Raw genomic sequence first — 56,083 nt, 5'->3', positions numbered from 1 at the left:
ACCGCGAGCGCCGCGCCGGCGAGCAGCGAGGTGCCGTTGGGCAGGGCCACCGTCAGGTCGCCGGTCTGCAGCGCGGGTGCGGTACCGTCGCGCTCGAGCGACTGGCTGCGCGCCGCATGTGCGCGCATCGCATCGTCGAAGCTGGTGAGGCGGTCGGTGGTTGCGCGCCAGACGGCCACGCGGTCGTAGTTGTCGACGAACCAGCTGAGCGAATCCTGCACCTTGCCGAAGGCCGACGAGATCTGCATCAGCTGGCCGAGCTGGATGGCGCCGCTGAAGAAGCGCGGCGCGGCCACCAGGAACGGGAAGATCACGGCCGCCTGCCCGAAGAACGAGGTGAAGGTGATCAGGTTCTTCTGCTGCTTGATCAGCACCAGGTAGTTGCGCAGCACGCTGCCAAAGCGCAGGTCGAGCTGGCCGTGCTCGACCTTCTCGCCCTTGTCCAGCGCAATGGCCTCGCTGTATTCGCGCACCCGCACCAGGTGGTGCCGGAAGTCGGCCTCGAAGCGCTGCTGCCGGAAGTTGGTGCCGATCAGCGGGCGGCCGATGAAGTGCGTGATGGCCGTGCCCACCACGCAATAGGCCACCGCCAGCCAGACCATCGCCCCCGCGATCTGGTAGCTGCTGCCGCCCATCGAGAACGCGAAGCTGCCCGACAGCCCCCAGAGAATGCCCACGAAGCTCACCAGCGTGACCACGGCGTTCAGGAGGCCCATCGACAGCGTCATCGTGTAGTCGGTGAACATCTGCATGTCCTCCTGGATCCGCTGGTCGGGGTTGTCGGGCGCCTGGCCTTCCTTGTTCGCGTAGCGCGCAAGCTCGAGGTGATAGAAGGTGCGGTCGGCCATCCAGCGCGACAGGTAGTCGCGCGTCATCCAGGTGCGCCAGCGCAGCTGCAGCAGCTGCGTCACATAGAACTTGAGCACCTGCACCGCGATGTTGAAGAAGGCGATCCAGCCGAAGACGCCCACCTCGCGCCAGAAGACCGCCGAGTCCTTGTTCTGCAGCCCGTCGTAGAAGCGCCCGTACCACTGGTTGCCCAGCACCGCCACGTACACGTAGAACAGGTTCAGCGCGACGATGCCCAGCAGCATCGCGCGGGCGCGCCATTTTTCCTCGGAACGGAAGTAGGGCGCCGCAAGCGTGAAGACGCGCTTCACTACCTGGGCGAACGTGGCGGCGCGCGCCGTGACGGATAAAGACATGCAGGTTTCCTCGCTGGGCGCGGGTGCGCCGGACTTCGTGAAGAAACGATGGTAGTCAAATGTTCCTTAAGCGGGACTGAACCGGCCCGGCGCCCCGCAAAGTGCTCAGTGCAGCATGACCCGCGCCGCTGCTTCCAGGAAGTGCTTGAGCGGCGGCGTCTCGCGTCCCTGCACCTTCGCTTCCTCGTCCCACAGCCGCAGCCGCACCGCATCGCCGGCCCAGCGCTGCTCGGCGAAGCGCTGCGCCGCGGCCTCGTCCATCACGCCTCCCTGCAGCGCGAGACTGCGCACCGAATCCGCCGAGAGCCGCGAGAAGTAGCCGGGCCGTGTCGCGCAAAGGTAGCGCTTGGCGTCCACGTGCAGCCGGATCGGCTCGCGCACCTCGGCGCCGAAGACGCCGCGCAGGAGCGGCATGGCGATGTACTGGTGGCGGTCGTCGATGCCCAGCTCGGTGGGCGAGCGCGGCAGCGTCTGGTGCTCGGCGATCAGCAGGTGGCCGAGATCGTGCAGCAGCGAGGCCGTGACCAGTGCATCGCCCGCGCCGGCCTGCTCTGCCAGCCATGCGCACTGCAGCGCATGCTCGAGCTGCGACACCGGCTCGCCCGCATACGCAACCCCGCCGCGCTCGGCGAACAGGCGGGCGATTTTGGCGAGGTCGAGTGTCATGGACCCGGCAGCTTCGCGCACCGCAATGACACCCGCATGACGAATCCCATGAGGCGCCATGCAGCCGCGCGGCACGGTCGGCGCGGCGTCCGACTTGACTTGCCAGGCCGCGGGCATAGCATCCGCCGCATGAGAAGCACAGTCCTTGTTCTTCTGCTCTGCATCGGCCTGGTGGCGGCCGGCTGCAACGACAAGCCCAAGCCTGGCGTGCCGGTGCCGAAGGCTTCGGCCGATGTCGTGATGCCGGTCCCGTTCGCGGGCTGATTCGCCCCTCTCGGGCGCGCGGGCGGCCATGCGCCGCCGGGCATTGCGCGCGCTTGCCTTCGCATGTCCGCGCCCGGCGGTATCCTCGGCGCGGAGCAAAAAACAATGAAGACATTCGAGACAAGCGCCCACGAGGCGGATTCGCGCTACGCCATGCTGCGGCTCGGCCTCACGCTGCTGGTCATGACGGTCGGCAGCAGTGGCATGTACGTGGTCTCGGTGATGCTGCCGGCCGTGCAGGCCGAGTTCGGCATCGCGCGCGCCGATGCCTCGCTGCCCTACACGCTGCTGATGCTCGGCTTCGGCGTGGGCGGCGTGCTGATGGGGCGGCTGGCCGATCGCTTCGGCGTGATGTGGCCCCTGCTGATCGGCGCGCTGAGCCTCGGCGTGGGTTATGTCGCGTGCGGCATGGCCGATGGCATCGTGTCTTTCACCCTCGCGCAGGCGGTGCTGGTCGGCCTGCTCGGCAGCGCCGCGGCCTTTGCGCCGCTGGTGGCGGACACCTCGCTCTGGTTCGTCAAGCGGCGCGGCATCGCGGTGGCGGTGTGCGCGAGCGGCAACTACGTGGCAGGCGCCATCGGGCCGCCGATTGCGGAGCACTTCATCGAGACGGTGGGCTGGCGCCAGACCTACATCGGCATGGGCCTCTTTTGCGGCCTGGCAATGGCGGCGCTCGCGCTCTTCTTTCGCGCGCGGCCGCCGGCAGTGGCCGCGGCGCCGGCCAGCCATGCGGGCCATGCCGGGCGGCGGCGCGACATGACGCGGCCCTTCGGCTTCAGCATGGGCACCGCACAGGGCCTGCTGTGCGTGGCGGGCGTGGCCTGCTGCGTGGCCATGGCGATGCCGCAGGTGCACATCGTGGCCTACTGCGGCGACCTCGGCTACGGCCCGGCGCAGGGCGCGCAGATGCTGTCGCTGATGCTGGGCTTCGGCGTGGTGAGCCGGCTGGTGTCGGGCGCGATCTGCGACCGCATCGGCGGGCTGCGCACGCTGCTGCTCGGCGGCGCGCTGCAGGGCGTGGCGCTGCTGCTGTTCCTGCCGTTCGACGGGCTGGTGTCGCTCTATGTGATCTCGGCGCTGTTCGGGCTGTTCCAGGGCGGCATCGTGCCGTCCTACGCGATCATCGTGCGCGAGCATTTCCCGCCCGAGGAAGCCGGCGCGCGCGTGGGCACGGTGCTGATGTTCACGCTGTTCGGCATGGCGTTGGGCGGCTGGATGTCGGGCAAGGTGTTCGACCTGACCGGCAGCTACCACGCGGCGTTCCTCAACGGCATCGGCTGGAACCTGCTGAACGTCAGCATCGCGGCGATGCTGCTGTTCAGGGTCCGGCATCTGCGGCTTCGCACCGCCGCGGCGTAGCTCTCTCGCGCCGTCAGAGATCGGCCAGGCCCATTGCCGGATCGCTCACCGAATGCCGGCCGGTCTCGACGCGGCCGGCAAAGCGCCGCACGAAGCTGGTGTCGGCATCGCATCGCACGGCAAAGTCGTACCACGCGCCGCTCGCTGCCAGGTCCCAGTGCAGCTCGGCCTTGGCGCCGCCTTCCACCGTCGCGGTCCACGGACCGTCGTTGCGGTAGGCCTTGGCACGCACGGTGAACTTGCAGGCGCTCTTGCCGTCGTTGCGCATCTCCAGGTACACGTTGCCGTTGGCGATGTCGTAGCACACGCGCACTTCGGGCACGGCCGCATCGCCGGCGCGAAGCGCGTTCAGGTCGCCCTTGAAGTGGCGGTGAAAGCCGTTGGGCCCGAGCACCCACAGGTCGTAGAAGCCGCTGTCGTCGCGCATCGCGTTCCACGTGTCGTCGAGCGTCTTGCCGGGCTCGACCATGTAGCGGCGCGGCAGGCGGTCGAGGTTGAGCTTGTCGTAGACGTGGAACACGGCGCTGGCGGTGCCGGTGTTCGCGAACAGCAGCTGGATCTTTCCGCCGATGGCATCGGCACGGGCGCTCGTGTGCAGCTCGTAGGGCAGCGCGCGCGAGGGCCGCGTGCCGGTGGCCTGGCGCGGCAGCAGCGGGTCGAGCGGCAGTGCCACTTGCGCCAGGGCCTGCTGGTCGGCACGCAGCTTGTCGGCGTCCGCTTTGGTCGTGCGCCCCGCCAGCGCGGGCAGCGCTTCCGTGTTGGGCGTGGCGAAGTTGAAGGCACTCGTGAGGTCGCCGCACACCGCGCGGCGGAAATCGCTGATGTTGGTTTCCTTCACGCCAAAGCGCGTCTCGATGAAGCGCAGCACCGAGGTGTGGTCGAAGGCCTGCGAGTTGACCCAGCCGCCGCGGCTCCAGGGCGACACCACATACATCGGCACGCGCACGCCGGGGCCGTAGACGCGGCCGTCGGGCGGCGGCTGGTCGGTGGTGCCGGGCGGATTCGGATGGTTGAAGTATTCGGGCGCGAGCGCTTGCACTGGCAGCGTGGTCTTGCCTGCGGGCGTGCCGCCGGCGTCGATCGAAGGCGCGGCCGGCGAAGGAACGTGGTCGAAGTAGCCGTCGTTCTCGTCGAAGTTGATGAACAGCACGGTCTTGCTCCACACCTCGGGCACGGCAGTGAGCGCATCGAGCGTTTCCTGGATGTACCAGGCGCCCTGCACCGGGCTCGACGGGCCGGGGTGCTCCGAATAGGTCGCGGGCGCGACGATCCACGACACCTGGGGCAGCTTGCCGTTCCTGATGTCCTGGCGGAACTGCTCGAGAAAGCCGCCGTCGGGCATGGTGTTGGCAATGCCCTTGTAGAGCGGATTGCCGGCGTCGTCGCTGGCCGGGTCGTAGGCGGGCGAGGCCACGTCGTTGCTCACGGGCTTGCCCGAGGCCTCGTTGGCGAGCCGGTACTGCTTGAAGCCGGCCAGCGAGTTGTCGCCGAAATTCTCGGGCATGTTCTGGTAGACGATCCAGCTGACCTTGGCTTCCTGCAGCCGCTCGGGGTAGGTCTTCCAGCTGTAGCCGTTGGCCGAGCTGTCGATCGAATCCCACTCGTTGTTGACCGTGGCCACGTTCGCGCCGGTGGGGCCGTTGGTGCCGGTCCAGAGGAACATGCGGTTCGAATTGGTGCCGGTGTGCATGCTGCAGTGGTAGGCATCGCAGAGCGTGAAGGCGTTGGCCAGCGCGAACTGGAAGGGCAGTTCCGCCTCTTCGAGATAGCCCATCGACTGCGTGAAAGGCGCCGTCTTCGTTTTCTTGTAGCGCACCCATTCGTACATGCGCCCGCCCGCCCACGCAGCCTGGCCGTCGCTCCAGCTGTGCGGCGTGCCGGCCACGCGCTGCGCGTTGCCCTTGGAGCCGTCCAGGTGGTAGGGCAGCACTTCCTTGCCGGTGTCGTCGAGCTGCTGCCAGACGCTGCGGCCCTGCGGCAGCGGAATGGTGAAGCGGTCGCCGAAGCCGCGCACGCCCATGAGCGTGCCGAAGTAGTGGTCGAACGAGCGGTTCTCCTGCATCAGGATGACGATGTGCTCCACGTCCTTGATGGTGCCGGTCTTGTTGTTGGCGGGAATGGCGAGCGCGCGGCGGATGCTCGGCGGAAAGGCCGAGAGCGCGAGCGCGGCGGCGCCGGTGGTGGCGGTGGCTGTGAGGAAGCTGCGGCGTGAGGTCATGGTGTCGTTCGGATGTGGGAGGGTGTTCAGGGCGCGCAGCGCATCTCGGGCTTTGTCCCGGTGTCGGGCGGCGGTGTGGTGGGCGTGGTCGGTGCCGGCGTGCCCACGCCAGGCAGGCCGCCGAAGAAGCCGCCACCGCCGTTGCTGCCGCCGCCGCAGGCGGAAAGGACGCAGGCCAGGAGCAGCGCGGGAACGAGCCGCGCAGGCAGGGATGAAAGTCGCATGGGTGGATTCCTTGGGAGTCGTCGTTGCGTGGGCGCCCGGAAGAGCGCTGAAGAAAGGCCGCGCGGGCTCGAAGGCGCAACGCCGAAAAGGCATCGCGAAGCACCGCGCAGAGGCAGGCCGCAAGACTAGGGAGATCGCGTTACATCGCCATGAACGGGCGATGACAAGGCTGCGGCGCAGGGCGCGCCGCGCAAGCGCTCAGCGCTCGTTGCTGATGCCGCTGGAGACGTGGCCCGCGGGCACGTGGCGCGCCGCGGCATCGACGTGGCCGGTCTGGTCGTCGAAGAAAAAGTCGGGTTCGAACTCGCGCAGGAATTCGCCCTTGGGCAGGCCGCCGAGGAACATCGCCTCGTCGACGCGGATGTTCCACTTCATGAGCGTGCGGATCGCGCGCTCGTGCGCCGGGGCGCTGCGCGCGGTGACCAGCGCGGTGCGGATGCGCATCTGCGCGTTGCCCGCCATCTGCAGGCGATGCAGCGCCGTCAGCAGCGGCTTGAAGGGGCCTTCGGGCAGCGGCAGGTCGGCCTTGCTGAGTTCGTGCGCCTGGAAGGCATCGAGCCCCTCGGCCTGGAACACGCGCTCGGCCTCGTCGCTGAAGAGCACCGCATCGCCGTCGAAGGCAATGCGCACTTCGTTCGGCCAGGCATCGCTGGCCTTCACCGATTCGACCAGCACCCGCGCGGCCGGAAAGCCCGCGCCCAGCGCTTCGCGCACGTCCTGCGCGTTGACCGACAGGAACAGGTGCGCGCGCAGCGGCCGCAGGTAGCCGAAGGGCGGACGCCCCTGCGTGAACACGCCGCGCTGCAGCTTGATGTCGGCCGCCGCGCTCGAGCGGAAGATGCGCATGCCCGAGACCGGATCGTTGCGCGAAAGAATGACCACCTCGACGCGCTGCACGCCGTCGTCGTTGAAGCGCAGCAGCTTGCGGATCAGCGAGTACGCGATGCCCGGCGCGGCCGGCACGTCGATGCGGTCGAGCTGCAGCTTCATGTAGCCCTCGTTGTCGCCGGCCTCGAAGATCCTGTTTTCTTCTTCGAGGTTGAACAGCGCGCGCGACGAGATCGCGACCACGAGCTTGTCTTCGAGCGTGACGGGCATGGCGTGCAGTGCTTCCTGGCGGACTTACTTGACGAACTGGTTGAGCTGGATGATAGGCAGCATCACGGCCAGCACAATGAGCATCACCACGCCGCCCATGGCCACGATCAGCAGCGGCTCCAGGATGGTGGCCAAGTGCATGGCGCGGCGCTGCACTTCGGCGCCCAGCTGGTTGGCGGCGCGCTGCAGCATCAGGGGCAGCGTGCCGGTCTGCTCGCCCAGCCGCGCGAACATCGAGACCAGCCCGGGAAAGCGTTTTTTCTGCGCCAGCGCCGAGGCCAGCGGCGCGCCTTCGCGCACCAGCACCAGCGCGTCGAGCGCGTCCGCGCGCATGGCGCGGTTGCCCAGCGTTTCGGAGGCCGCCTGCAGCGCGCGCAGGATCGGCACGCCGGCAGTGGCCAGCATGGCCAGCGTGCTGGCAAAGCGCGCCGCGTTGTAGCCGCGCGCAAGCTTGCCCACGAGCGGCAGCCGCAGCCAGGCGGCGTCGAATTTCAGGCGCAAGGCTTCCTGCGCCAGCGCCAATCGCGCGGCGATGGCGGCCAGCACCACGCCGCCCAGCATCCACCAGCCGTAGTTGCGCACCGCCGCGCTCAGCGACAGCATGACGGTGGTGAGGAAGGGCAGCGAGCGCTTGGTGCCCGCGAACACCTGCGCCACCTGCGGCACTACGTAGCTCACGAGGAAGATCACGATCACGATCGCCACCAGCGTGACGATGGCCGGATAGAGCGCCGCGCCGATGAGCTTCTGCTGCAGCGCCTGCCGCTCCTCGAGGTCGTCGGCGAGCCGGTCGAGCACGAGGCCGAGGTTGCCGCTTTGCTCGCCCGCGCCGATCACGGCGGTGTAGATGGGCGAGAACTCGCGCGGATGGGCCGCGAGCGCACGCGCGAAGAGCGAGCCCGCGTTGACCTCGGCGCGCAGCGAAGCGACCAGGTTGCGCTGCGGCTCGGTCTCGGCTTCGTCGGTGAGCGCCGTCAGCGCGCGTTCGAGCGGCAGGCCCGAAGAGACCAGGCCCGCGAGCTGCCGCGTCCAGACCGAAAGGCCGGTGGAGCTGAAGACCCGGGCGCCGCCGCCCAGCCAGCGGCGCAGGCCGCCATTGCCGGTGCCGTTGGCATGGCTGCTGCCCACCGGCGTGACCGACAGCGGAATGAGCGCCTGCGCGCGCAGCAGGCTGCGGGCACTGCGCGCGGTGTCGGCCTCGAGCACGCCTTCGCGCGACTGGCCGCTGGCATCGATGGCTTCGAAGGAATAGGCGGGCATGGTGGTGCCGGGCGGATCAGTCGCGCGTGACGCGCAGCAGCTCGGCGCGCGAGGTGATGCCGGCCTGCACCAGCCGTTCGCCGTCTTCGCGCATCAGGCGCAGGCCGCCGCGCGCGCCGGCCTGGAGCAGTTCGCTCTCGGCCGCCTTGCTGTGGATCAGGCCCTGCACGGTCTCGTCGGCCACCAGCAGCTCGAAGATGCCGGTGCGCCCCTGGTAGCCGGTCTGCCCGCATGCTTCGCAGCCGGCGCCGCCGCAGGCCGTGCAGACCTTGCGCACCAGGCGCTGCGCGAGCACGCCCAGCAGCGACGAGCTCAGCAGGAACGGCTCCACGCCCATGTCGGTCAGCCGCGTGACGGCGCTGACCGAGTCGTTGGTGTGCAGCGTGGCAAGCACCAGGTGGCCGGTGAGCGAGGCCTGGATGGCGATCTGCGCGGTCTCGAAGTCGCGGATCTCGCCGATCATGATCACGTCCGGATCCTGCCGCAGGATCGCGCGCAGCGCCTTCGCGAAGGTGAGCTCGATCTTCGCGTTGATCTGCGTCTGGCCCACGCCCGGCAGTTCGTATTCGATCGGGTCTTCCACCGTCATGATGTTGCTGCGGCTCGCATCCAGCCGGGCCAGCGCGGCGTACAGCGTGGTGGTCTTGCCCGAGCCCGTGGGCCCGGTCACCAGGATGATGCCGTGCGGCTGCGCAATGAGCTTCTCGAAGCGCGCGAGCGTGTCGCCCTGCATGCCGACCGATTCGAGCGTGAGCTTCGATTCGCTCTTGTCCAGGAGGCGCAGCACCGCGCGTTCGCCATGCGCGCTCGGCAGCGTGGAGACGCGCACATCGACTGCGCGCGTGCCGATGCGAAGGCTGATGCGCCCGTCCTGCGGCAGCCGCTTCTCGGAGATGTCGAGGTCGGCCATGATCTTCAGGCGCGAGATCAGCGCGGCGTGCAGCGCGCGGTTGGGCTGCACCACCTCGCGCAGCGTGCCGTCGATGCGAAAGCGCACGGACGAAGTGCGCTCGTAGGGCTCGATGTGGATGTCGCTCGCGCCGTCGCGCGCGGCCTGCGTGAGCAGCGCGTTGAGCATGCGGATGATGGGCGCGTCGCCGGCGCTTTCCAGCAGGTCCTCGACCGCCGGCAGCTCCTGCATCATGCGCGAGAGGTCGGCGTCGCTCTGCACCTCGCTCACCACCGCGGCGGCGCTCGATTCGCCCTGCGCATAGGCCGCGCTGATGCGCTGCGCGAGCGGGCCGTCGGCCAGCACCTCGAAGGCCTGCACGCCGTACTTGCGCGTGACTTCGCCGACCGCGCTGCGCGAGGGATGGCTCGACATCCACAGCGTGTGGCTGCCGTCGTCGGCTTCTTCGAGCAGCAGCTGCTGGCTGCGTGCGAACGCGTAGGGCAGGGGGTGGCGCATGGGCTTCAGGGCAGTTCGCGCGAGCTGGTGGGGTCGGCCGTGGGCGGCAGCGCGCCGCGCAGCGGGCTCGGGCGCAGGGTGCGGGTGTCGGCGGCTGGGCGCGGCGGCGGGATCAGCTGCGTGCCCTGGATGCGGTCGCTGCCGTTGCTGCTGGTGTCGCGGGCACCCGAGCGCGGCAGCGGGGCTTCCGGCAGCACGGGGGCGGCATCCACGCCGCGCAGCATGATGTTGTCGGTGTTCGGCTGGGTCCGCTGCTGCATGCCGCGGATCTCGTCGTAGCGGTCGTAGGCAAAGGCTTCGGTCGAGGCGCCGTCGCGCATGACCGCGGGGCGCAGGAACATCATCAGGTTGCTCTTGTTGCGCGTGCGGATCTCGTTCTTGAACAGGTTGCCGAGCACCGGGATGTCGCCCGCCACCGGCACCTTCTCGATCGTGTTGCCGTAGTCGTCCGACAGCAGCCCGCCGAGCATGACCAGGCCGCCGTCTTCCACCAGCACGCTCGATTCGATCGAACGCTTGTTGGTGGTCGGGCCGTTGGGGTTGTTGATGGTGTTGCCGTCGACGGTCGAGGTCTCCTGGAAGATGGTCATCTTCACGGTGCCGTTCTCGTTGATGGTCGGGCGCACGCGCAGCGTGAGGCCCACGTCCTTGCGCTCCACCGTGGTGAACGGGTTGATGCCCACCGAGCCCGAGGTGCTGGCGTACTGGCCCGTGACGAAGGGCACGTTCTGGCCGATCACGATCTTGGCCTCCTCGTTGTCCAGCGTCAGCAGGTTGGGCGTGGAGAGCACGTTGGCGTCGCCGTCGCTGTTGAAGAAGTTCGCAATGGCGCCCAGGATGTACTGGCCGCCGATCTTGCCGGCAATGCCGAGGTTCAGCCCCGACGACGGCCGCACGTTGGCCACGTCGCGCGTGGCCAGCGCCTGCGTCAGCGCCAGGATGTTGGCGCTGGCCAGGCTCGAATTGGTGCCGATGACCGCGTTGTTGCCCAGCGCGCTCTGCCACTGCACGCCGAAGTTGGCGGCCTTCTTGGCGCTGACCTCGACGATCAGCGCCTCGATCATGACCTGCGCGCGCCGGCCGTCGAGCTTGTCGATCACGGCGCGCATCTGGCGGTACTGCGGCTCGGGCGCCGTGATGATCAGCGAGTTGGTCGACGGGTCGGCCTGGATCTGCCCGCCGGTCGAGGGCTGGTTGGCATTGTTGAGCGGCGCGTTGGCGGCCGCCGAGCCGCCGCCTTGCCCGCTGAGGCTGGTCTGCTGCATGGCCTGCGGAATGTTGGCTTGCGGCTGCGACTGGCCACCACCGCCCGCGGCGCCTGGCGAGCCCGGCGTGCCGGGCAGCTGGTTGGCCGCCATGGCGGCGCGCAGCGTGGCCGCCAGCCGCACCGCATCGGCGTTCTTCAGGTAGACCACGTAGATGTTGCCGGCCGCGCCGTTGCTGCTCTCGGCGGGCGCGCGGTCGAGCTTCTGGACCAGCGTGCGCACCAGCGCCGCGCGCGCCGGGTTGGCCGCGCGCAGGATCAGCGCATTGCTGCGCGGGTCGGCCAGCAAGGTGGTGCGGAACGACGCATCGGCCACACCCGGCGCGGCGGCGCCAGGCGTGGCGCCCGAGCCGCTGCCGTCGACCAGCCGGGTGATCAGCGGCAGCATGTCGGTGGCGATCGAATGCTTGAGCGGGATCACCTCGATGTCGGACGCATTGGGCACGTCGAGCGCCGCGATGATGCGCGCCAGCCGGCGCATGTTGTCCGCGTAGTCGGTGATCACGAGCGAGTTGTTGCCCGGGTTCACGTTGATGGTGTTGTTGGGCGGAATGAGCGGGCGCAGCACCGGCAGCAGGCTGTTCGGCGACTCGTAGTTGAGCCTGAAGATCTGCGTGACGATCTGGTTGCCGGCCACCGAGCCGGCGCTGGGCGTGGCGGTGTTGACGGTCTGGGTCTGGAGCTTGGCGTCGGCCTCGGGCACCACCTTGTAGAGCCCTTCGGCCTCCACCACCGCAAAGCCCTGCAGGCGCAGCGCGGAAGCGAACTGGTTGAACGCCGCGGCCGGCGCGATGGCGCGGTCGGTGACGAGGTTCATCGTGCCCTTGACGCGCGGGTCGACCACCACGTCGCGGCCGGTGACCACCGCCATGGTGCGGGCCACGGCCTCGATGTCGGCGTTGGCGAAGTTGAGCGTGATGGGCTCGCCCCGACGCGGCGCATCGCCGGACTGTGCGAACACGGGCGCGGACTGCAGCAAGGTGGCGGCAACCAGCACCTGCGCTGCGAGTGCAACGGCGGCGAGGCGGCTGCCGGGCGAAGTCAGTGGCTTCATCATGATCAACCCAGGGTGATGATCGAACGCGCGTTGTCGCGCCGCCCGATGATGTTCAACAAATTGGAAAGCGCGTCTTCGCGGCCGGCCGCGGCACTGGCTTCGCCATTGAAGCGAAAGGCGGTGCCGTTCCAGCTGCCGCTGCCGTTCAGCTGCAGGCTGCCTTCGCGCGTGCTCAGCAGCAGGCTCGGGCGGCTGCCGCCTTCGAGCGTGAGGCGGTAGCTGCCCATCGGCTTGAGCGTCGAGAGGCTGGACGACACGTCGGTGGCGTCGAGCGTGGCCTGGCCCGCGATGCGCAGCACGGGGCCGTCCCACTGCATCGAGAGGCCCCGGGTGGAGAGGTCGAGCGTGCCCTCGAGCCTGAGCGTGTTCCAGGGCGCGCCCAGACCGGTCAGCAAAGTGGCGGGCCAGCGCGAACTGCCGTCGCCCCACTGCAGCTGCATGCCGTCCGTGCGCGGGCTGGCCTTGAGCTGGAGCGGCCGCGCCGCGCAGCAGGGCAGGTCGAGCACGGCGAACATGCCGCTCCAGGCCGGGCGCATGCGCCAGTTGAGCGCGCCGGGCAGCGACACCGCCTCGGCGCCGCCGGCGCCGCTGGCAAGCACCACGGCCGCGGTGCCGTTCCAGACCGTGCCGCGCGGGTTGACGAGCAGCAGCCGGCCCTGGCTCCAGTTCGAGAGCGCCGTGGCCAGCCAGCGCGCGGGCGCGAACAGCACCAGCGCCAGCAGCGCCCCCAGCACGATGCCGAGCAGGGCCCAGCGCCAGCCGCGGCGCGGCGCGGATTCGGCAAGGGAGGAGCGCGTCACCATGCGGCCAGGCTCAACGGGCTGCGGGCAGCGCCATCACGAGCGTGCCCTCCCAGCGCACCTTCGCGGGCTGCGGGTCCTTGCTGCCGGCGGCCGGCGGCGCGGCGGCCGCACGGGTCAGGTGGGCCTCGCGCGGCACCGCGTGGGCATTGCCGCGCGCCTGCGCCAGCCACTGGGCCACGGCGTCGGCCGGCGTGGCGCGCATGGTGATGGTGGCGGCGCCATCGCCGCTGGCCGTCATGAGCTGGGCATTGGTGCCCAGGCTCTCGCGCACCGAGGTTTCGAGGGCGCGCAGCGCATCGTCGCGGTTCAGCCGGGGCTGCGCCTGCAGCGCCTTGGCGCGGTTCTGCAGGAGGGCCATCTGCTGCAGCTGCGCATCGAGCTGCGCATGGTCGGCCGGCGCCGCGGCCAGCGTGCGCAGCGCGGGTGCGAGCGCAACCCACCAAAGCAGCGCGAGCACCACGAGCGCGGCCGCGATGGCGACCATGCGCCGCTCGCGCAGTTCGAGCGCGGCCCAGCGGGCCCGGAGCTGTTCGCCGAGGTTCATCGCGCAGCCTCGGCCTGCACCAGCAGCAGGTCGCCTTCGGCGCGCACGCTGTAGCCGCGCGGGCCCATCGCGCCCGAGAGCCGCGTGAGCTCCGAAGGCTGCAGGCCCAGGCCGCGCAGGCGCAGCTGGCCGGCGCTGTAGTCGATGGCGCTGGGCGTCCTGCCCGGCGGAAGATGGGGAGCGAGCGCGCCGATCATCGGTTCGAGGTCGCTGCCCGCGACATCGCCCACGGCCTGCTGCAGCGCCGCGACCTCGCGCGCCATCTGCAGCGGCGCGTCGACCACGAGTTTCACGGAGGGGAAGGTCTGGGTCAGCATGGTCTTCACGGCCTGGCGCTTGGCCTCGAGTGCATTGCGCTCCTTCCAAGCCCAGGCATTGAGGCCGATCAGTTGGGTCAGCAGCAGGGCGACGATGCCCCAGCGCGCGGCGCGCCACTCGGGCGCATAGCGCAGCGTCTGCACCACCGACGCAAATTTCTTGCCGGCGCGGGCACGGCCCGTCACGGCGAGGTCGAACTGCGCGAGCTCCCAGGGCGAGCGCGCCGCCTGCAGCCAGCGCTGCGGCGCCTGCACGATGGGCACGCGGCGCTCGAGCAGGTGCTCGGCGGCTTGCGCGACGGCGGGCTCGGCGCTGATCACGGCGGTGTCCAGCGGCAGGCCGGCGGCCAGCGCCAGCCCGGCACCCGCGAGCGGCAGCGAGACCACGCCGTCGGCATCGCACACCGTGAGCTGCGGCGCCTCGGCTTCGCCGGTGACCTGCAGCAGCGGCGGGCCGTCCGCGGGCTGCGGCGCGAATTCGGGAACGATGCGCACCACGCGCCGCCCGGCCGACTCCAGCCCCTGCACCAGCGTGCGCAGCCAGATGCGGTTGCAGGCCGCCACCCAGACCGGCGCGCCGGCCTTGGCCGCGGGTTCGAGTGCGAAGTGCAGGGCCTCGGGATCGTCGAGCAGATGCTCTTCGAGCAGGCCGTCGAGCACGGCGCGCAGCTTCGACGCGCTGCTCGTGCTGCCCTTGGGCAGCGTGACGCGGTGCCAGGACAGCGCCGCGGCCGGAATGCCGAGCGTGACTTCCGCGCTGGCCGGCAGCAGCGCGAGCAGCGCGCGGCCATGGTTGCGCAGGGCGATGCCGTCGTCGCCAGCCTGGGCCCAGTCGTACTCGCCCGCGGCGTCGGCCGGGGGGAGGGGAGCGATGAGCAGCAGCGGGGTCATTTCGTTTTCAGGAGGGCGGGTGATTGTAGGGGTGCACCGATGGTGCCATTGCTACTCTATTTGTAGCGTTTGACGTAGATGCGACGGGCTCTGGACGATGTATTGATGCAACAGAAATGAAGAAAATCAGCCGCACTCAGGGTTTAGCCGGAGTGGCCGTGGCAAGGCCGGCGCCGCGGTTGCGCCAGATCGTCTTCACCGTGACGCCGTCGCGCTGCAGCAGCGAGCGTTCCTCGACCCAGGTACGGTCGAGCCGCAGCCGGCCGTAGACCTCGAAGAACTGGGTGCCCACGCTGTGCTGCCCGGCGTTGAACTGCGTGCCGCCGTTCGGCAGCGCGGCGTTGGCGTCGGCAATCTGCTTGAAGTACGAGCGCGTGCGCTTTTCCACCAACTGGCGCGCGTCGCTGATGCTCAGCGACGGCAGGCTGGCGCTGATGGCTTCGGCGCTCGCGGTATTGATGTTGAGCGGCGTGCGTATCGGGAGGACCGTCACGTAGGGCTCGAGCGCGGCCGCGGTCGAAGGCGAAAGGCCGAGCCACACCAGCTGCGAAACCTCCTGCGGCATCAGCGGCGCCGCGCCGGCATCGCCGCCGCCGGCGGCATCGGTGCCGGTGGCCAGCGCGCGCGCGAGCGAGGACGTCATCGCGCTGAGCTCCGAGGCCGGCAGGCCCAGGATGTTGAACAGCTTGGTGAAGGTGGCGATGCTGGCGGGCACCGGCTTGTTGCCGTCGACCAGCGACAGCACGTTGAGCTTGGATTGCGCATCGACGATGCGGCCCGACAGGAAGGCATCGGGCAGTCCTTCGAGGTTGTCGCTGGCCACGTTCCTCTCGGCCGACAGAAAGCTCGTGAGCCGGGCCTCCGCGAGAGGCACGGCCCAGGGCTCGGCCAGGTGGTCGGGCCCGCCGGTGAGGGCGTCCTCGCGCAGGATCAGGCGCGACCAGTCGAGCGCGCCGATCAGCACCCACGCCGCCTGCACGCGTCCGCGCTCGGCCGCCTCGACCTCGGACGCGCGCCATTGCTGCCACAGCGCCGCGGCGGAGAAGGTGGCGACCAGCATCACGGTCAGCATGGCCGCGAGCAGCGCGGCGCCGCGCTGGCGTTGCCCGGTTGTTCTGCAAACCGTGGATGCGGTCATGAGCGCGGCGCCCCCACCGTGGGCTTGACCCAGTCGCGCGTGAGCATGCCCGCGAGCCCCTCGCCCGGGGACAGGGTCAGCACCAGCCGAACGCCGTCCGGCATGTTCACGAGGGCGCCGATGGGATTGGCCGGGTTCGCCGGATTGGGCGCGCTGGCCGGCAGCTCGCCCGCGGGCGTCCAGGCGTTCTCGCGGAAGTAGTAGAGCTGCCAGCTCGTGGCCGGCATCAGCGCGACGTCGCCGCCGCCGCCTTCCTGCGCCCACGAGGAGGCCAGGTTCCACGCCTGCTGCCATTCGCCGCGCGTGGTGAAGGGCGGCGACTGCCAGCGCCGCCAGCGGGTGCCGTCGGCACCGGTGCGCAGCGTCCACGCCACCACCAGCATGGCGGGGGCGCCCGCATCGCTGCCGCGGCGCGTGAGCCGCAGCACGCGGCCGTCCCAGTCGATCGGGCGGGTCTGCGCGATCGGGGTCACGGCGTCGAGGTCGGCGCCCCATTGCGAGAGCGTGGTCTGCAGCGCCAGCACCGCGTCGGCGCGCTGCTGGTTCAGCGTGGTGGCGCGCGACATGCTGTCCAGCCCGCGCCAGCTCACGAGCGCGAGCAGCGCCATCACCGAAATGGCCACCAGCAGCTCGATCAGCGTGAAGCCGCCGCGGGCTCCCTGGCTTGCGAAGCGGCGCATCAGAAGCGGCCCACCACGGTCGAGATCCGCAGCACCGGCGCGTTGGCCTCGTCGCGCACCTGCACGTCGACGCGCCGGAAATTGGGGTTGAGCGTGGCGATGATGGAGGTGGTCACGTTGAACGAGACGCCGGCCTGCACGCAGATCGAGCCCGAATCGCCCACCGCGGGCATCTGCCTGGCGAGCCGCGCCTTGGCAAGCTCGTTTTCCGCGCACAGGTCGGCCAGCAGCAGGTCGGACTGGCGCTGCGCATTGCGCGTGAGCGACATCGTGGCCTGCGAGCCCGCCGCGAGCGCCAGCGCGACGATGCCGAGCGCAATCAGCACCTCGATCAGCGTGAATCCGCCGCATGCCGAATTGCGCCTGGATGTCACGGCGTGCTCACGGTGAAGGGCCTGAGGCCGTCGGTGGCAATGCGCAGCGAGCGCGCGGGCGGGCCTTCGGAATACAGCACGATCTGCTGCGCGGCAATGATCGGGTCGGGGCCCAGTTGCACCGCCGCCACCGGCGCGCCGCCGGCCAGCGAAGCCGTGGCGCTGATGCCGCTCGCGGCCCAGCCGCTGGGCAAGGCATCGGGCGGCAGGCCGTCGAACACGAAGCTGCCGCCCTCCACGAGGCGCCACCGCACCGCAACGCCGCTCGCGCGCGATTGGGCACGGGCCGATTCGAGCAGCGCGGCCAGCCGGTCGGCCTCGCGGTCGAGCCGGGCCGCGTTGGTGTCGCGCAGCGCGAAGCTCACGCCGGCCGTTGCGATCGCGATGATCGCGATCACCACGATCAGCTCGAGCAGCGTGAAGCCGCCCGTGCGCCTACTGCCAGCTGCCGATGTCGGCATTCTTGCCCTCGCCGCCGGCCTGGCCATCGGCGCCGAGCGAGAGCACGTCGATTTCGCCCTTGATACCCGGATTCATGTATTGGTACGGATGGCCCCACGGATCGTTCGGCAGCTTCTCGACGTAGGGCTTCCAGTTGGGCGCGGCCGGCCCGGCGGTCGGTCGCACCAGCAGCGACTGCAGGCCCTGCTCGGCCGTTGGGTAGCGCTGGTTGTCCAGGCGGTAGAGCTTGAGCGCCTGCATCAGGTTGTTGATGTCGGTCCTGGCGGCGGTCACGCGGGCGTCGTCGGCGCGCTCGATCACGTTCGGCACGATCAGCGCGGCCAGCACGCCGATGATGACCAGCACCACCATCAGCTCGATCAGCGTGAAGCCGCGCTGGGCAGCGCGGGTGGCGTCGCGTAGGATTTTTTTCATAGCTTGGATGACATGGTTCGGAAGGCGCGCTGCATGATAATCCGCGGCCATGACAAGTCCCTATTCCGCCGCGCACTGGCATGCCCCCGTTGCAACCACGGGCCTGTGGGCGCTGGCCGCGGCAGCGGCGGTGTTCTGGGGGCTGCGGCTCGCGGCGCCGCCCGAGCCCGTGGCCGCGGCGGCCACCATGCCCAGGGCGGCGGTCTCGGCCGACGCTGATGCGGTCGCGCGGCTGCTCGGCGTGGTTTCGGGCGCCGAGGCGGCGCCCGCCGCACCCGAGGCGGCCAGCCGCTTTGCGCTGTCGGGCGTGGTGGCGGATCCGTTCAACCAAGGCGCCGCCCTGATCTCCATCGACGGCAAGCCGCCGCGTCCGTTCCGCGTCGGTTCGCGCGTGGGCGACAACTATGTGCTGCAGTCGGTCGGGGTGCGCGCGGCAACGCTCGGCACCAGTGCACAGGGGCCGGCAGCTTTCACGCTGCAACTGCCGGTGCGCGCGCCGATCAGCATTGGCAGTTCGGTCCCGCCGGGTTTGCCGGCCTCGCCAACGCCGGCGGCCAGGCCGAGCGGGCTTTTCCCGGCCACGGTGCCTCCCGTGGTCGCGCCGCCTGCCGGCGGAGCTGCACCGTCACAGGCATCGCAAGCGCCGCCGTCGGATTCTGCGCAGCAGCCGCCCGCGCAGCCTGCGCAGCAATAAAAGCCGGACGGCCTTTCAGGCCTGCAGGAACAGCCTGTAGGCCGGATTCGCCGTTTCCTCGACGTAGGGATAGCCCAGCGTTTCGAGGAAGTCGTCGAAGGCCGCCGCGTCGCCGGCCGGCACCTGCAAGCCCACCAGGATGCGGCCGTAGTCGGCGCCCTGGTTGCGGTAGTGGAAGAGGCTGATGTTCCAGTTCGGCCGCATCAGGCTCAGGAACTTGAGCAGCGCGCCCGGGCGCTCCGGAAACACGAAGCGCAGCAGCCGCTCGTCATGCGCGAGACCCGTGCGCCCGCCCACCAGGTGCCGCAGATGCTCCTTGGCGAGCTCGTCGTGCGTGAGATCGAGCGCGTCGAAGCCGTGCGCAATGAAGGTCTTGGCGATGGTCGTCGATTCGCCGCGCGTCGAGGTGGTCAGGCCCACGAACACATGCGCCTTGGCCGCGTCGCTGATGCGGTAGTTGAACTCCGTCACGTTGCGCAGCGCGCCGCCGGCCGAGCCCGTTTCCTGCGACTCGCTGGCCGGCATCTCGCCCACCAGCTCGCAAAAGCGGCGGAAGCTGCCGCGCTCTTCGGGAATGGTCACCGCGAACAGCGCCTCGCGCTCCTCGCCGACTTCGGCGCGCTCGGCCACGAAGCGCAGCCGGTCGAAGTTCATGTTGGCGCCGCACAGGATGGCCGCATAGGTTTCGCCATGGCGGCCATGCCCGGCCACGTACTGCTTGATGGCGGCCACTGCCAGCGCGCCCGCCGGCTCCACGATGCTGCGGGTGTCGACGAACACGTCCTTGATGGCCGCGCAGACCGCATCGGTGTCGACCGCGATGTATTCGTCGACCAGGTTGCTGGCGATGCGGAAGGTCTCCTCGCCCACCAGCTTGACGGCAGTGCCGTCCGAAAACAGTCCCACGTCGGGCAGGCTCACGCGCTGGCGCGCCGCCACCGATTGCATCATGGCGTCGGAGTCGTTCATCTGAACGCCGATCACCTTGATCTCCGGGCGCACCGCCTTGATGTAGTTGGCCACGCCCGAGATGAGCCCGCCGCCGCCGATCGCCACGAAGACCGCATCGAGCCGGCCCTGGTGCTGGCGCAGGATTTCCATGGCGATGGTGCCCTGGCCCGCGATCACGTCGGGATCGTCGAAGGGGTGCACGAAGGTCAGGCCCTGCTGCGCCTGCAGCTCGAGCGCATGCAGGTAGGCATCGGAATAGCTGTCGCCATGCAGCACCACCTCGCCGCCGAAGCCGCGCACCGCATCGATCTTGAGCCGCGGCGTGGTCACCGGCATGACCACCACCGCGCGCGCGCCCAGCTTGCGCGCGCCCAGCGCCACGCCCTGCGCGTGATTGCCGGCCGATGCGCAGATGACGCCACTCGCGAGCTGCTCCGCCGAGAGGTGCGCCATCTTGTTGTAGGCGCCGCGCAGCTTGAAGCTGAACACCGGCTGCTGGTCTTCGCGCTTGAGCAGCACGGTATTGCCGAGCCGCTCGCTGAGTGCATTGGCTTTCTCGAGCGCGGATTCGACCGCCACGTCGTAAACGCGGGCGTTCAAAATTTTTCTGAGATAGTCGGCGGGCGTCAGTGCCGGCACAGGTACGTCGCGCACGGTTTTGTCCAAGGGAGTTTTCAATTGATAAATGACGATGATAAGAGGCATCGGGATTGCGTACGGGATATGGCATGGACACAAATGTCATAAACCTCATCCAGAGAGCCCCGGCCGCGAACGATTCGGGTTTTTTTGCGCGCAGCTATCCCGCGAGCGAGGCGCCCGCCAGTCATTTAACAAATGAGCAAAATCTGTTAACCCTTTTTGTCAGCGACCTTTCCAAAGGGTTGATGCAGGCAGAAGCGGCGCGTGTGCAGCGCGGTGAAATAGGACGGCCGACCTGGCAGGTGATGGGCAACAGATTGCGCGCACACATCATTCCTTTGCTGGGTGCTGTGCCGGCGCAGGCATTCGCTACTTCCGATGCGCAGCGCCTGATCGATCACCTTGGAGCGCAGGGCTTCACCAGCACGACGATCGCGCAGTACCTGGTGCTGCTGCGAAAGGTGTTGATGCACGGTGTGAGCATCGGCGTGCTTCGCGATGTACCTGCCTTCCCGAAGGTCAAGGTGCGCAGCCAGCCGCGCGGGAGCTTCAGCGTTGCGGAGTACCGGGCGGTGGTGGCGGCTGCGCGCCGGCTGCGCGGACAGCCGCATCCGGTGCTCGATCAGCTGGCCTCCGGCGAGCGCTTCTGGATCGCTCGCGAGCTGCTCGTCATGCCGCAGGAGCTGCCATGGCTGATCCGCTGGATGGTCAACACCTTCGTGCGTCCGAGCGACATCAAGCTCATGAAGCACAGGCACATCGACGTCGTGCGCGGCAAGCACGTCTACCTGCGGATGAACCTGCCCGAAACCAAGCGGCACAGCCAGCCCATCGTGAGCCTGCGCCCGGCCGTGCGGGTTTATGAATGCCTGCTCGCGCATCGCCGCGAGCAGGGCTTTGGCGGCGCGGACGACTACATCTTCATGCCGCAATTGAAGAACCGCGAGCATGCGCTGGCCGTGCTCAACTTTCTTTTCCACTGGGCGCTGGAAGCGACGTCGCTCCAGAAAGGGCCGCAGGGCCAGTCGAGGACTCTTTATTGCCTGCGCCATACCGCCATCACCTTGCGGCTCTTGTACGGGCAGGGCATCGACATGCTGACCTTGGCGCGCAATGCGCGCACGAGCGTCAACATGGTCGAACGTTTCTACGCTTCGGTTCTGAGCGGAGAAATGAATGTGGGATTGCTGCAAAGCAGGCGTGGCCGCCCGAATTGAGCAAAGCCAAAAAGCCGCCCGGCTTGCGCTGGGCGGCTTGATACGGGATTGATCCGAACTGGCTGAAGCCAGCATTGGGAATCAGGCTTCGATCAGAAGGCGTGGCGGATGCCGAAGTCGTAGCCAGTCGAGGTCTTCGGGGTGAAGATGTCGTTGCTGATGAACTTCGGGCTGAAATCGGGGCTGACCCTCAGGTCTGCACCGTTCTTGTTGCTGATGCGGGCAACCGTTGCGTACAGGGCCGTGCGCTTCGACAGGTTGTGCACGTAGCCCAGTGCCAGCTTGTTGGCCTTCGGATTCGGTTCGTTGAAGAACGGGTTGTTGTCGCCCGACTTGTACTTGACGGCCGAGTACGACGCGCGGATCAGGCCGGCACCGACCGGAACCGTCACGCCCAGCAGCCAGCCATTGAGCTTGTTCGATGCCACGGAAGCCGGGCGGGCGAAGAAGTCGCCGTCGATATCGGTCTTTTCGCGGGCGTGGGACAGTTCGCCGAAGAGCTTTGCAGGACCGAAGTCATACGAAGCGCCGAGGTTGAAGGTGTTGACCTTGGTGGTCGTGCCGGCGTAGTAGTCGTCGCCCACGGTGTTGCTGCCGTAAGCCGCTGCAACGTCGAGCGGACCGTTGGCGTAGCCGAAGCGGCCGCCGATGTAGCGGCCGGTGCGCGAGTTGTCGGCCGCGTGAGGCGTGGCCAGGCCCGGGCTGTACTTGGTCTTCTCGTGGAAGCCGTACATCAGCTGGCCGTAGAAGCCGCCGAGGTTCGGCGGCAGGAAGTAGCTGACCGAGTTGCTGGCGCGCGTGGGATTGCCAAATGCGCTGGTGGCCGTCTGGATCAGGTTGGTGCCAACGCCGTTGGTGCCGAAGGGATCGAAGGTGGAGTTGTTGTGGAACGAGGGGGTCAGGTCGCGGCCGAGGCGGATTTCACCGAAACCACCCGACAGGCTCACCGTGGAACGGCGGGAGAAATTGGCCACGCCTTGACTGCCATCGTCGTTGGCGACCGGCGCTTCGAGCCAGAAGCTCGCGGCCAGGCCGCCACCGAGGTCTTCCGTACCGCGGAAGCCCAGGCGGCTGGTGTTGTAGCCCGAATGGGTCATGCCAACGCTGCTGGTCCGCACGCTGCCCTGATTGACGTAGAACGGGTTATAGGCAACCGGGAAGCCGAAGGCGTTGTACGTCACGCCATGGTTCAGGTCGCGCGAGCTGTTCGAATAGCCGCTGATCGAAGCGTCGACCACGCCGAACAGCGTGACGGACGACTGAGCCGAGGCAACACCGGCAACAGCCAGGGCAGCCAGAGCAACTGCCCTTCAGGGCCCCAAAACTAGAGTGGGCCCGCAACGCCGGGGAACCCAAAGAAAAAAGCCCCGAGCCTTGCAGCTCGGGGCTAAATCCACCAATTGGAAGGGTGGAGGAGACAACCGGTGCGCACGGGTTCATGCGCCATGAAATAAAGTATATCGGTTGTTTGTTGCGTTGCAACAAGCAAGTGACGATTTCCCCACATACCAACGGATGTCGGCGTGATTTTTTGCTGAACATCCCTGAATGGATCTGAACAGATGGAATGCACAGTAAGTTGGACCGGCGATGCCGGAACGCGATCGGCCATGGGTTTCGTGGCCGAAACCGGCAGCGGCCATGTCCTGATGATGGACGGCGCGCCCGATGCCGCCAAACCCGAGAACGGCGGCCAGAACCTGGCGGCCCGGCCCATGGAAACCGTGCTTGCGGGCACGGGTGGCTGCACTGCCTATGACGTGGTGCTGATCCTGAAGCGGGGCCGCCACCGCGTCGAGCGCTGCAGCGTCAAGCTGACCAGCGAGCGCGCGGAAAAGGATCCCAAGGTCTTCACCAAGATCCACATGCATTTCACGGTGGCGGGCAAGGGCATTCCTGCGGCCGCCGTCGAGCGTGCGATTGCCCTGAGCCACGAAACCTACTGCTCGGCCAGCATCATGCTCGCGAAGACCGCCGAGATCACCACCAGCTTCGACCTGATCGAAACCTGAGTCCGCGAGGCCTCAGATCCGGTGCGCCACCGTGGTCATCACGCGGGAGGCGAGCCGCATCAGGGCCTTGGCCGGGGCCGGCAGTTCCGCCGCGCCGGCATCGATGGCTTGCGCGGCGTGCTGCGCTTCGTCGATCTTCATCTGCTCGACCACGGCCCTGGAGGCACTGTCGGCGGCCGGCAGGCGGCCGAGATGGCTCTCCAGGTGGGCTTCCACCTGGCGTTCGGTTTCTGCGACGAACCCGAGGCTCAGCGGGTCCCCCAGGCGCCCCGCCACCAGGCCTAGGCCGAAAGCGCCCGCATACCAGAGCGGGTTCAGCACGGAAGGCCGGGCGCCGAGTTCGTCCAGCCGCTGGCGCGTCCAGGCCAGGTGATCGGTTTCTTCGTGCGAGGCCTCGAGCAGGCGGGCCCGCAGGACCGGGTCGCGCGCCACCGCGGCCTGCGCGGTGTAGAGCGCCTGGGCGCAAACCTCGCCCACGTGGTTCACCCGCATCAATGCCCCGGCCTCGCGCCGCTCCGAATCGGTCATCTCGCCCGGCGCCTGGGCCGGCGCGGGCGCGGCCCTTGTTGCATGGGGCCGGGCAAAAAGGGTGCGCAATGCCGCATCAGCCGCAGTCAGGACGGGGTCGAGCGTGGAAGTCATGCCCGTATTTGAACGTATGCGGAAAGAGCAGCGCGAAACAGTTGCTTCATTTCATATGGTGGTTTGTGAGCGCGCCAAAGTCCTTTGTTGCAGGACTGCAACGAAACGCGTGGGCCGCTGGAGATTTCGGGCGATTTGTTTTGCCCTGCCGCAGCGGCTCTGGTGCAATAGCATCAACTTCCCAAAAGGAGGTTGGCCCGGGGTCCGGTGGGAGCACAAAAGTGCCAGTCACGGTGAGCCCTTCGCACCGGAGCCCTATGTTTAACCTTGGAGAAACTTGCAATGAAAAAATCTCTAGTTGCTCTGGCTGCCCTGGCTGTTGCCGGTGTTGCCTCGGCTCAGTCGTCCGTCACGCTGTTCGGCGTGGTCGACGCGTCGATCAGCGGCTATTCGAGCACCTCGCGTGACCTGAACGGTGCCACGTTCCTGAACCCGTTCTACCTGAACCAAGGCAGCGTCAAGGTCAGCCGTCGTACACTGGCTAACTCGGGCTACAACTCCAGCCGTATCGGCTTCCGTGGTACGGAAGACCTCGGTGGCGGCCTGGCTGCCAGCTTCTGGCTCGAAGCCCCGATCTCCAACGACGACGGCCAGCAAGGTATTGCTACCTTCGCTCGTCGCTCGACCGTGAGCCTGTCGGGTGGTTTCGGTGAAGTCCGCCTCGGCCGTGACTACACCCCGACCTTCTGGAACGACACCGTGTTCGATCCGTTCGGCACCAACGGCGTTGGCTCCAACCTGATCAACACCGCTAACGACGCCTTCGGCACCTTCGGCACCCCCGCAGCTGCAACGGCTCCGTTCACCAACGTTGGCAGCAGCAACTACGTTCGCGCCAGCAACAGCATCGGCTACTTCCTGCCGCCGAACCTGGGTGGTTTCTACGGCCAAGTGCAGTACGCTTTCAGCGAGAAGAACAAGTACAGCCCGGGCACCGCTACGCCGGCTACGCTGAACGCTTCGCGCCAAGGCCGTTACGTTGGTGGCCGCTTCGGCTACGCCAACGGTCCTCTGGACGTTGCGGTTTCTTACGGCAGCAGCACCGTGGGCGACAACTACTACGTTGGCACGACCACCAAGGTCAACACGCTGAACCTCGGCGCTTCGTATGACTTCGGTCCCGTGAAGCTCTTCGGTGAACTGTCGAAGGCCAAGAACAAGATCGACTACGAAGTCGAACCGTTCCTCGGCGGCCGTCCTGACGTGGACCTCACCGGCTACCTGCTCGGCGTGACCGTGCCGGTCGGTGCTGGCCTGATCCGCGCTTCGTACTCGCACGTCAAGTATGACTTCAACGCTCCTGCAGTGTTGTTCGCTCCTGCCGTCGAAGATCCGAAGGCCAACAAGCTGGCTCTGGGCTACGTGCACAACCTGTCGAAGCGCACGGCTCTGTACGCAACGATCGCTCGCGTGAGCAACAAGAACGGTGCAGCCCTGACCGTCGGCGGCCCGGCTTTCATCGCCAACGGCGTCTTCACCCCGAAGACCTCGACCGGCTACGACTTCGGTATCCGTCACGCTTTCTAATTCGAGGCTGGCTTAAGCCAGCTTTGAATCGAAAGACTCAAAAGCCACTCGACGAAAGTCGAGTGGCTTTTTTCATTGGGCGCTTCGCCGATGTTGCATGGGTGCATCCGAAGCGCACCATCCGCGTGCACCCCCGGGGAACCACCGTGCGGGCACGCACCTTGCACTGCTAGCATGCCTGTTCACATTGTTTGCTGAATGATTGCTTTCGTCCTGCGCCGCCTGATCCAGGCCGTGATCGTCATGATCGCGGTCGCGTTCATCGCCTTTCTTCTCTTCCAATATGTGGGCGACCCCGTCGTCTTTCTGCTGGGCCAGGATGCCAAGCCCGAGCAGATCCGCGAGCTGCGCGCCGCATTGGGGCTCGACCAGCCCTTCTTCGTGCAGTTCTGGCACTTTCTCGTCAACGCGGCCCAGGGCGAGTTCGGCCTGAGCCTGCGCCAGGGCGCGAAGGTCTCGCGCCTCATCGGCGAGCGCTTTCCGGCCACGCTCGAGCTCGCGCTGGTGGCGGCCGTGCTGGCGCTGTTCATCGGCATTCCGATGGGCGTGTATACCGCGCTGCGCCGCGGCACTTTCCTGAGCCAGGTGTTCATGACCGTGTCGCTGCTCGGCGTGTCCCTGCCCACCTTCCTGATCGGCATCCTGCTGATCCTGGTGTTTGCGGTGATGCTGGGCTGGTTCCCGAGCTTCGGGCGCGGCGAGACCGTGCAGTTCGGCTGGTGGAGCAGCGGCCTGTTCCGGGCCGACGGATGGCATCACATCATCCTGCCGGCCGTCACGCTCGCGATCTTCCAGCTGACCCTGATCATGCGGCTGGTGCGCGCCGAGATGCTCGAGGTCCTGCGCACCGACTACATCAAGTTTGCGCGCGCCCGGGGCCTCACGAACCGCGCCATTCATTTTGGCCATGCGCTCAAGAACACGCTGGTGCCGGTGATGACCATCACGGGCCTGCAGCTCGGCGGCCTCATCGCCTTTGCCATCATCACCGAGTCGGTGTTCCAGTGGCCCGGCATGGGGCTCCTGTTCATCCAGGCCGTGACCTTTGCCGACGTGCCGGTGATGGCGGCCTACCTGTGCCTCATTGCCTTGATCTTCGTGGTGATCAACCTGGTGGTCGACCTGCTGTACTTCGTGGTCGATCCGCGGCTGCGCGTGGGCAAGGCGGGAGGACATTGAAATGACGGTTGTCGCAGCAGCTGCAGCACCGCGACTGCGGGCCTCGGGCAGGGCGTTTGCGCACATTGCGAGCTTCTATCCGGAGATCACGGCCTTTCGCCGCGACCTGCACGCCCACCCCGAGCTCGGCTTCGAAGAGGTCTACACGGCCGGCCGCGTGCGGGAAGCGCTGTGTGCCTGCGGCGTGGACGAGATCCACGAGGGCATCGGCAAGACCGGCGTGGTGGGCGTCATCCGCGGCCGCTCCACGGCGAGCGGCCGGATGATCGGCCTGCGCGCCGACATGGATGCGCTGCCCATGCGCGAGGACAACGACTTCGGCTGGCGCTCCGCCAACGACGGCCTGATGCACGGCTGCGGGCATGACGGCCACACGGCCATGCTGGTCGGCGCGGCGCGCTACCTGGCCGAGACCCGCAGCTTCGACGGCACCGCGGTGCTGATCTTCCAGCCTGGCGAAGAAGGCTTTGCCGGCGCGCGCGTGATGATCGAGGACGGCCTGTTCGACCGCTTTCCCGTCGACGCGGTCTATGCCATGCACAACTGGCCAGCCATGCCCGCGGGCACCGTGGGCATCAACCGCGGTGCCATGATGGCCGCGGCCGACCGCGTCACGATCGAGATCAAGGGCAAGGGCGGCCACGGCGCCCACGCCTACCAGACCATCGACCCCGTGGTGGTCGCCGCGCACATCATCACGGCCGCGCAGACCATCGTGTCGCGCAGCGTGCGGCCGATCGATGCGGCGGTGGTCAGCATCTGCGCGGTGCAGGCAGGCGACCTGGGCGCGATGAGCGTGATCCCGGGCGAGGCCACGCTGGTGGGCACCGTGCGCACCTTCAGCGCGCGCGTGCAGGCGCAGGTCGAGCAGCGCCTGACCGAGCTCTGCACGGCCGTGGCCGCGGGCTTCGGCGCCACCGCCACCATCAGGTACGAGCGCATCTACCCGGCCACCATCAACACCGCACCGGAGGCGATGTTCGCGGCCGACGTGGCCGAGTCGCTGGTGGGCGCTTCCAATGTCGAGCGCAGCATGGAGCCCAGCATGGGCGCCGAGGACTTCTCCTTCATGCTGCAGAAAAAGGCCGGCGCCTACCTGCGCATCGGCCAGGATGCCAAGTGCGGCGCCTTCCTGCACAACAGCCGCTACGACTTCAACGACGAGATCCTGCCGCTTGGCGCCGCATTGCATGCGGGGCTGATCGAGCAGGGCATGCCGCTGGCTGCCACCCGCAGCCAGCAGCCCGTGAAAGACGCCGCTACCGCGACGCCTTGATGTACTTCAGATTCCAACCCGAGGAGTGTTTCCATGAGTTTTCAGAAGAAGGCGGCCGCGGTCGCAGTTTTGTGCGTGCTGGGCACCGCCAGCCTGGTGGCCGGCGCGCAGACCATCCGCGTGGCGAACCAGGGGGACGCGCTGTCGCTCGATCCGCACTCGCTCAATGAGTCGCTGCAGCTGAGCACCACCGCCAACGTCTATGAAACGCTGGTCGGGCGCAACAAGGACCTGAGCGTTGCGCCGCTGCTGGCGACCAGCTGGAAACAGACCTCGCCCACCGTGTGGCGCTTCGAACTGCGCAAGAACGTCCAGTTCCACGACGGCACGCCCTTCACGGCCGACGACGTGCTCTTCAGCTTCGCGCGCGCCTCGGGCGACGGCTCGGACATGAAGTCCAACACCACCGACATCAAGGAAGTGCGCAAGGTCGACGCGCACACCATCGAGATCGAGACCAAGGGCCCGTTCCCCATTCTTCCCGACGTCATCACGCAGCTCATGATCATGAGCAAGAAGTGGTGCGAGGAGAACAAGGCCGTCACGCCAGTCGACCGGCGCAAGGGCATCGAGAACACCGCCTCGTTCAAGGCCAACGGCACCGGCCCGTTCCGCGTGCGCGAGCGCCAGCCTAACGTGCGCACCGTCTTCACGCGCAACCCGACCTACTGGGGCAAGATCGAAGGCAACGCGCAGGAGATCATCTTCACGCCGATCGCCAACCCGGCCACGCGCGTCGCCGCGCTGATCTCCGGCGAGGTCGACGTCATGGAGCCGGTGCCCGTGCAGGACATCGCGCGCGTCAACGCCAGCCCGACGGCACGCGTCATCTCCGGCCCCGAGCTGCGCACCATCTTCCTGGGCATGGACCAGAAGCGCGACGAGCTGCTGTACTCCAGCGTCAAGGGCAAGAACCCGTTCAAGGACAAGCGCGTGCGCCAGGCCTTCTACCAGGCCATCGACATCGCCGGCATCCAGCGCACGGTGATGCGCGGCGCCTCGCGCCCCACCGCGCTGATGGTCGGCCCCGGCATCAACGGCTGGAACGAAGCGCAGGACAAGCGCCTGCCCTACGACGTCGAGGCCGCCAAGAAGCTGCTGGCCGAAGCCGGCTATCCGAACGGCTTCGAAGTGACGATGAACTGCCCGAACGACCGCTACGTGAACGACGGCCAGATCTGCCAGAGCGTGGCCTCCAACCTGGCGAAGATCGGCGTCAAGATCAACCTCGCGGCCGAGACCAAGGGCACCTACTTCCCGAAGGTGCTGCGCCGCGACACCAGCTTCTACATGCTGGGCTGGACGCCCACCACCTACGACTCGCACAACGCGCTCACGGCACTGATGGCCTGCCCCGACGACAAGACCGGCGCCGGCCAGTTCAACCTGGGCGCCTACTGCAATCCCAAGGTCGACGAGCTGACCAAGAAGATCCAGTCGGAAACCGACAAGCCCAAGCGCGACGCGATGATCAAGGAAGCCTTCGACCTGCACACCGCCGACGTCGGCCACCTGCCGCTGCACCAGCAGACGCTGGCCTGGGGCGTGAGCAAGAAGGTGGCGCTCACGCAGATGGCCGACAACTACATGCCCTTCAAGTGGATGAGCATCAAGCCGTAATACTGCGGGCCGCCCGCCGGCGGGCGGCCTGAGCGGCTCGATCCTGGGCCCGCTTCTTGCGGGCCCATCCTTTTTGCCTCACGATGAAAAAAACATTCGCCCGCTGGCTCGACAGCGACGTCGGCTACAGCTTTCGCACCTCGCCCGTGGCCATGGCGGCGGCGCTCATTGCACTGGCCTGCGTGTTCTGCGCGGTCTTTGCCGGATGGGTGTCGCCGCACAACCCCTTCGACCTGGCGACGCTCGAGCTCGGCGATGCGCGCCTGCCGCCGGCATGGAGCGCCGAAGGCTCTTCCAAGTACCTGCTGGGCACCGACGACCAGGGCCGCGACATCCTTTCGGCCGTGATCTACGGCGCACGCATCTCGCTGATCGTCGGCGTGGTGTCGGTGGCGCTGTCGATCACCGTGGGCGTGGTGCTCGGCCTCCTGGCCGGCTTCCTCGGCGGCTGGCTCGATTCCTTCCTCATGCGCCTGTGCGACGTGATGCTGTCGTTTCCGCCGATCCTCGTGGCGTTGCTGATTGCGGGCGTCGGCCGTGCGCTGTTTCCCAATGCGCATGAGTCGCTGGCCTTCGGCGTGCTCATCATTTCAATCTCGCTGACCGGCTGGGTGCAGTACGCGCGCACGGTGCGCGGCTCCACGCTGGTGGAGCGCAACAAGGAATACGTGCAGGCCGCGCGCGTGACCGGCGTGGCGCCGCTGCGCATCATGCTGCGCCACGTGCTGCCCAACGTGATGGGGCCGGTGATGGTGCTGGCCACCATCCAGGTCGCCACTGCGATCATCACCGAGGCGACCTTGTCGTTCCTCGGCGTCGGCGTGCCGCCGACTTCTCCTTCGCTGGGCACGCTGATCAGCATCGGCAACCAGTACCTGTTCTCGGGCGAGTGGTGGATCACCGTGTTCCCGGGCCTGATGCTGGTGCTGATCGCGCTCAGCGTGAACCTGTTGGGCGACTGGCTGCGCGACGCACTGAACCCGCGCCTGCGCTGAGATGGAAAAAAGGACAACGCCACCATGACGCTGCTCCAGGTCAAGAACCTTGTGGTCGAGTTCCCGCACCGGCGCGGCACGCTGCGCGCGCTCGACGGAATTTCATTCGACATCGCGCCCGGCGAAATCCTGGGCGTGGTGGGCGAGTCGGGCGCCGGCAAGTCGCTCACGGGCGCGGCCATCATCGGACTGCTCGAGCCGCCGGGCCGCGTGGCCAGCGGGGAAATCCTGCTCGAAGGCCAGCGCATCGACAACCTCGGCTTCGATGCGATGCGGCCCATCCGCGGGCGCAAGATCGGCGCGATCTTCCAGGACCCGCTGACCTCGCTGAACCCGCTCTACACCGTCGGCCGGCAGCTGGTGGAAACCATCCGCACCCACCTGCCGGTGACCGAGGCCGAGGCGCGGCGCCGCGCCATCGGCCTGCTGCAGGACACCGGCATTCCGGCCGCCGAGCAGCGCATCGACCACTTCCCGCACCAGTTCTCGGGCGGCATGCGCCAGCGCGTGGTGATTGCCCTTGCGCTGGCGGCCGAGCCCAAGCTCATCGTGGCCGACGAGCCGACCACGGCGCTGGACGTGTCGATCCAGGCGCAGATCATCCAGCTGCTCAAGCGCATCTGCAAGGAGCACGGCGCCGCCGTGATGCTGATCACGCACGACATGGGCGTGATCGCCGAAACCTGCGACCGCGTGGCCGTGATGTATGCGGGCCGCATCGCCGAGATCGGTCCGGTGCACGAAGTGATCCACCAGCCGGCGCATCCCTACACCTCGGGCCTGATGGCCTCGATTCCCGACATGGCGAGCGACCGCGAACGGCTCAACCAGATCGACGGCGCGATGCCGCGGCTCAATGCCATTCCCGAGGGCTGTGCCTATAACCCGCGCTGTCCGCGCACGTTTGCGCGCTGCCTCACCGAGCGGCCCGAGCTCATGCACGCCGGCGCCACGCGCGCCGCATGCTGGCTGCACGATGCCACCGATCCGCACAAGGGCCAGGCCGAGCTGGCGGCCCGGCACCACGATGCGCAGCTGGCCGGCGAGCGCGCCGTGCCCGATGCGGCCGCACCGCTTGCGGAGGTGAGCCGATGAGCGCCGCACCGCTGGTGGTGGCGCACGACCTCGCGCGCACCTTCGACGTTTCGCCGCCATGGCTCAACCGCGTGCTCGAACGCAAGCCGCGCGTGCTGCTGCATGCGGTGGACGGCGTGAGCTTTTCGATCGAGCGCGGCAAGACGCTGGCGCTGGTGGGCGAATCGGGCTGCGGCAAGAGCACCGTGGCGCGCCTCTTGGTCGGCCTGTACGCCCCCACGCGCGGCGGCCTGCAGTTCGACGGGCAGGACGCGCATGCCGCGTTCAAGACCCCCGAAGGCCGCAAGCTGCGCCGGCGCATCCAGATGATCTTCCAGGACCCGTACGCGAGCCTGAACCCGCGCTGGATCGTCGAAGACATCGTCGGCGAGCCGCTGCGCGAGCACGGCATCCTCCGCGGCAAGGCCGAGCTGCGCGAGCGCGTGGGCGAGCTGCTCAAGTCGGTCGGCCTCTCGCCGCTGGACATGAGCAAGTACCCGCACCAGTTCTCGGGCGGCCAGCGCCAGCGCATCTCCATTGCACGCGCGCTCGCCACCGAGCCCGAGTTCCTGGTGTGCGACGAGCCCACCTCGGCGCTCGACGTCAGCGTGCAGGCGCAGGTGCTCAACATCATGAAGGACCTGCAGCGCCAGCAGGGCCTGACCTACCTCTTCATCTCGCACAACCTGGCGGTGGTGCGGCACGTGGCCGACCAGGTCGGCGTGATGTACCTGGGCCGGCTGGTCGAGGTGGCGGACAAGCAGAAGCTCTTCGCCGAGCCGCAGCATCCCTACACGCGCATGCTGCTCGACGCGATTCCGCAGATGAAGCACACCGGCCGCGCGCGCACGCCGGTGCAGGGCGAGGTGCCGAACCCGCTGAACCCGCCGACCGGCTGCGCGTTCCATCCGCGCTGCCCGCATGCGAATGCGCGCTGCTCGGCCGAGCGGCCGAAGCTGCTGAACATCCGGGGCGTGCAGGTGGCCTGCCACGCGGCCGAAGAAGGCCGCATCTAGCTGGAAGCGTGCGTAAACGCACCGACATGCGCGCCAAGGCGGCGCAGAGTGCGGCCATGACCATGAAGAAGAACACAGGCACCGGCGGCAGCCCGGCGATCCCGTCGGCGCTGGGCCGCCGCGGCTTTCTCATGGGTTCGGCGCTGGCGGCGACCTCGACGCTGGCTACGCTTTGTTCGCTGTCGCACGCCGCGGCCGCGGCCGCGTCGCAGCGGATGCCGGTCATCTTCATCGGCCACGGCTCGCCGATGAATGCGCTGGCCGACAACGCCTTCACGCGCCGGCTGGCCGCCTGGGGCGGGGAGCTGCCGCGGCCCTCGGCCATCCTGAGCGTTTCGGCCCACTGGCTGAGCCGCGGCGCCACCGGCGTCGGAATGCAGGAGCGGCCGAAGACGATCCACGACTTCGGCGGCTTTCCGCAGGCGCTGTTCGACATCGAGTACCCGGCGCCGGGCCATCCCGCGCTCGCGCGCGAGGCCATCGGCACGGTGAAGCAGGCCGCGGTGGTCGGCACCCAGCAGTGGGGCCTGGACCATGGAACATGGACGGTGCTGAAGCACCTCTATCCGAAGGCCGACATCCCGGTCTTCCAGCTCAGCATCGACTACGACCAGCCGGCCGCCTTCCACTACGCGGTCGGCCGCGACCTGGCGGTGTTGCGGAGCATGGGCGTGCTCGTGATGGGAAGCGGCAACCTGGTGCACAACCTGCGGGCCACCGACCGCGGCACGCCCGACGGGCCCGTGGCCAGCCGGCCCTGGGCGCAATCGTTCGACGACGCGGTGAAGGCCGCGCTCGCGGGGCGGGACGACCGCGCGCTGGTCGGCTATGAAAGGCTGGCGGGCGCCTCGACCGCGGTGGCCACGCCGGACCACTACTTTCCGTTTCTCTACGCGCTCGGCGCCGCGGGAACGGGCGAGCGCGCGAAAACGGTCTACGAGGGATTCCAGTCGGGCACGCTGAGCATGCGCTGCATCCAGTTCGGCTGAGCGCGCCGGCCTACTGTTCCTCGCTCCACGAGAAGCCGTCGCGCGCAATCATCGCGCTCGAGGCGCTCGGCCCCCAGGTGCCCGCGGCGTAGGGGCGCGGCCCGCCGTCCGATGCCCAGCTGTCGATCAGCGGTTCGACCCAGCGCCAGGCTTCTTCCTGCTCGTCGCTGCGCACGAACAGGTTCAGGCGGCCGTCGATCACGTCGAGCAGCAGCCGTTCGTAGGCGCCCACGCGCTCGGCGCCGAAGCGCTTGTCGAAGTCGAGGTCCAGCTGCACCGGCGCGAGCTGCGCGGCGCTCTGGTGGCCGTTGCTGCGGCGGTTGTCCTGCGCCTGCGCGAGCATGTGCAGCTCCAGGCCGTCGCGGGGCTGGAGGTTGATCACCAGCTTGTTGACGGCGCCGGCCGGTGCGCGGTAGATCGCATGCGGCGTGGGCCTGAAGTTGACCTCGATGCGCGCGTCGCGCGAGGCCAGCCGCTTGCCGGTGCGGATGTACAGCGGCACGCCGGCCCAGCGCCAGTTGGCGATTTCCGTGCGCAGCGCCACGAAGGTCTCGGTGCGGCTTTCGGGGTCGACGCCGGGCTCGTCCTTGTAGCCCGGCACGCGTTCGCCGTACGCCGTGCCGGCGGTGTACTGGCCGCGAATGGCATGCAGCCCCAGTGTCTCGGGCGTCCAGGGCTTGAGCGCGCGCAGCACCTTGAGCTTCTCGTCGCGGATGGCGTCGGCATGCGAGTTGATCGGCGGCTCCATGCCGATCGCGCAGACCAGCTGCAGCGCATGGTTCTGCACCATGTCGCGCAGCGCGCCGGTCTGGTCGTAGAAGGCGCCGCGCTTTTCGACGCCCAGGTCCTCGGCGATGGTGATCTGGATGTTGGCAATGTGCTCGCGGCGCCAGATGGGCTCGAACAGCGCATTGCCGAAGCGCATGGCGAACAGGTTCTGCACCGAGGGCTTGCCCAGGTAGTGGTCGATGCGGAAGACCTGCTTCTCGTCGAGCACCTTGCACACCGCGGCATTGATCGCGCGGTTGGACGCCAGGTCATGGCCCAGCGGCTTTTCGAGCACCACGCGGGTCGACGGGCCGTTCAGGCCGGCTGCGGCGATCTGCTCGACCACCTGCGTGAAGAGCGCGGGCGCCGTGGCCACGTACATCACCACCGTGTCGGCATTGCGCTGCTTGAGCAGGTCGGAAAGGCGTGCGTAGTCGGCCGGCTTGGACAGGTCCATGCGCAGGTAGTGCAGCAGCGAGGCGAACTTCTCGAACTCCTCGGCCGAAGGGCGCTTGGCGCCTTCGACGGCATTGAAGCGCGACTGGATCAGTTCGCGGTACTGGTCGTCCGAGAGGTCGTCGCGGGCCACGCCGACGATGCGTCCGTCTTTCGGGAGGCTGCCATGCCTGAAGGCCTGGAACAGCGCGGGCATCAGCTTGCGCCATGCGAGATCGCCAGTGCCGCCGAACAGAACGAGATCGAAGCTCATGAGTCGAATTTCCTTTTGTCTTGGTGCCGAGTGGGCTCTCCGGTTCAACCGAATGGTACTTGTACCAATTCATGAAACCTGTACGAAAGCTACGCTCAACCCCGGCCGGGAGGCCTATTTTTGTTTTGGAGGCGAGGTTTTCACATGAAGAAGCTTTTTACTGCAGCGGCCTTGGTGGGTTTGTCGGCCGCCGCGTCGGCGCAGGGCACGGTCAACGTGATCTGCTCGGTCCAGGCCGAATGGTGCAACGTGATCGCCACCGTGTATGCACGCACCACGGGTACCCGCATCAACATGTCGCTCAAGGGCTCGGGCGAAGCGCTGGCCCAGCTCATCGCCGAGAAGGACAACCCCAAGACCGACATCTGGTTCGGCGGCACCGGAGACCCGCACCTGCAGGCGGCCGAGCAGGGCCTGACGCTCGAATACAAGTCGCCCACGCTCGCGCATCTGCACCCCTGGGCCCAGCAGCAGGCCAGGCAGTCGGGCTACAGGACCGTGGGCATCTACTCCGGCCCGCTGGGCTTCGGCTACAACCCCGAGCTGCTCGCCAAGAAGAAGCTGCCGGTGCCCAAGACCTGGGCCGACCTGCTCAAGCCCGAATACAAGGGCGATATCCAGGTGGCCAACCCCGCATCGAGCGGCACGGCCTACACCATGATCGCCACGCTGGTGCAGCTGATGGGCGAGGACAAGGCCTTCGACTACCTGAAGGCGCTGCACCGGAACGTGGGCCAGTACACCCGCTCGGGCACGGGCCCGATCAAGGCGGTGGCGCGCGGCGAGACGGCCGTGTCGATCAGCTTCGTGCACGACGGCCCGGGCGAGAAGATGCAGGGCTTCCCGGTCGAGACCATCACGCCCAGCGACGGCACCGGCGCCGAGATCGGCTCCATGAGCATCATCAAGGGCGCCCGCAACCTCGAGGCCGCGAAGAAGTTCTATGAATGGGCGCTCACGCCCGGCGCGCAGGAACTCGGTGCCGCCAACAAGCAGTTCCAGCTGCCGAGCAACGCGAATGCCAAGCTCGACCCGCGCATCCCCGACTTCAAGAAGATCAGGTTCATCAACTACGACTATGCGAAGTACGGTGCCAGCGCCGAGCGCCGGCGCCTGATCGCGCGCTGGGAAAAAGACGTCAATTCGCTGCCGCGCTAAGTGCAAGCCCCTTCCATCGGCGGCGCGCCGGCCAATCCGGCGTCGGTGGCCGCCGCCCGGCGGGCGCAGCGCTGGATCCGGGCGTGGGTGGCGCTGGGTTTTGCGGCCTACCTGCTGCTGCCCTGGTATGCGATCCAGGACGCCACCTGGTACGAAGCCGTTCCGCAGGTCTTCGGCCGGGCCGAGGGTGCCAACGGCCTGATGCAGGCACTCACGCAGGGACGCGGCTGGCTCTTCATCGGGCTTGCAGGCCTGGCGATGTGCGCCATCGGCGCCTGGCGGCCGGCCGGCCGCGCGCAGGGGCGCTGCCTGCTGGCGGGCGGCGCCATCGGTGCCTTGGGCCTGGCGATCACCGGCTTCGCCATCGGCGCGCGCGGCTGGAGCTTCGAAGCGCTCAACACGCAGTTCGGCGAACTTGCGATCAACCAGTTCGGCATCGGCGCGGGCGGCGCCGTGGCGCTCGCGGCGCTCGCGATGCTGGCGGCCTTCGGCATTGCGCGGCTCGGGCTCTTCAAGGGCGACCTGTTCGTGGCGGCCGCGGTCATCGGCTGCGGGGTGCTGATGGCGCTGTTCATCGCCTATCCGGTGAGCAAGGCGCTCGCGGGTGCCTTCCTCGACGAAGACGGCCGCTGGTCGATCACGGCCTTTGCCGCGCGCGTGTTCGCCGAACGCATCTGGGGCGTGGGCTGCCTGGCGGGCGGCGTGCGCTGCGGCGTGGCCTGGAACACGCTCGTGCTGGCGCTGCTGACGGCCGCCGGCACCACCTTCCTCGGCACCCTGATGGCCTTGATGGCCGAGCGCGGCAGCAAGCGCGGCCAGGGCGCGCTGCGGGTGCTCGCGCTGCTGCCGATCATCACGCCGCCCTTCGTGGTGGGGCTCGGGCTGATCCTGCTGTTCGGCCGCGCGGGCATCGTCAACCAGCTGCTCGAGAGCGCGTTCGGCATCGAGCCGACACGCTGGTTCTACGGCATGCCGGGCGTGCTGGTGGCGCAGCTCTTCGCCTTCACGCCCATCGCCTTCATGATCATGCGCGGGGTGGTGCAGGGCATTGCGCCCAGCCTGGAAGAGGCGGCGCAGATGCTGCGCGCCGACCGCCGCCGCACCTTCTTCACCATCACGCTGCCGCTTTTGAAGCCCGGGCTGGCCAATGCCTTCCTGGTCGGCTTCATCGAGAGCATTGCGGACTTCGGCAACCCGGTGGTGGTGGGCGGGCAGTTCTCGGTGCTGTCGACCGACATCTTCTTTGCCATCGTCGGTGCGCAGTACGACCAGGGACGCGCGGCCTCACTGGCGTGGGTGCTCACGGTCTTTGCGCTCGGCGTGTTCGCGCTGCAGCGCGGCGTGCTCGGCCGGCAGAACTACACCACCGTGAGCGGCAAGGGCGACGCGGGCATTGCGATGGCGCTGCCGGACGGCGTGCGGCGCACCATCCAGTGCATCGCGCTGCCGTGGATCGCGTTCACCGCGGTGGTCTACCTGTTCGCCTTTGCGGGCGGCTTCGTGCAGACCTGGGGGCGCGACTACAGCTTCACGCTCGATCATTTCAAGAATGCGTTCGCGCTCGAATGGGGCCAGTTCGGCCTGGTGTGGGCCGGCACCGCGTGGAATTCGCTGCTCACCACGCTCAAGCTCGCGGGCATCTCCGCGCCCATCACGGCCGCGCTGGGCCTGCTGATTGCCTGGCTGCTCGCGCGCAACGAGTTCAAGGGGCAGGGCGTCTTCGAGTTTGGCGCGCTGCTGGCCTTTGCCATTCCGGGCACGGTGCTCGGCGTGAGCTACATCCTGGCCTTCAACGTGCCGCCGTTCGAGCTCACGGGCACCGGGCTCATCATCGTGCTGTGCTTCATGTTCCGGAACCTGCCGGTGGGCGTGCGGGCCGGCACGGCGGCCTTCAAGCAGCTGGACCGCTCGCTCGACGAAGCCTCCCTGATGCTGCGCGCCTCTACGGCCCAGACGCTCTTCAAGGTGGTGCTGCCGCTGCTGAAACCCGCGCTGGTGGCTGCGCTGGTCTACAGCTTCGTGCGCGCCATGACGACGGTGAGCGCGGTGATCTTCCTGGTCACGGCCGAGAACGAACTGGCCACCACCTACATCATCGGCCGCGTGGGCAACGGCGACTACGGCATTGCGCTGGCCTACTGCACGGTGCTGATGGTGCTGATGTCGCTGGCGATTGCGCTGGTGCAGTTCGTGGTGGGCGAGCGCAGGCTGGGGCGGCGCGGCACTGCGCCTCCGCAACAAGGACATCACAAAATGGAAAGCCTGGCGACACCATGAACGGCATCGAATTGCGCAACGTCACCAAGCGCTACGGCACCGACAAAAACGGGCCGCTGGCGGTCAAGGGCATCAGCTTCGAGGTGCCGGCGGGCACGCTCACCACCATCCTCGGGCCTTCGGGCTGCGGCAAGACGACCACGCTGCGCATGATCGCGGGGCTCGAATCGGCCAGCTCCGGCTCGATCTTCATGGGCGGGCGCGACGTGACCACGCTGGGCCCGGCCGAGCGCAACGTGAGCATGATGTTCCAGAGCTACGCGCTGTTCCCGCACATGAACGTGATCGAGAACGTGGGCTACGGCCTGCGCATGAGCGGCGTGAAGAAGGACGAGGCCGCCTTGCGCGCGCGCGGCGCGCTCAAGGGCGTGGGGCTGGTCGGCTTCGACGAGCGGCTGCCGAGCGAACTCTCTGGCGGCCAGCAGCAGCGCGTGGCGCTGGCGCGCGCGCTGGTGCTGGAGCCCGCGGTGCTGCTGTTCGACGAGCCGCTGTCCAACCTCGACGCCCGGCTGCGGCGCGAAATGCGCGAGGAGATCCGCGCGCTGCAGCAGCGCCTGAAGCTCACGGTGGCCTACGTCACGCACGACCAGAGCGAGGCCCTGGCCGTGAGCGACCAGATCATCGTGATGGACCACGGCGTGATCGCCCAGCGCGGCACGCCCGAGCAGCTCTATGCCCGGCCCGAGAGCGAGTTCGTGGCCGGCTTCATGGGCGAGGCGATGGTGTTCCCGGCCACGGCACAGGCCGACGGCAGCGTCGCGCTCGGCCCGCTGCGGCTGCAGCCGCGCCATGCGGTGGCGCCCGGCGCGGTGAAGGTGGCGGTGCGGCCCGAGGCCTGGGAGATCGGTGCCGCCGGCACGGCCGCGGGCCTGCCCGCCACGCTGCGCAAGGCGGCCTACCTCGGCAGCTTCTACGAATACGGCTTCGACACGCCGCTGGGGCCGGTCTTCGTGGTGTCGACCGATCTGTCGAGTCCCCTGGCCGCGGGCGCCGAGGCCACGCTGTCGCTGGCGGCGCATGGCGTGAGCGTGGTGCCCGCCGCGTGAAACAATGGCGCCATGAACGTGGTTTTCGATCTTGGCGCCGTGCTGCTGGCATGGGAGCCCACCCGGCTGGTGCAGACCCATCTTCCCGAGCATGCCCCCACCGAAGCCGCCGCGGCGGCGCTGGGCCGGGCGCTTTTCCACCATGACGACTGGATGAGCTTCGACTGCGGCATGCGCTCGCTGGACGAGGCCATCGCGCGCATGGCCCGGCGGCTGTCGCTGCCGGCGGACCGGCTCGACGCCATGCTCGGCACGCTCGGGGAGCGCCTGGAGCCCATTGCCGCCACCGCGGAACTGCTCGACGGGCTGTTCGCGCGGCGCGAGGCCGGCGAGGCGCTGCGCCTGTACTACCTCTCGAACATGCCGGCGCCCTACGCGCGCGCGGTCGAACGCCGGCACGGCTTCATGCGGCGCTTCGACGGCGGCGTGTTCTCGGGCGACGTGAAGTTCATCAAGCCGGATCGCGAAATCTACGAGCTGCTGGCGGTGCGCCATGCGCTCGAGCCCGCCGAGACGGTGTTCATCGACGACTCGGCCGCCAATGTGGAGGCCGCGCGGGCCTTCGGCTGGCAGGCCATCCACTGCACGCACCCCGCGGCGCTGGCGGCGCAACTGGCGCGCCATCTGCCGGCTGTGCCGGCTGGCCCGGTTGCGCCGGCTATCGGCCGGTGAGCACCACCTTGGAGGTGTCGAAGCCCAGGCTGGCGGCGTAGTCCAGCTCGGCCTGCAGCGCGTCGTCCTCCAGGCGCGGCGCGCGCGAAAGCACCCAGAGGTACTGGCGGTCGGGCGTGCCGACCAGCGCCACCTGGTAGTCGCGGTCGAGCTTCAGGATCCAGTAGTCGCCCCAGACCATCGGCAGCCAGCTGAGCCACGAGGGCGCAAAGCGCACTTCGAGCCGGCCTGCGCCGGGCTGGCCCGCCACCGGCACCACCCGGGCCGTTCCCACCGCCTCGTCGAAATTGCCATCGGGCCGCACGCAGCGGTTGAGCACCTGCATGGTGCCATCGGGCTGGAGCGTGTACTCGGCGCTCACGGGACCGGCGCACTGCTTCTGGAAGCGGTTGGGCAGGCGGGCCTGCTCGTGCCAGATGCCGGCGTAGCGCTGCAGGTCGACCGGCGCCACCACCTGCAGCGGCGCGCGCATGAGCGGTGCGCCATCGGGCGGCCCGGGCAGCTGGGCTCGCCCGGTGCGTCCTGCGCCCATGGCGATCCAGGTGGCGACACCGCCCACCACGAAGGCCGTGGCCAGGGTGCCGATGGCGTGGCTGGTGCGGCGGTCATCGAAGGACGGAGCGCGGCTGGCGGCGGCAGCCGCGGCGGAGCGATGGCGAAGGGGCATGGGCGTGGCACTCCTGTGGTCGGAAGCATCGATCGGAAACGGCCAGCCTAGTCCCGGGCCGGGGCGGCGCGCCGTCAGCGGCGGACCACAGCCGCTGTAGGGCAGCGCGGCCGGCCGGCCCTTACAACCCTGTCGGCGGCAGGCTGATCCAGGGCGGTGAAAACCCGTGCTACGGTGCGCATGAAAACATCGGCCCCGGCGCAACAGCGTGCAGGACTTGTCATCACCCGCACTGGATAATCTTTCTCCATGAATCAACTCGATGCTCTCCGCCAATGGACCACCGTGGTCGCCGACACCGGCGACTTCAAGCAACTTGCCATCTCCAGGCCGCAGGACGCGACCACCAATCCGTCGCTCATCCTGAAGGCGGTGCAGAAGCCCGAGTACCGGCCGCTGCTCGACGAAGCCGTGAGCAAGCATGCGGGCAAGCCGCTCGACGAGGTCATCGACCGGCTGCTGGTGCGCTTCGGCACTGAAATCCTCTCGATCATTCCGGGCCGCGTGTCGACCGAAGTCGATGCGCGCCTTTCGTTCGACACGGCCGCCACCGTGGCGCGCGGCGAGCGCATCGTGGCGCTCTACAAGGCCGAGGGCATCGACACCGAGAAGCGCCTGCTGATCAAGGTGGCCTCCACCTGGGAGGGCATCGAGGCGGCGCGCACCCTGGAGCAAAAGGGCATCCGCACCAACCTCACGCTGCTGTTCTCGTTCGCGCAGGCGGTGGCCTGCGGCGCAGCCGGCGTGCAGCTCATCTCGCCCTTCGTGGGCCGCATCTACGACTGGTACAAGAAGTCGGCCGGCGCCCAGTGGAACGAGGCCGCCAGCGCGGGCGCGAACGACCCCGGCGTCAAGTCGGTGCGCCAGATCTTCGAGTACTACAAGCAGCACGGCATCAAGACCGAGGTGATGGGCGCGAGCTTCCGCAATGTGGGACAGATTCGGGCCCTGGCCGGCTGCGACCTGCTCACCATCAGCCCCGAGCTGCTGGCCGAGCTGGCCGCGAGCAACGAGCCGCTGGCGCATGCGCTCGATGCCAAGGCGGCAACCGGCGGCGATGTCGCCAAGGTCAGCTACGACGAGGCCGGCTTCCGCTTCGCGCTCAACGAAGACGCCATGGCCACCGAGAAGCTCGCCGAGGGCATCCGCGCCTTCGCGGCCGACGCCGTCAAGCTCGAGAAACTCATGCAGGAAAGCGGCAAGTAAGCATGGCCATGACCCAACGCTGCGACCGCGCGCCCGCCTGGGCGCAACTGCAGGCTGCCTTCGAGACCGCGGGCCGCCAGTTCGACGTGCGCCATGCCTTCGTCGACGACGCCGGCCGTTTCGAACGCTTCAGCCAGGAGGCGCCGTACCTGTTTGCCGACCTGTCGAAGAACCTGATCGATGCGCGCACGGAAGAACTGCTCTTCGCGCTGGCCCGCGAGTGCGGCCTCGAGGCGCACCGCGACGCGATGTTCGCGGGCGAGCACATCAACAACACCGAGGACCGCGCCGTGCTGCACACGCTGCTGCGCGCCCCCGCCGATGCCAAGGTGGGCAAGACGGCCGACAAGCTGCGCGAGGTGCACGAAACGCTCGATGCGATGCTGGCCTATGCCGAGAAGGTGCGCGCCGACCACACGATCACCGACGTGGTCAACATCGGCATCGGCGGCTCCGACCTCGGGCCGCAGATGGCGGTGCTGGCGCTGGCCGAGTTCGCCGCGCCCGGCAAGCGCTTCCACTTCGTCTCCAACGTCGACGGCCACGAGCTGGCCGGCGTGCTGCAGGGCCTGGCGCCCGAGCACACGCTGTTCCTCATTGCGTCCAAGACCTTCACCACGGCCGAGACCATGGCCAACGCGCTTTCGGCCAGGCGCTGGTACGAGCAGTCGGGCGGCACCGACATTGCCGGCCACTTTGCCGCGCTCACCACCAACGTCGAGGCTGCGAAGCAATTCGGCATCGACACCACCTTCGGTTTCTGGGACTGGGTGGGCGGGCGCTATTCGCTGTGGTCGGCCATCGGACTGCCGATTGCGCTGGCCATCGGCGCCGACGGTTTCCGCCGGCTGCTGGCGGGCGCGCACGCGATGGACGAGCACTTCCGCAGCGCGCCGCTCGAGCAGAACCTGCCGGTGCGGCTCGGCCTGCTCGATGTCTGGTACCGCAACTTCCACAAGTTCACGAGCCGCGGCATCGCGCCCTACCACAGCGCCCTGAAGCGCCTGCCGGCCTACCTGCAGCAGCTCGAGATGGAAAGCAACGGCAAGCAGGTCGATGCGAGCGGCGCGCCGCTGCCCGCGGGCCTTGGCACCTCGCCCGTGCTCTGGGGTGAGCCCGGCACCAACGGCCAGCATGCCTACTTCCAGATGCTGCACCAGGGCACCGATGTGATCCCGCTCGAATTCGTGGCGGTGCGCGATGCGGCGCACGACCTCGACGGCCACCACCCCAAGCTGCTGGCCAATGCGCTCGCGCAGGCGCAGGCGCTGATGGTCGGCAAGCTCGATGCGGGCGGCCACAAGAACTTCCCGGGCAACCGGCCGAGCAGCTTCTTCGTGTTCGAGAAGCTCACGCCCGAATCGCTGGGCGCCTTCCTCGCGCTGTACGAGCACCGCGTGTTCACCAGCGGCGCGCTGTGGGGCATCAACAGCTTCGACCAGTGGGGCGTGGAACTCGGCAAGGTGCTCGCGAAGGACATCGAGCCGCGCCTTGCCTCGGGCGACATCATGGGGCTCGACGCCTCGACCGCCGGCCTCCTGAAACGCCTCGGCGCGCAGGCCTGATCCGCTGAAAGGCCGGGGCAACACGCCCGGACAGGCCGATCCATAGGCCATTTGTTTGCGAACTGATGGCCGAATTTGCCGTTGAAAGATGCATCGATATGATCGGCCCGGGGAATTTCCCTGGGATTCAATCAAGAGGAGTCGATCAATGGACTTTCAAACAGCGGTCAAGACCTGTTTCAGCAAATACGCCGATTTCAACGGACGCGCATCGCGTTCGGAGTACTGGTGGTTCGTGCTGGCCGAGGTCATCGTTCTCATCGTGGCAAGCCTGATCCATCAGTATGTGTACTTCATCGCGGCGCTGGGCTTCCTGTTGCCCGCGCTGGCCGTGGGCGCGCGCCGCCTGCACGACATCGGCAAGAGCGGCTGGCTCCAGCTGTTGATGATCATTCCGATCGTCAACCTGGTGCTGATCTATTTCTACGTGCAGCCCTCGCAGCCCGAAACCAACCCGCACGGCGCACCCGCCGCCTGAGCCTCGCGTCAGGCTGCAGTTTCCGCGCTGGAAAGCGTGCGCACCGGCCCACCGCTGGCCATGCGCACGCACAGGTCGAAGGCCTGCTGCAGGCCTTCGATCTGCGCGACGCCCTTGCCCGCGATGTCGAAGGCGCTGCCGCTGGCCGAGGTGGCTACCGGCACGGGCAGGCCGCCATGCAGCGTCACGCCCTGCTCGAAGCCCATGAGCTTCATCGCGATCTGGCCCTGGTCGTGGTACATCGACACCACCGCATCCACGTCGCCGCGGCGCGCGCCGATGAACACCGTGTCGGGCGAGAACGGACCGCGCGCGTCGTAGCCCTCGGCGCGCAGCCGCTCGATGGCCGGTGCGATGATCTCGATCTCTTCCATGCCGATCGAGCCGCCGTCGCCCGCATGCGGGTTGAGCCCCGTCACTGCGATGCGCGGCTGTGCCACGCCCGCACGGCGCAGCGCCGATGCAATGATCTTCACCGCATCGCCCACGCCCTCCACCGTGATGTGGCTCGCCACATCCTTCAGCGGAATGTGCGAGGTCACGCGCGAGGTCCAGAGCGAACCCGTGAGGTTGAATTCGCAGACGAAGCCCGTCACCGCGAAGCGCTCCTGCATGTAGCGCAACTCGTCCTCGTGCACGAGGCCACCGAGCCGCAGCGAATGCTTGTTGAGCGGCGCGAAGACAATGCCCTCGGCCTGGCCGCGCCGCACGGCCGCGGTGGCCAGTTCCAGCGCCTCGAAGGAGGCGCGGCCCGAGGCCTCGTTCGACTCGCCGAGCACCGGCTCCCGGCCTTGCATCCAGTCGCGCTGCAGCAGGGTGGGGCGGCCGTGCTCGAAGCGCAGGTCGTCGAGTCCGTCGATCCGCAGCGGATCGAGCTTGACGCCCGCCACGCGCTCGCCCGCGGCCAGCACCACCGGGTCGGCGATCAGCAGCACGCGCGCGGCGTCCAGGTTGCGCTGGCGCGCGAGCAGCTTCACGGCCATCTCGGGGCCGATGCCGCCGGGGTCGCCGAGCAGCACGGCGATGCGGGGCCTGGCGGGGATCAGGTTCGGGGTCTTCGGTGGGGTGGGCATGTGGGCGGGGTTGAAATGATGAAGAAGAAAAGCGGCCTTATTCGGCCTTGATGTTGGCGTCGCGCACGAGCTGGCCGTAGTGGTCGAACTCCTGCCTGTTCATCGCCGCGAAGGCTTCGCCGGTCAGCGAACCGGGCTCGCCGCCCAGGGCCTTGATGCGCGTTTGCACATCGGAAAGCTTCAGCGTGCGCACGAGCTCGGCGTTCAGCCGCTCGACCGCGGGCCGCGGCGTGCCGGCGGTCACGTAGAGGCCGTACCAGGTGGACACATCGGCGCCCTTGATGCCCTGCTCGGCCAGCGTGGGCACGTCGGGCAGCTCGGGCGAGCGCTGCGGCGCGCTCACGGCCAGCGCGCGGAACTTGCCGGCCTTGATCTGGCCCATGGCGGAGGAGGTGCTGTCGAACATCATGTCGACCTCGCCGCCGATGATGTCCACGTGGGCCTGCGAGCTGCCCTTGTAGGGCACGTGGATCGACTTCATGCCGGTCGCCAGGTTGAAGGCCTCGCCGCCCACGTGCTGCGTGCTGCCGATGCCCGACGATGCGTACTTGAAGCCGCCGGGCTTGGCCGCCATGGCCGCCAGCAGGTCCTTCACCGACTTGTAGGGCGAGCTGGCCGAGACCACCAGCACGTTGGGCATCACGGCCACCAGGCCGATCGGCTGCAGGTCTTTCAGCGGGTCGTACTTGAGCTTGAGAATGTGCGGCGCCACCGCCTGCGCGGTGTTGGTGGCCAGCAGCAGCGTGCTGCCGTCGGCCGCAGCGCGCGCCGTGAGCTCGCCGGCAATGGTGTTGGAGGCGCCGGGCCGGTTCTCCACCGTCACGGGCTGCTTGAGCACCGGCGCGAACTTGTCGGCCAGCACGCGCGCCAGGATGTCGGTGCCGCCGCCGGGCGAGGCGCCGACCAGGATGCGCAGCGGCTTGTCGGGATAGGCCGGCTGCTGTGCGCCGGCGGTGGCGGCCATCAGCGCCAGCGCAGCCGCGCCCGCGGCGCGGGCCAGAAGAAAGGATTGCTTCATCGGATGTCTCCTGCTTGTTTGGCGCGAGCTTAGGCAGCTTCGTGCGGCCGATCCAATCGAAAAAGCCCGAAGCTCCATATACTTTTGTGCATGACTTCCGGTCCTGGCCCTGCCGACACATCGCTGATGCTCCATGTGCGGCCGCGCCAGCTGCTGCTCCTGGCGCGGCTCGACACCCACCGCCACCTGGGCCGCGCGGCCGAGGCCATGAACATCAGCCAGCCGGCCGCCACCAAGCTGCTGCAGCAGCTGGAGGATTCGCTCGGCGAAAGGCTCTTCGAGCGCCTTGCGCGCGGCATGGAGCCCACGCCCTACGGCGAGATCCTGATCCGCTACGCCCGCCGCGTGCTCAGCGACTTCGGCAGCGCCCGAGAGGAAATGCTCGCGCTGCGCTCGGGCCTGAGCGGTTCGCTGCGCGTGGGCAGCGTGCCGGGCGCGGTGCCCGAGCTGCTGGCGCCGGCGCTGGTCGAATACCACCGCCGCCATCCGCAGGTGGCCGTGTCGGTGGTGGTGGAGACCAGCGATGTGATGCAGGCGCAGCTGGAGCAGGGCGACGTCGACCTGGTGCTGGGCCGGCTCACCGACAGCCACGACGAGGCCAAGTACGCGAGCGTGCCGCTGCTGGGCGAATCGCAGGTGGTGGTGGTGCGCGCCGCGCACCCGGTGTTCGAGCGCGCCACCGTCACGCTGGCCGAGATGGCGAACTGGTCCTGGGTGCTGCAGCCGCCGGGCTCGCCGCAGCGCGGGCGCTTCGAGGCGGCGATGCGCGAGGCGGGCATCCAGGCGCGGCTCGACATCATCGAAACGGCATCGCCGATCGCCATTACCGCCTTGCTGGAAAACTCCGACATGGCCGCCGTGATGCCGGCTTCGCAGGCCAGCCACTACGCCCGCCTGGGCGTGCTGCGCACGGTGCCGGTGGAGTTGCCGGTGCGCGTGCCGCCGATCTGCCTCGTCACCCGGCAGGACCGCGCGCTCTCGCCGGCCGCGGCGCAGTTCCGGCGCCAGCTGCTGGGCGGCGGCTGAAGCCTTTGGATTGAGTCTTTCCATGCTGTATTGCACCAACTAGGGAATCTCCTAGCCAACTGGTGCATGAAAGTACCAAGGCAAGCAGCCGAAGTACCAAACCCGCAAGCGCGTTTCTCCAGAATCCCGCCACGGCGACCCAAACAGAGCGGGCGTCGCTCACCTCTAGGAGACAACATGAAGCGTTTTCTGAAAGCGGGCCTCGTCCTCGCACTCGCCGGCACGGGGCTCGCCTCCCATGCCGCCACCGAACTCGTGATCGCGACCGTCAACAACGGCCACATGATCGAGATGCAGAAGCTCACGCCCTTCTTCGAAAAGGCCAACCCCGACATCAAGCTCAAGTGGGTCACGCTGGAAGAAGGCACGCTGCGCCAGCGCGTGACCACCGACATCGCCACCAAGGGCGGCCAGTTCGACGTGATGACCATCGGCCTGTACGAAACCCCGATCTGGTCGAAGAAGGGCTGGCTCAAGCCCATTGCCACCGACGCCGCCTACGACGTGGACGACCTGCTGCCCGCCATCCGCAACGGCCTGTCGACCGATGGCAAGCTCTACGCCGCGCCGTTCTACGGCGAGAGCTCGATGCTCATGTACCGCAAGGACCTGGCCGACAAGCTGGGCGTGAAGTTCTCCGACCAGCCGACCTGGGCGCAGGTGAAGGAGTTCGCCGACAAGGCCAACGACCCGAAGGCCGGCGTGTACGGCATGTGCCTGCGCGGCAAGCCGGGCTGGGGCGACAACATGGCCTTCCTGACCACGCTGGTCAATACGCATGGCGGCCAGTGGTTCGACATGCAGTGGAAGCCGCAGATCGACACCAAGCCCTGGAAGGATGCGATCACCTTCTACGTCGACCTGATGAAGAAGGACGGCCCGCCGGGCGCCTCGGCCAACAGCTTCAACGAGAACCTCGCGCTCTTCAACGAAGGCAAGTGCGCGGCCTGGGTCGACGCGACCATCGCGGCCTCGTTCATCAGCGACCCGAAGCAGTCGAAGGTGGCCGACAAGGTGGCGTTCGCGCAGGCACCGACCGCCGCCACGCCCAAGGGCGCCAACTGGCTGTGGTCGTGGAACCTCGCCATTCCGGCCAGTTCGTCCAAGGACGAGGCCGCGCAGAAGTTCATCAAGTGGGCCACGTCCAAGGACTACGTCAACCTGGTGGCCAAGGAAACCGGCTGGGCTTCGGTGCCGACCGGCACGCGCAAGTCGACCTATGCGAACCCCGAGTTCCAGAAGGTCGCCAAATTCGCCGAAGCCGAGAAGAAGGCCATCGATACGGCCAACCTCAGCGACAGCACGCTGCCCAAGTCGCCCTACGTGGGCGTGCAGTACGCGGCCATTCCCGAGTTCCAGGCCATCGGCGTGGCGGTGGGCCAGCAGATGAGCGCGGCGCTGTCGGGCAAGGTCACGGTGGACCAGGCGCTCAAGACCTCGCAGACGGCGGCGGAGCGCGAGATGAAGAAGGCTGGCTACTACAAGTAAGCGGGGCTTACTTTCTTGCTCCCTCCCCTTCCGGGGGAGGGCAGGGGTGGGGGGACGCGGCGCACCAATCACCGCAGCGCCTGATCCAGGAGCCCCCATCCCAGCCTTCCCCCGGCGGGGGAAGGAGCCAGAGACAACGAGAAGGAACTTCCTCATGAAACGACTCCTGCCCCGCGCCCTCATGGCGCCCGCCGTGCTCACGCTCCTTTTGTGGATGATCGTGCCGCTCGCGATGACGTTGTACTTCTCGTTTGTGAACTACAACCTCATGCAGCCCGGCGAGCGCACCTTCGCGGGCATCGAGAACTTTCACTACTTCGTCACCGATCCGGACTTCTGGCCCGCCACCTGGAACACGCTGGTGCTGATCGGCAGCGTGATCGTCATCACCGTGGTGCTCGGCGTGCTGCTCGCGCTCCTGGTGAACGAACCGTTTCCGGGCCGCGGCATCGTGCGGGTGCTGCTGATCTCGCCGTTCTTCGTCATGCCCGCGGTCAATGCGCTGCTGTGGAAGCACATGATGATGAACCCCATCTACGGCATCCTGGCCGACGTGTGGCGCTTCTTCGGCGCGACGCCGGTCGACTGGCTCACCGACGTGCCGCTGTTCTCGGTGATCGTCATGGTGGCCTGGCAGTGGCTGCCGTTCGCCTGCCTGATCTTCATCACCTCGCTGCAATCGCTCGACCGCGAGCAGATGGAAGCCGCGCGCATGGACGGCGCGAGCGCATTCCAGCGCTTCTTCTACCTGACCATCCCGCACCTCGGCCGGCCGATGGCGGTGGTGATCATGATCGAGATGATCTTCCTGCTCAGCGTGTTCGCCGAGATCGCCATCACCACCAACGGCGGCCCGGGCAACGAGAGCACCAACATGACCTACCTGATCTTCAAGCAGTCGCTGATGAACTTCGACGTGGGCGTGGCCTCGGCCGGTGCGCTGTTCGCGGTGGTGCTGGCCAACATCGTGGCCGTGTTCCTGATCCGCATCATCGGCAAGAACCTCGACTGAAGGAACGACCATGCAACCCAGCAACTTCCTTCCGCAACTGCTGCGCACCGCGGGTGCCTGGGCCGTGGCGCTGCTGCTGTTCTTTCCGCTCGGCTGGCTGTTCCTCACGGCCTTCAAGACGGAGCTGCAGGCGATCCACGTGCCGCCGCTCTTCATCTTCGAGCCCACGCTCGGCAACTTCAGCGAAGTGCAGCGCCGCAGCGACTACCTGCTGTATGCGCGCAACTCGCTCATCACCAGCCTGGGCTCGACCGTCATCGGCCTGTTGATCGCGGCGCCCGCGGCGTACTCGATGGCCTTCTTCCGCACGAAGAAGACGCGCGACATCCTCATGTGGATGCTCTCCACCAAGATGATGCCGGCCGTCGGTGCGCTGGTGCCGATCTACGTGCTCGCGCAGACCGCGGGCCTGCTGGACTCGCTCACCGCGCTCACGATCGTGTTCACGCTGTCGAACCTGCCGATCATGGTGTGGATGCTCTACAGCGCCTACAAGGACATTCCGAACGAGATCCTCGAAGCCGCGCGCATGGACGGCGCGAGCCTGTGGACCGAGTTCCGCCACGTCGTGCTGCCGCTGTCGGTGGGCGGGCTCGCATCGACCGGCCTCCTGTGCCTGGTGCTGAGCTGGAACGAGGCCTTCTGGGCGCTCAACCTCAGTTCGGCCAAGGCCGGCACGCTGGCCACGCTGATCGCCTCGTACTCCAGCCCCGAAGGCCTGTTCTGGGCCAAGCTGTCTGCCGCCTCGCTGATGGCCATCGCGCCCATCGTCGTGTTCGGCTGGTTCAGCCAGAAGCAGCTCGTCCAGGGCCTGACCTTCGGCGCCGTCAAGTAAAGAAAGGGAGACACCCCATGGCCTACCTGCAACTCAAAGACATCAAGAAGAGCTTCGGCGACGTCGACATCATCAAGGGCGTCGACCTCGAGATCCAGAAGGGCGAGTTCATCGTCTTCGTCGGTCCTTCGGGCTGCGGCAAGTCGACGCTGCTGCGCCTCATTGCGGGGCTCGAGCCGATCACCAGCGGCAAGTTGCTGCTCGACGGCAAGGACATCACCTGGGCGCCTTCGGGCAAGCGCGACCTGGCGATGGTGTTCCAGAGCTATGCGCTCTATCCGCACATGAGCGTGTACGACAACATGTCCTTCGCGCTCAAGCTCGCGGGCGTGCCCAAGGACGAGATCAAGACCAAGGTGGAGTACGCGGCGAAGACGCTCAACCTCACGCAGTACCTCGACCGCACGCCTAAGGACCTGTCGGGCGGCCAGCGCCAGCGCGTGGCCATCGGCCGCGCGATCGTTCGCGCGCCCAAGGTGTTCCTGTTCGACGAGCCGCTGTCCAACCTGGATGCGGCGCTGCGCGGCAACACGCGCGTCGAGATCCACAAGCTGCACCGCTCGCTCGGCGCCACCACCATCTACGTGACGCACGACCAGGTCGAGGCCATGACGCTGGCCGACCGCGTGGTGGTGCTCAGGGACGGGCTCATCGAGCAGGTCGGCACGCCGCTCGAGCTGTACGACCACCCGGCCAACCAGTTCGTCGCGCAGTTCATCGGCATGCCGTCGATGAACATGGTGGCGGCAAGCGCCATTCCGAGTTTTTCCGCCGCCACCGGCGGTCGCCTGCCGAGCGACGGCTTCCTGGGCGTGCGGCCCGAAGGCCTGCGCGTGCATCCGAAGCAGGCTGCGCCCGCGGGCGTGCCGGGGCGCGTGGAGCTGATCGAGGCGCTGGGCGCCGACACGCTGATCCACGTCGACGTGGGCGGCGTGCCGCTGATCGCGCGCCAGAACGAGCGCACGCCGCTGCATGCAGGCGACGACGTGGCGGTCGAGCTCGATCCGTCGGTGCTTCATTTGTTCAACCGCGAAGGCCGCTCGGTCTCCGCCTGATTTCTTCCGGAACATTCCCGTGACCCTCGCAGCAGCGCCTCTCGGTGCGCCAACCTCACCCCCGGCTCCTTCGGAGTTCGTGGTGCTTCACCTCGGACTCGGCTCGTTCCATCGGGCCCACCAGGCCGTCTACCTGCAGCGGCTGATCGATGCGGGCGACACCCGCTGGTCGCTCTCGGGCGCCAACATCAGGCCCGACATGGCCGAGGTCGTCGCGGCGCTGCAGGCGCAGGGCGGGCGCTACACGCTCGAAACCGTGTCGCCGGCCGGCGAGTACCGCTACGAGCAGATCGAGGCCATCCGCGAAGTGCTGCCGTGGGAGCCCTCGCTGGCCGCGGTGATCGCACGCGGCGCCGCGCCGTCCACGCGCATCGTTTCGTTCACCGTGACCGAGGCCGGCTACTACCTCGACACCAAGGGCCGGCTGGACCTGTCGTTCGCCGATCTGGCAGCCGACATCGAGCGCGCGCGGCGCGGCGATGCTCCCGGCGAGGGCGTGACCATCTACGGCGCCGTCTGCGCGATCCTGCGTGCGCGCAAGGCTGCGCAGGCCGGCGCGGTCACGCTGCTCAACTGCGACAACCTGCGCCACAACGGCGACCGCTTCCGCGCCGGGCTGCTCGAATTCATCGAGCGCGCGGGCGACGCCGATCTGCTGGCATGGGTGCAGGCGAACACCGCCTGCCCCAATGCGATGGTCGACCGCATCACGCCGCGCCCGCCGCCCGAGCTGCGCGCACGCGTGCAGACCGCAACGGGCCGCGACGATGCGGCCGCGATCACCGGCGAGAGCTTCATCCAGTGGGTGATCGAAGACAACTTCGCGTCCGGCCGGCCCGACTGGGGCCGCGTGGGCGTGGAGCTGGTCGAATCGGTGCAGCCCTATGAAGAGGCCAAGATCCGCATCCTCAACGCCACGCACAGCTGCATCGCCTGGGCCGGCACGCTGGCGGGGCTGAACTTCATCCACGAAGGCACGCACGACGCGGCCATCCGCAAGATGGCCTTCGACTACGTCACCGACGACGTGATCCCATGCCTCAGCCCGAGCCCGATCGACCTCGCGGCCTACCGCGACGTGGTGCTCGACCGCTTCGGCAACCCCGCGATCCGCGACACCAACCAGCGCGTGGCGGCCGATGGTTTTTCCAAGATCCCGGGCTTCATCGCGCCCACGGTGCGCGAGCGGCTGGCCGCGGGGCAGCCGATCGACAGCGTCGCGATGCTGCCCGCGCTGTTCCTGGCCTTCCTGCAGCGCTGGCATCGCGGGGCGCTGCCCTATGCCTACCAGGACCAGGGCATGGACGAGGCCGTGGCGCACGCGATCTGCGATGCCGCCGATCCGGTGCTCGCGCTGTGCGCCGACCCGGCACTGTGGGGCGCCGCCGCGGGCGATGCGCGGCTGGTAGGCGCGGTGCGCGCAGCGAGCGCGCGCGTGGCAAATTTCCTGAAGAACCCTGGAGCAACGACATGAGCGAACGTTTGAAGAACCGCCACGTGCTGCTGACCGGCGCCGGTGGCGGCATCGGCCTGGCCGTGGCCGAGGCCTGCATTGCCGAAGGCGCGCGCTGCAGCGTGATCGACCGCGCCGCGGCGGCGCCCGAAGCGGTGCGCGCGCTGCAGCAGCAGCACCCCGACAAGCTCGCCTACATCGCGGCCGACGTGACCGACACGCGGGCCATCGCGCACATGCTGGCCGAGGCGCAGGTCGCCTTCGGTCCGATCCACACGCTGTTCAACAACGCCGCGGTGTTCGACCTGGCGCCGCTGCTCGACAGCGACGAGGCTTCGTTCGACCGGCTGTTCGCGGTCAACGTGAAGGGCATGTTCTTCGTGATGCAGGCCGTGCTGCGCCACATGGTGGAGGCCGGCACGCAGGGGGCGTCGGTCATCAACATGGCCTCGCAGGCGGGGCGGCGCGGCGAGGCGCTGGTGTCGCACTATTGCGCGACCAAGGCGGCGGTCATCAGCTACACCCAGAGCGCCGCGCTGGCCATGGCGCCGCACGGCATCCGTGTCAACGGCATTGCACCCGGTGTGGTCGACACGCCGATGTGGGACCATGTCGACAGCCTGTTCGCCAAGGCCGAGGGGCTGCCGCCCGGCGAGAAGAAGCGCCGCGTGGGCCTGGAGGTGCCGCTCGGCCGCATGGGCGTGCCGGCCGACATCGCGGGCGCGGCCGTGTTTCTTGCCAGCGACGAGGCGCGCTACATCACGGCGCAGACTCTCAATGTCGATGGCGGTAATGTCATGAGCTGAGATGAAGCCTTGTTTTTCTTATCGCGGCGAGGGTCATTCAGGGCGCGCTCCCGCCGACGGGGTACCTTGCTCCGCGAATGTCCTCCGGCCTTCGGCCTCCCCCTTGATTTCGCTGCGCAAGGCACCCCATCGACGGGAGCGTTACGCGGAGCAGTCGTTGATCAGCGATACACCACGAACGTGCCCAAGTGCACAGAGCATCGGGTGCTCCCCGCAGCGAAATAAAGGAGGAGCCCGAAGGGCGGGGGACATTCGCGGAGGGGAGTACCCGGTGATCTGTGCACACGCCCTGAACAACAGCGCCAAGAACAGCAGCACCAAGAACAGCAGCACCAAGAACGCACAGTCATGACCGAAGACTTCCATCTGTACCTGGACAGCGCCGACCTGTCTGAACTGAAGACTTGCCTGCCGCATCCGGTGGTGCATGGCGTGACGACCAACCCCACGCTGCTCAAGCGCGCCGGCATCGGCCGCGGCGAAGTGCCCGGTCTGCTGAAACGCTGCATCGAACTGGGCGCACGCCAGGTGCAGGCCCAGGTGTATTCCAGCGAAGTCGACGGCATGCTCGAAGACGCGGCCGCCTTGCTCTCGCACTTCGACCGGGGCCAGCTGGTCGTGAAGATTCCCGCCACGCGCCAGGGCCTCGACGCCGGCGCGCGGCTCATCGCGCAGGGCGTGCCCGTCACCTGGACCGCCGTGTATGCGCCCGAGCAGGCCCACTTTGCCGCGCAGCTGGGCGCGGCCTACGCGGCACCGTACCTCGGCCGGCTCGACGATGCCGGCGTCAACGGGCTGGCGCTGATCGCGCAGATGCAGGCGCTGGTGGCGCTGCGGCCTTCGTCGGGCACGCGCCTGCTGGTCGCCAGCATCCGCTCGCGCGAGGCCTATCTTGCGTTGCTGGCGCTGGGCGTGGGCGCCATCACGATTCCGCCGCGCCTCTTTGCCGAGCTGCTCGACCACCCCGCCACGCTGGCCGCGGAGCGCGGCTTCCTGGCCGATGCGCGCGCCTTGCCCTGACAGAAGAGAATCCGAGAACCATGCGCATTGCACTCACGGGCGAAGCCCTCATCGATTTCACCGCCAGCGAGGCCGGCGCGCTCGCGTTCCTCGGCCACGAGGGCGGTTCGCCGCTCAACACGGCCGTGGCCTGCGCGCGCCTGGGCCAGCCCACCGGCTTTCTCACGCAGCTGTCGACCGACCTGTTCGGCGAACGGCTGATGCGTTTTCTCGAACGCAACGGCGTCGATACCGGCTTCATCCTGCGCAGCAATGCGCCGTCGACGCTGGCCTTCGTCGAGCGCACGCCCGAGACCAACCGCTACGCCTTCTACACGCGCGGCAGCGCCGATGCCACCTGGGCGCCCGAGCCGCCGCCGCAGCTGCCGGCGGAGTGCCGCTTCCTTCATTTCGGCTCGATCTCGCTGCTGCAGGAGCCGGCCGCCACGCGCATTGCCGAGCTGGTCACGGCCAACGCCGGGCGCCGCGTGATCGTGTTCGACCCGAACGTGCGGCCCAGCCTGATTCCCGACATGGCCGCCTACCGCGAGCGCGTGACGGGCTGGCTGGCCATGGCCGACCTGGTCAAGCTCAGCGACGAGGACGCGGAACTGCTCGCCCCCGGCCAGCCGGTCGATGCGCTGGCCGCGGAGTGCCTCCAGGCCGGCGCGCATGCCGTGATCGTCACGCGCGGCGGCGCGGGCGCCACGCTCTGGCGCACCGGGCATGCGCCGCTTGCCGTGGCGGCGCCGCAGGTCAAGGTGGTCGACACCATCGGCGCCGGCGACACCTTCACGGCCGGGCTTTCGGTGGCGCTGCTTGCGCACGGCGTCGAGCACCCGGCCCGGCTCGGCGCGCTCGGCGACGACGCCTGGCGCGAGGTGATGCGCTTCGCCGCCACCGCCGCCGCCCTCAACTGCACCCGCGAAGGCGCCGATCCGCCCACGCTCGACGCGGTTCACGCCGCGCTGGCGCAGGAAGACAATGAGGCCGTCGCTTCCCGGCCTTGACCCCCGTGCTGCCATGACAACGTCCACACGCAAACGCTCGATTCCCCGTCAGCGCCAACCCGAGCTGGAGCGCGACATCGCGCGCTCCCCGTCGCTGGGCTACGAGGCCCCCGAAACCGGCCTGGTGCGCTGCCTCGCGCACGGCTTTCCGAGCCCGCTGGTGCGGTGGCACTTCCATGAAGACTACGAGCTGCACCTGATCACCGAGACCTCGGGCAAGGCCTTCATCGGCGACTGGATCGGGCCGTTCCAGCCCGGGCACCTCGTGCTCTGCGGGCCGC

53 protein-coding genes (2 of these 53 running past the window's edge) are annotated in these 56,083 nt (G+C 68.2%); 30 read left to right on the top strand and 23 right to left on the bottom strand.

The window, feature by feature from the left end; translation table 11 throughout:
* Nucleotides 1-1,205: the 5' portion of an ABC transporter ATP-binding protein/permease gene (locus AC1DSC_RS12675; RefSeq protein WP_028254140.1), read on the bottom strand. 577 nt of this gene lie to the left of the window's left edge; 1,205 of the gene's 1,782 nt are visible here — the first part of the coding sequence; its start codon is at nt 1,203-1,205; its stop codon lies off the left edge, out of view.
* Between the two features lie 105 nt (nt 1,206-1,310).
* Nucleotides 1,311-1,871: a phosphonate degradation HD-domain oxygenase gene (locus AC1DSC_RS12670; protein ID WP_028254141.1), complete on the bottom strand. Its 561-nt coding sequence runs from the start codon at nt 1,869-1,871 to the stop codon at nt 1,311-1,313.
* Between the two features lie 129 nt (nt 1,872-2,000).
* Here AC1DSC_RS12670 and AC1DSC_RS12665 point away from each other — a divergent pair, with 129 nt between their 5' ends.
* Nucleotides 2,001-2,135 (top strand): hypothetical protein, encoded by a 135-nt coding sequence (locus AC1DSC_RS12665; protein WP_259347628.1) that lies wholly within the window; start codon nt 2,001-2,003, stop codon nt 2,133-2,135.
* Nucleotides 2,136-2,240: 105 nt separating this feature from the next.
* A complete protein-coding gene (locus AC1DSC_RS12660; RefSeq protein ID WP_062363095.1) occupies nt 2,241-3,494 on the top strand; it encodes an MFS transporter in 1,254 nt (417 codons plus the stop codon).
* A 13-nt stretch (nt 3,495-3,507) separates the two neighbouring features.
* Here the strand turns inward: AC1DSC_RS12660 and AC1DSC_RS12655 are convergent, their stop codons facing one another.
* From AC1DSC_RS12655 to gspG, 14 genes are all read right to left on the bottom strand, one after another.
* A complete protein-coding gene (locus AC1DSC_RS12655; RefSeq protein WP_062363092.1) occupies nt 3,508-5,712 on the bottom strand; it encodes a phosphocholine-specific phospholipase C in 2,205 nt (734 codons plus the stop codon).
* A 26-nt stretch (nt 5,713-5,738) separates the two neighbouring features.
* The gene (locus tag AC1DSC_RS12650) at nt 5,739-5,936 is read right to left on the bottom strand and encodes a hypothetical protein (RefSeq protein ID WP_012746218.1); all 198 of its coding nucleotides are present in this window, start codon (nt 5,934-5,936) and stop codon (nt 5,739-5,741) included.
* Nucleotides 5,937-6,135: 199 nt separating this feature from the next.
* Entirely contained in the window at nt 6,136-7,035 is a 900-nt protein-coding gene (locus AC1DSC_RS12645) for a 5'-nucleotidase (RefSeq protein ID WP_012746219.1), read from the bottom strand.
* A gap of 24 nt (nt 7,036-7,059) precedes the next feature.
* On the bottom strand, nt 7,060-8,295 hold the full coding sequence (gene gspF, locus AC1DSC_RS12640; RefSeq protein ID WP_018903572.1) for a type II secretion system inner membrane protein GspF: 1,236 nt from the start codon (nt 8,293-8,295) through the stop codon (nt 7,060-7,062).
* Between the two features lie 16 nt (nt 8,296-8,311).
* Nucleotides 8,312-9,703 (bottom strand): GspE/PulE family protein, encoded by a 1,392-nt coding sequence (locus AC1DSC_RS12635; RefSeq protein ID WP_012746221.1) that lies wholly within the window; start codon nt 9,701-9,703, stop codon nt 8,312-8,314.
* A gap of 5 nt (nt 9,704-9,708) precedes the next feature.
* Nucleotides 9,709-12,024, bottom strand: coding sequence for a type II secretion system secretin GspD (gene gspD, locus AC1DSC_RS12630; protein WP_062363089.1), 2,316 nt, complete (start codon nt 12,022-12,024; stop codon nt 9,709-9,711).
* A gap of 2 nt (nt 12,025-12,026) precedes the next feature.
* Nucleotides 12,027-12,827, bottom strand: a complete 801-nt coding sequence (gene gspN, locus AC1DSC_RS12625; RefSeq protein WP_012746223.1) for a type II secretion system protein N — start codon at nt 12,825-12,827, stop codon at nt 12,027-12,029.
* Nucleotides 12,828-12,837: 10 nt separating this feature from the next.
* Nucleotides 12,838-13,371, bottom strand: coding sequence for a type II secretion system protein GspM (gene gspM, locus AC1DSC_RS12620; RefSeq protein WP_018903570.1), 534 nt, complete (start codon nt 13,369-13,371; stop codon nt 12,838-12,840).
* Nucleotides 13,368-14,579 (bottom strand): type II secretion system protein GspL, encoded by a 1,212-nt coding sequence (gene gspL, locus AC1DSC_RS12615; RefSeq protein ID WP_062363085.1) that lies wholly within the window; start codon nt 14,577-14,579, stop codon nt 13,368-13,370. Before gspL ends, gspM begins: the two co-directional genes overlap by 4 nt.
* 136 nt (nt 14,580-14,715) lie before the next feature.
* Nucleotides 14,716-15,717, bottom strand: coding sequence for a type II secretion system minor pseudopilin GspK (gspK, locus tag AC1DSC_RS12610; RefSeq protein ID WP_012746226.1), 1,002 nt, complete (start codon nt 15,715-15,717; stop codon nt 14,716-14,718).
* A complete protein-coding gene (locus AC1DSC_RS12605) occupies nt 15,714-16,397 on the bottom strand; it encodes a PulJ/GspJ family protein (protein WP_062363082.1) in 684 nt (227 codons plus the stop codon). The genes gspK and AC1DSC_RS12605 overlap by 4 nt, the downstream gene beginning before the upstream one ends.
* The gene (gene gspI / locus AC1DSC_RS12600) at nt 16,397-16,771 is read right to left on the bottom strand and encodes a type II secretion system minor pseudopilin GspI (RefSeq protein WP_018903566.1); all 375 of its coding nucleotides are present in this window, start codon (nt 16,769-16,771) and stop codon (nt 16,397-16,399) included. Before gspI ends, AC1DSC_RS12605 begins: the two co-directional genes overlap by 1 nt.
* On the bottom strand, nt 16,768-17,232 hold the full coding sequence (locus AC1DSC_RS12595; protein WP_018903565.1) for a GspH/FimT family pseudopilin: 465 nt from the start codon (nt 17,230-17,232) through the stop codon (nt 16,768-16,770). Before AC1DSC_RS12595 ends, gspI begins: the two co-directional genes overlap by 4 nt.
* A complete protein-coding gene (gspG, locus tag AC1DSC_RS12590) occupies nt 17,207-17,647 on the bottom strand; it encodes a type II secretion system major pseudopilin GspG (protein WP_018903564.1) in 441 nt (146 codons plus the stop codon). The genes AC1DSC_RS12595 and gspG overlap by 26 nt, the downstream gene beginning before the upstream one ends.
* 49 nt (nt 17,648-17,696) lie before the next feature.
* Here gspG and AC1DSC_RS12585 point away from each other — a divergent pair, with 49 nt between their 5' ends.
* Complete coding sequence (locus tag AC1DSC_RS12585; protein WP_018903563.1) at nt 17,697-18,341, top strand: type II secretion system protein N; 645 nt, start codon at nt 17,697-17,699, stop codon at nt 18,339-18,341.
* A gap of 15 nt (nt 18,342-18,356) precedes the next feature.
* On the opposite strand, the gene ilvA is transcribed toward AC1DSC_RS12585, so the two are convergent.
* Nucleotides 18,357-19,970 carry a threonine ammonia-lyase, biosynthetic gene (gene ilvA / locus AC1DSC_RS12580; RefSeq protein ID WP_062363078.1) on the bottom strand — a complete coding sequence of 538 codons (1,614 nt, stop codon included), beginning with the start codon at nt 19,968-19,970 and terminating at the stop codon, nt 18,357-18,359.
* 50 nt (nt 19,971-20,020) lie between these two features.
* On the opposite strand from ilvA, the gene AC1DSC_RS12575 reads away from it, so the two are divergent.
* Nucleotides 20,021-21,151 (top strand): hypothetical protein, encoded by a 1,131-nt coding sequence (locus tag AC1DSC_RS12575; RefSeq protein ID WP_062363075.1) that lies wholly within the window; start codon nt 20,021-20,023, stop codon nt 21,149-21,151.
* A 92-nt stretch (nt 21,152-21,243) separates the two neighbouring features.
* Here the strand turns inward: AC1DSC_RS12575 and AC1DSC_RS12570 are convergent, their stop codons facing one another.
* On the bottom strand, nt 21,244-22,449 hold the full coding sequence (locus AC1DSC_RS12570; RefSeq protein ID WP_062363073.1) for a porin: 1,206 nt from the start codon (nt 22,447-22,449) through the stop codon (nt 21,244-21,246).
* Between the two features lie 264 nt (nt 22,450-22,713).
* Between AC1DSC_RS12570 and AC1DSC_RS12565 the strand changes: the two genes are divergently transcribed.
* Nucleotides 22,714-23,163: an OsmC family protein gene (locus tag AC1DSC_RS12565; RefSeq protein ID WP_012746235.1), complete on the top strand. Its 450-nt coding sequence runs from the start codon at nt 22,714-22,716 to the stop codon at nt 23,161-23,163.
* A 12-nt stretch (nt 23,164-23,175) separates the two neighbouring features.
* Here AC1DSC_RS12565 and coq7 read toward each other — a convergent pair whose 3' ends face one another.
* Complete coding sequence (gene coq7 / locus AC1DSC_RS12560) at nt 23,176-23,805, bottom strand: 2-polyprenyl-3-methyl-6-methoxy-1,4-benzoquinone monooxygenase (protein WP_018903559.1); 630 nt, start codon at nt 23,803-23,805, stop codon at nt 23,176-23,178.
* A gap of 282 nt (nt 23,806-24,087) precedes the next feature.
* On the opposite strand from coq7, the gene AC1DSC_RS12555 reads away from it, so the two are divergent.
* The 8 genes from AC1DSC_RS12555 (at nt 24,088) to ygiD (ending at nt 33,481) form a co-directional block, all read left to right on the top strand.
* Complete coding sequence (locus tag AC1DSC_RS12555) at nt 24,088-25,332, top strand: porin (RefSeq protein ID WP_018903558.1); 1,245 nt, start codon at nt 24,088-24,090, stop codon at nt 25,330-25,332.
* Between the two features lie 198 nt (nt 25,333-25,530).
* The gene (locus tag AC1DSC_RS12550; RefSeq protein ID WP_012746238.1) at nt 25,531-26,511 is read left to right on the top strand and encodes an ABC transporter permease; all 981 of its coding nucleotides are present in this window, start codon (nt 25,531-25,533) and stop codon (nt 26,509-26,511) included.
* A gap of 1 nt (nt 26,512) precedes the next feature.
* Nucleotides 26,513-27,787 (top strand): M20 aminoacylase family protein, encoded by a 1,275-nt coding sequence (locus AC1DSC_RS12545; RefSeq protein ID WP_478131819.1) that lies wholly within the window; start codon nt 26,513-26,515, stop codon nt 27,785-27,787.
* 33 nt (nt 27,788-27,820) lie between these two features.
* A complete protein-coding gene (locus AC1DSC_RS12540; RefSeq protein ID WP_012746240.1) occupies nt 27,821-29,407 on the top strand; it encodes an ABC transporter substrate-binding protein in 1,587 nt (528 codons plus the stop codon).
* Between the two features lie 83 nt (nt 29,408-29,490).
* Nucleotides 29,491-30,402: an ABC transporter permease gene (locus AC1DSC_RS12535; protein ID WP_012746241.1), complete on the top strand. Its 912-nt coding sequence runs from the start codon at nt 29,491-29,493 to the stop codon at nt 30,400-30,402.
* A 24-nt stretch (nt 30,403-30,426) separates the two neighbouring features.
* The gene (locus AC1DSC_RS12530; protein ID WP_012746242.1) at nt 30,427-31,497 is read left to right on the top strand and encodes an ABC transporter ATP-binding protein; all 1,071 of its coding nucleotides are present in this window, start codon (nt 30,427-30,429) and stop codon (nt 31,495-31,497) included.
* Nucleotides 31,494-32,492 carry an ABC transporter ATP-binding protein gene (locus AC1DSC_RS12525; protein WP_012746243.1) on the top strand — a complete coding sequence of 333 codons (999 nt, stop codon included), beginning with the start codon at nt 31,494-31,496 and terminating at the stop codon, nt 32,490-32,492. Before AC1DSC_RS12530 ends, AC1DSC_RS12525 begins: the two co-directional genes overlap by 4 nt.
* 8 nt (nt 32,493-32,500) lie before the next feature.
* Nucleotides 32,501-33,481 carry a 4,5-DOPA-extradiol-dioxygenase gene (gene ygiD / locus AC1DSC_RS12520; RefSeq protein WP_244883404.1) on the top strand — a complete coding sequence of 327 codons (981 nt, stop codon included), beginning with the start codon at nt 32,501-32,503 and terminating at the stop codon, nt 33,479-33,481.
* A 10-nt stretch (nt 33,482-33,491) separates the two neighbouring features.
* Here ygiD and zwf read toward each other — a convergent pair whose 3' ends face one another.
* Nucleotides 33,492-34,958: a glucose-6-phosphate dehydrogenase gene (zwf, locus tag AC1DSC_RS12515; RefSeq protein WP_012746245.1), complete on the bottom strand. Its 1,467-nt coding sequence runs from the start codon at nt 34,956-34,958 to the stop codon at nt 33,492-33,494.
* A gap of 144 nt (nt 34,959-35,102) precedes the next feature.
* Between zwf and AC1DSC_RS12510 the strand changes: the two genes are divergently transcribed.
* The 4 genes from AC1DSC_RS12510 to AC1DSC_RS12495 are packed head-to-tail and all read left to right on the top strand — an operon-like array spanning nt 35,103 to nt 40,111.
* Complete coding sequence (locus AC1DSC_RS12510; protein ID WP_012746246.1) at nt 35,103-36,116, top strand: ABC transporter substrate-binding protein; 1,014 nt, start codon at nt 35,103-35,105, stop codon at nt 36,114-36,116.
* Nucleotides 36,117-38,393 carry an ABC transporter permease gene (locus tag AC1DSC_RS12505; protein ID WP_012746247.1) on the top strand — a complete coding sequence of 759 codons (2,277 nt, stop codon included), beginning with the start codon at nt 36,117-36,119 and terminating at the stop codon, nt 38,391-38,393. It begins immediately after the preceding gene.
* Nucleotides 38,390-39,439: an ABC transporter ATP-binding protein gene (locus AC1DSC_RS12500; RefSeq protein ID WP_012746248.1), complete on the top strand. Its 1,050-nt coding sequence runs from the start codon at nt 38,390-38,392 to the stop codon at nt 39,437-39,439. The genes AC1DSC_RS12505 and AC1DSC_RS12500 overlap by 4 nt, the downstream gene beginning before the upstream one ends.
* 12 nt (nt 39,440-39,451) lie before the next feature.
* Nucleotides 39,452-40,111, top strand: a complete 660-nt coding sequence (locus AC1DSC_RS12495; RefSeq protein WP_012746249.1) for an HAD family hydrolase — start codon at nt 39,452-39,454, stop codon at nt 40,109-40,111.
* Here the strand turns inward: AC1DSC_RS12495 and AC1DSC_RS12490 are convergent.
* Nucleotides 40,098-40,778, bottom strand: a complete 681-nt coding sequence (locus tag AC1DSC_RS12490; protein ID WP_012746250.1) for a lipocalin family protein — start codon at nt 40,776-40,778, stop codon at nt 40,098-40,100. The two genes, AC1DSC_RS12495 and AC1DSC_RS12490, sit on opposite strands and share 14 nt — an antisense overlap.
* A 249-nt stretch (nt 40,779-41,027) precedes the next feature.
* On the opposite strand from AC1DSC_RS12490, the gene tal reads away from it, so the two are divergent.
* From tal to AC1DSC_RS12475, 3 genes are all read left to right on the top strand, one after another.
* Complete coding sequence (gene tal / locus AC1DSC_RS12485; RefSeq protein ID WP_012746251.1) at nt 41,028-41,984, top strand: transaldolase; 957 nt, start codon at nt 41,028-41,030, stop codon at nt 41,982-41,984.
* Nucleotides 41,985-41,986: 2 nt separating this feature from the next.
* Nucleotides 41,987-43,549, top strand: coding sequence for a glucose-6-phosphate isomerase (gene pgi / locus AC1DSC_RS12480; RefSeq protein WP_012746252.1), 1,563 nt, complete (start codon nt 41,987-41,989; stop codon nt 43,547-43,549).
* A 148-nt stretch (nt 43,550-43,697) separates the two neighbouring features.
* Complete coding sequence (locus AC1DSC_RS12475) at nt 43,698-44,027, top strand: DUF805 domain-containing protein (RefSeq protein WP_012746253.1); 330 nt, start codon at nt 43,698-43,700, stop codon at nt 44,025-44,027.
* Nucleotides 44,028-44,035: 8 nt separating this feature from the next.
* Here AC1DSC_RS12475 and AC1DSC_RS12470 read toward each other — a convergent pair whose 3' ends face one another.
* On the bottom strand, nt 44,036-45,100 hold the full coding sequence (locus AC1DSC_RS12470) for a 4-hydroxythreonine-4-phosphate dehydrogenase PdxA (protein ID WP_012746254.1): 1,065 nt from the start codon (nt 45,098-45,100) through the stop codon (nt 44,036-44,038).
* A gap of 37 nt (nt 45,101-45,137) precedes the next feature.
* Entirely contained in the window at nt 45,138-46,118 is a 981-nt protein-coding gene (locus AC1DSC_RS12465) for a Bug family tripartite tricarboxylate transporter substrate binding protein (protein ID WP_012746255.1), read from the bottom strand.
* A gap of 90 nt (nt 46,119-46,208) precedes the next feature.
* Between AC1DSC_RS12465 and AC1DSC_RS12460 the strand changes: the two genes are divergently transcribed.
* The 10 genes from AC1DSC_RS12460 to AC1DSC_RS12415 all read left to right on the top strand — a co-directional run.
* Complete coding sequence (locus AC1DSC_RS12460; protein WP_230537734.1) at nt 46,209-47,144, top strand: LysR family transcriptional regulator; 936 nt, start codon at nt 46,209-46,211, stop codon at nt 47,142-47,144.
* Nucleotides 47,145-47,321: 177 nt separating this feature from the next.
* Nucleotides 47,322-48,632 (top strand): ABC transporter substrate-binding protein, encoded by a 1,311-nt coding sequence (locus AC1DSC_RS12455; RefSeq protein ID WP_012746257.1) that lies wholly within the window; start codon nt 47,322-47,324, stop codon nt 48,630-48,632.
* Nucleotides 48,633-48,786: 154 nt separating this feature from the next.
* Nucleotides 48,787-49,644, top strand: coding sequence for a carbohydrate ABC transporter permease (locus tag AC1DSC_RS12450; RefSeq protein ID WP_012746258.1), 858 nt, complete (start codon nt 48,787-48,789; stop codon nt 49,642-49,644).
* A 10-nt stretch (nt 49,645-49,654) separates the two neighbouring features.
* A complete protein-coding gene (locus AC1DSC_RS12445; protein ID WP_012746259.1) occupies nt 49,655-50,479 on the top strand; it encodes a carbohydrate ABC transporter permease in 825 nt (274 codons plus the stop codon).
* A 17-nt stretch (nt 50,480-50,496) separates the two neighbouring features.
* Nucleotides 50,497-51,534 (top strand): ABC transporter ATP-binding protein, encoded by a 1,038-nt coding sequence (locus AC1DSC_RS12440; protein WP_012746260.1) that lies wholly within the window; start codon nt 50,497-50,499, stop codon nt 51,532-51,534.
* Between the two features lie 82 nt (nt 51,535-51,616).
* The gene (dalD, locus tag AC1DSC_RS12435; protein ID WP_041945447.1) at nt 51,617-53,008 is read left to right on the top strand and encodes a D-arabinitol 4-dehydrogenase; all 1,392 of its coding nucleotides are present in this window, start codon (nt 51,617-51,619) and stop codon (nt 53,006-53,008) included.
* A complete protein-coding gene (locus tag AC1DSC_RS12430) occupies nt 53,005-53,793 on the top strand; it encodes an L-iditol 2-dehydrogenase (protein ID WP_012746262.1) in 789 nt (262 codons plus the stop codon). Before dalD ends, AC1DSC_RS12430 begins: the two co-directional genes overlap by 4 nt.
* A 348-nt stretch (nt 53,794-54,141) precedes the next feature.
* Nucleotides 54,142-54,813, top strand: a complete 672-nt coding sequence (locus AC1DSC_RS12425) for a transaldolase family protein (protein WP_012746263.1) — start codon at nt 54,142-54,144, stop codon at nt 54,811-54,813.
* Nucleotides 54,814-54,833: 20 nt separating this feature from the next.
* Nucleotides 54,834-55,802, top strand: a complete 969-nt coding sequence (locus AC1DSC_RS12420; protein WP_012746264.1) for a carbohydrate kinase family protein — start codon at nt 54,834-54,836, stop codon at nt 55,800-55,802.
* A gap of 13 nt (nt 55,803-55,815) precedes the next feature.
* Nucleotides 55,816-56,083, top strand: partial view of an AraC family transcriptional regulator gene (locus AC1DSC_RS12415; RefSeq protein WP_026284346.1) — the start only. The gene runs 671 nt beyond the window's last position; only the first 268 of its 939 coding nucleotides appear in the window; its start codon is at nt 55,816-55,818; its stop codon lies beyond the right edge, outside the window.

This window comes from Variovorax sp. 01N425 (assembly GCF_056399465.1).
Note: the sequence above shows the minus strand (reverse complement) of the source record. Positions and strands in the feature narration are given on the sequence as shown.

Coding starts and splice junctions, on each gene's coding strand:
- AC1DSC_RS12670 (WP_028254141.1), bottom strand. CDS start 1,871: ATGACACTCGACCTCGCCAAAATCGCCCGCCTGTTCGCCGAGCGCGGC.
- AC1DSC_RS12665 (WP_259347628.1), top strand. CDS start 2,001: ATGAGAAGCACAGTCCTTGTTCTTCTGCTCTGCATCGGCCTGGTGGCG.
- AC1DSC_RS12660 (WP_062363095.1), top strand. CDS start 2,241: ATGAAGACATTCGAGACAAGCGCCCACGAGGCGGATTCGCGCTACGCC.
- AC1DSC_RS12655 (WP_062363092.1), bottom strand. CDS start 5,712: ATGACCTCACGCCGCAGCTTCCTCACAGCCACCGCCACCACCGGCGCC.
- AC1DSC_RS12650 (WP_012746218.1), bottom strand. CDS start 5,936: ATGCGACTTTCATCCCTGCCTGCGCGGCTCGTTCCCGCGCTGCTCCTG.
- AC1DSC_RS12645 (WP_012746219.1), bottom strand. CDS start 7,035: ATGCCCGTCACGCTCGAAGACAAGCTCGTGGTCGCGATCTCGTCGCGC.
- gspF (WP_018903572.1), bottom strand. CDS start 8,295: ATGCCCGCCTATTCCTTCGAAGCCATCGATGCCAGCGGCCAGTCGCGC.
- AC1DSC_RS12635 (WP_012746221.1), bottom strand. CDS start 9,703: ATGCGCCACCCCCTGCCCTACGCGTTCGCACGCAGCCAGCAGCTGCTG.
- gspD (WP_062363089.1), bottom strand. CDS start 12,024: ATGATGAAGCCACTGACTTCGCCCGGCAGCCGCCTCGCCGCCGTTGCA.
- gspN (WP_012746223.1), bottom strand. CDS start 12,827: ATGGTGACGCGCTCCTCCCTTGCCGAATCCGCGCCGCGCCGCGGCTGG.
- gspM (WP_018903570.1), bottom strand. CDS start 13,371: ATGAACCTCGGCGAACAGCTCCGGGCCCGCTGGGCCGCGCTCGAACTG.
- gspL (WP_062363085.1), bottom strand. CDS start 14,579: ATGACCCCGCTGCTGCTCATCGCTCCCCTCCCCCCGGCCGACGCCGCG.
- gspK (WP_012746226.1), bottom strand. CDS start 15,717: ATGACCGCATCCACGGTTTGCAGAACAACCGGGCAACGCCAGCGCGGC.
- AC1DSC_RS12605 (WP_062363082.1), bottom strand. CDS start 16,397: ATGCGCCGCTTCGCAAGCCAGGGAGCCCGCGGCGGCTTCACGCTGATC.
- AC1DSC_RS12595 (WP_018903565.1), bottom strand. CDS start 17,232: ATGCCGACATCGGCAGCTGGCAGTAGGCGCACGGGCGGCTTCACGCTG.
- gspG (WP_018903564.1), bottom strand. CDS start 17,647: ATGAAAAAAATCCTACGCGACGCCACCCGCGCTGCCCAGCGCGGCTTC.
- AC1DSC_RS12585 (WP_018903563.1), top strand. CDS start 17,697: ATGACAAGTCCCTATTCCGCCGCGCACTGGCATGCCCCCGTTGCAACC.
- AC1DSC_RS12575 (WP_062363075.1), top strand. CDS start 20,021: ATGGACACAAATGTCATAAACCTCATCCAGAGAGCCCCGGCCGCGAAC.
- AC1DSC_RS12565 (WP_012746235.1), top strand. CDS start 22,714: ATGGAATGCACAGTAAGTTGGACCGGCGATGCCGGAACGCGATCGGCC.
- coq7 (WP_018903559.1), bottom strand. CDS start 23,805: ATGACTTCCACGCTCGACCCCGTCCTGACTGCGGCTGATGCGGCATTG.
- AC1DSC_RS12555 (WP_018903558.1), top strand. CDS start 24,088: ATGAAAAAATCTCTAGTTGCTCTGGCTGCCCTGGCTGTTGCCGGTGTT.
- AC1DSC_RS12550 (WP_012746238.1), top strand. CDS start 25,531: ATGATTGCTTTCGTCCTGCGCCGCCTGATCCAGGCCGTGATCGTCATG.
- AC1DSC_RS12545 (WP_478131819.1), top strand. CDS start 26,513: ATGACGGTTGTCGCAGCAGCTGCAGCACCGCGACTGCGGGCCTCGGGC.
- AC1DSC_RS12540 (WP_012746240.1), top strand. CDS start 27,821: ATGAGTTTTCAGAAGAAGGCGGCCGCGGTCGCAGTTTTGTGCGTGCTG.
- AC1DSC_RS12535 (WP_012746241.1), top strand. CDS start 29,491: ATGAAAAAAACATTCGCCCGCTGGCTCGACAGCGACGTCGGCTACAGC.
- AC1DSC_RS12530 (WP_012746242.1), top strand. CDS start 30,427: ATGACGCTGCTCCAGGTCAAGAACCTTGTGGTCGAGTTCCCGCACCGG.
- AC1DSC_RS12525 (WP_012746243.1), top strand. CDS start 31,494: ATGAGCGCCGCACCGCTGGTGGTGGCGCACGACCTCGCGCGCACCTTC.
- zwf (WP_012746245.1), bottom strand. CDS start 34,958: ATGAGCTTCGATCTCGTTCTGTTCGGCGGCACTGGCGATCTCGCATGG.
- AC1DSC_RS12510 (WP_012746246.1), top strand. CDS start 35,103: ATGAAGAAGCTTTTTACTGCAGCGGCCTTGGTGGGTTTGTCGGCCGCC.
- AC1DSC_RS12500 (WP_012746248.1), top strand. CDS start 38,390: ATGAACGGCATCGAATTGCGCAACGTCACCAAGCGCTACGGCACCGAC.
- AC1DSC_RS12495 (WP_012746249.1), top strand. CDS start 39,452: ATGAACGTGGTTTTCGATCTTGGCGCCGTGCTGCTGGCATGGGAGCCC.
- AC1DSC_RS12490 (WP_012746250.1), bottom strand. CDS start 40,778: ATGCCCCTTCGCCATCGCTCCGCCGCGGCTGCCGCCGCCAGCCGCGCT.
- tal (WP_012746251.1), top strand. CDS start 41,028: ATGAATCAACTCGATGCTCTCCGCCAATGGACCACCGTGGTCGCCGAC.
- pgi (WP_012746252.1), top strand. CDS start 41,987: ATGGCCATGACCCAACGCTGCGACCGCGCGCCCGCCTGGGCGCAACTG.
- AC1DSC_RS12475 (WP_012746253.1), top strand. CDS start 43,698: ATGGACTTTCAAACAGCGGTCAAGACCTGTTTCAGCAAATACGCCGAT.
- AC1DSC_RS12470 (WP_012746254.1), bottom strand. CDS start 45,100: ATGCCCACCCCACCGAAGACCCCGAACCTGATCCCCGCCAGGCCCCGC.
- AC1DSC_RS12465 (WP_012746255.1), bottom strand. CDS start 46,118: ATGAAGCAATCCTTTCTTCTGGCCCGCGCCGCGGGCGCGGCTGCGCTG.
- AC1DSC_RS12460 (WP_230537734.1), top strand. CDS start 46,209: ATGACTTCCGGTCCTGGCCCTGCCGACACATCGCTGATGCTCCATGTG.
- AC1DSC_RS12455 (WP_012746257.1), top strand. CDS start 47,322: ATGAAGCGTTTTCTGAAAGCGGGCCTCGTCCTCGCACTCGCCGGCACG.
- AC1DSC_RS12450 (WP_012746258.1), top strand. CDS start 48,787: ATGAAACGACTCCTGCCCCGCGCCCTCATGGCGCCCGCCGTGCTCACG.
- AC1DSC_RS12445 (WP_012746259.1), top strand. CDS start 49,655: ATGCAACCCAGCAACTTCCTTCCGCAACTGCTGCGCACCGCGGGTGCC.
- AC1DSC_RS12440 (WP_012746260.1), top strand. CDS start 50,497: ATGGCCTACCTGCAACTCAAAGACATCAAGAAGAGCTTCGGCGACGTC.
- AC1DSC_RS12430 (WP_012746262.1), top strand. CDS start 53,005: ATGAGCGAACGTTTGAAGAACCGCCACGTGCTGCTGACCGGCGCCGGT.
- AC1DSC_RS12425 (WP_012746263.1), top strand. CDS start 54,142: ATGACCGAAGACTTCCATCTGTACCTGGACAGCGCCGACCTGTCTGAA.
- AC1DSC_RS12420 (WP_012746264.1), top strand. CDS start 54,834: ATGCGCATTGCACTCACGGGCGAAGCCCTCATCGATTTCACCGCCAGC.